The organism is Paenibacillus sp. SZ31, assembly GCF_012912005.1.
In the GTDB taxonomy this organism is placed as follows: domain Bacteria; phylum Bacillota; class Bacilli; order Paenibacillales; family Paenibacillaceae; genus Paenibacillus.
In genome coordinates this window covers 1-57,671 of sequence record NZ_JABBEA010000009.1, presented here as the reverse complement: position 1 = coordinate 57,671, position 57,671 = coordinate 1, and the positions used below count along the sequence as shown (strand labels likewise).

Sequence of the window (57,671 nt, the reverse complement as noted above, 5' to 3'; positions counted from 1 at the left end):
CACATACCTCAAGTGGTGTACCCTCGCTGATGCTTGTCCCGTCTTTTAAAGAAAAAGATAGCCAAGCATACGCATGAGGAAACTCCTTCAGTAAATCAACCAGCACCCGTGCTTCCTGCAACGAAGGAATGGTCTCAAACGCCAAAATGTCAGCCCCCGCTTCAATCAACGCCGCCATACGCGGACGGTGAAATACGGACAGCGTCTCATCCGATACCCCGTAATGTCCCACATACTCCGAACCATCCGCCAGATAGGCGCCATATGGCCCAACGGACCCGACAATGATTGGACGTGGACGAAGAAGATAATCTCCTTCGCGATCTACTGTACGATCTGTTATATGCTCCTCGTTCTCCACCGTCTCGGCACGTACCGAAGGAGCTTCTACAAGCTGACCTGTCGAACTTTCTCTCCCTACTAAACCACTCTGCACTTCTGCCCATACGTCATCTCTCGCCTGTGCAGCCAGTTCCACCGTCTTGCGAATCAGTTCAAGTGCTGCCTGTTCATCGATTCCTCTCATGCTGAAGCCATCCACCGTCGCCTGATAACTGGATGTAATCGCACAGTCGGCTCCTGATCGAAAATAATCTGCATGGACCTGAACAATAACATCCGGATTCTCAAGCAACACACGAGCAGACCATAGTGGATCATCCAGATCACATCCATGCTGTTCGAGTTCGGTTGCCAACGCTCCATCCAGAATCATGACCGGATGTTCACGAAGGATCTGTTCTATGGGATTAGTCTGTTGTGCTTGCGTCATGTAATTGTCCTCTTTTCTTGTTCGCACGTTCTGTCAGATAATAAGCGGCGTAACACACTGCGATAAATGGAACCCCACAATACAGTGCAATTCGCTGTGTCGGGTCAAAAGCAATACCTATGCATGAAGCCAGACATAATATAAATGAAATAATTGGTACAGCCGGGTACAGCGGTGTGCGGTAGACCAAATCTTTGACCGCATTTCCTTCCCGGATATACTGTCTGCGGAACATGTACTGGGAAGCGCTGATGCTCATCCATACCGCGACGACAGCCAGACCTGAAATGGAAACCAGTGTGATATACACGGTACCTGGCGCAATGATACTGGACAGCAAAGCCAGCGCACCACCAACCATACTGATCAGAAGTGCATTCAATGGCACACCCTGTTTGGTCAATTTGGCAAACCATGGAGAGATCGTTTTTTTATCAGCCAGAGACCAGAGCATCCGCGACGAAGCATACAGGCCTGAATTGGCAGCAGAGAGAATCGCCGTCAGAATAACAAAGTTCATAATGTCTGCTGCATAGGGAACTCCCACTCGCTCCATTACTGCTACAAACGGACTTTCCAGTACACTGGCATCCGACATAGGTAGCAAGGCAGACAAGATAACAATCGTTCCGATGAAGAAAATAACCAAACGCCACAGCGTTGTATGAATCGCTTTCGGTATCGTCTTCTCCGGATTCTCCGTCTCACCGGCAGCAATGCCGATTAACTCGGTACCGGAGAATGCAAAGTTTACAGCAAGCATAGTCATCAGTATCGCTGTAGCTCCATGAGGGAACCACCCGGATGCGGTAATATTTGATAGAAACGGAGCCGGTTCAGCATCCGCCATCGGAATGAATCCGAACATGGCTGCGCCACCGATAATAATAAAGACTACGATAGTCACTACTTTGACAGATGAGAACCAGAACTCGGATTCCGCAAATAATTTCACCGTTAAGGCATTGAACAGGAAGATCATTAGTGCAAAGAGCGCACTCCATATCCAAACATTTACCGATGGAAACCATCGCTGCATCAACAGTCCCGCGGCTGTAAATTCGGAGCCAAGCGCAACAGTCCAAGTTAACCAATACAACCAAGCCACCGTGTAGCCTGTTGCTGGGCCAATATATTTGGCTGCATAACTATGAAATGCTCCCGTCTCTGGCATGTGAACAGACAGTTCACCGAGACAGAGCATTACCAGATATACAACGATCGCTCCGATCAGATAAGACAAAATGGTTCCCATTGGTCCCGCCTGTTGAATCGTGTAACCCGAACTGAGGAATAAACCCGTTCCAATCACTCCACCGAGAGAGAGCATGACTACGTGCCGTGCCTGCATTTTCCGCTGAAAATGCCCTTTGTCGTTGTTGTTCTCCATACCTGCTGCTCCCCTACTTCTTCATCCAGAAAAAACAAAAAAGACCCACTCTTCCTAAAGAGTGCGCCGTTACTGACAAATAAAAACAAACGCTCCTATCTATCAGGCTTTCACCCGCTGGAATTAGCACAGTATCCTTCAGATCTGTTGCTGAGGTTTCTAAGGGCCAGTCCCTCCACCTCTCTGGATAAGAAAATGATTTTTTACTAATATAGCGATCTATCATGAATGTGTCAACATTTAAATAATAAATGTCCCACTCTACACTATTCGGTGGAAGACCCCGGATTGGTGATGGTGATCTTTACATCATACGTAATCGGCACAGTGCTAAAGATTTGGTCCCAATCATCTTTGATCTTCTTCCATGTTTTTGGTTCTTTGATACGCAAGCTATCTCGAAAATCCGCCACATCAGCTTTATAGGTATGCTGAATTTTGTATAACACCTGTCGAATCTGTTGTTCGGCCAGATCAGAAAATTCCTTTTCCAACTCTCTGAGGTAAGCACCTTTTTCCTCTTCCTCGGGAGCACGCCAGTCCTCCATCAGCCAGCCTTGGGATTCAATCTTCACATCGAATGAAATATCATTGCCAACCACCTTGGGAATGATTTTCACTTTTTTCTTCTTAATTTCATATACAACGGTGAATCCCTGTTTGTTGTGTGTCTTCAAGACCCCTCCTTGTTCTTTGGGCTTGAGCCACGATAAACCTTCCAGATCCGTTTGACTAAGTTCTCCGAGGAATTTGGTCGTTTTCCCATCGAATATGCTGCCTCCGGAGAACTTGTCCTCTCCATCCGAATTCAATACATTCTGGAGCAGGAAGCTGGAACCGGACTGCATTTGGGCGTCTAGCTTGGATAACAACACTGGTTCCAGGACTTTGTTGGATAGATACGAATTGTTCGTGATCCCTGTGAGATAGAAAGCTGGAATTCGAGAAGGGTCCTGCGAAGACAGCACATCTACCGCACGATGATGACTTATCAGTACGAGACAGTTGGGACGTATATCATTATCTCGGAGGACAAAATCAAGCAGTTGGTCCAAACCATATTTTTTGGCAATGTCCTTGGAGACGACGATAACCTTCAGATGATGTCCGATGAGAGGCCGATCCCGCCTTAACGCAAACTGACGAAAGATTTGCAACAAGGAATCTCCAGTAAGCTGTTCATTGGAATAGGATGTTTTGCCGGAAGAAGGCGAACCGGATTGCTGACTCGATTTACTGTTGGAGAAACCTGGAGCAATCTGCACCGTAGCGGTCACATAGTTCTTCTTTGGATATGTTCCCCCCTGATCAGCAATATCTTTCTCAAATTGGGTCTCTTTACCGACATCAATCCCAAGACCGACATAGAGACTTAGATCCTCTACCTCCCGGCTGCTCCAGCATCCGGATATCAACAACAGAATGCATAAGGCAGAGGCTACACGTAAGAACATACGGAATGGAATCATGCATGCTTGCCTCCTTTTTTGCGAATCAGACTTATTAACAGTAACACCAGAGGTAAAATACCAAATAAAAATACAGATGCATTGCCCAGCATATCCCCGAGTGCAAAGGTATCGTCCACCGTTTTGGGCATCATTGCCGTCAAATAAATAAACGGAAGCAGACCGTACATAATGCCTTTGATTTTTTTGGTGCGAAACAAGTCACGAATGCCCACCGAAGCACAGTAATGTGTAATCGCTGTTGTCGAAAAAATTTGCATAATCCAGATAACAAGCAACAAAGACTCAAATCGCTCAAATATCAGACCTTGAATCTCGAAACTTCTTACCAAATCCAGCGTTGGCCAGGTTCGAGTTTTGATCCCATCGAGCGATAAACTGCCTATAACCATCACAACCGTGATCAAATAAATAATGGTGGATACGAGTATCCCCCAACTCATCGCCTTATTGCTCTTCTTCGGATTTTTCATATAGGCAGTCATGATTAACATCACCTCATATCCCGTATATGACAGTAGTGAAGGCTTCAGTCCTTTGAAAACAGGCATAATCCCATCTCCGAGCACAGGTCTCAGATTACCAATCTCGAATAGCTGGTTACTAAGTAGAATTTCAATGACAAATATAATGATCGTAATCGGCAGAATGATCTCAAACACACGAACAATGACACCAAGTCCACCTGAGATCATATATATACCGATCCACATGAAGACCATCACAATCGGCCAAGTGGGGGTGCGTTCGAGTAGATACATTCCTGTCACATCAGCCATGACTCTTATTTCGAAAGCGGCAATGACCATGAAATACATAATCATGGCACCGCCCAGTATGTAAGCGATCCAGCTCCCCGTAATTTCACGGGTGAACTGGAACACGGTTTTCCCCGGAAATCTGCGACACAGGGTAACCATAATGATTCCGATACCAGTAATAATCAGTCCAGACAGGATGATGGAAATCCAGACATCTGGTGTTCCGACAGCCTTGCTGGTCGTTCGAGGTAACGTCAATATCCCGGCACCGAGCATGTAATTGACAATAATTACAACGGCCTGCGTCGTGGTTAGCTTTCCTTGGGAGTCACTCACTTTAGTTCACCTCCAGTCCTTCTGTAGATGCAATTTAATTATTTTTTTCGATCCTTATCTATCGGATTTGTCATCTTGGGACGCAACCTCATCATATTTAACGGAGCACGGATAACGAAATCCTTCCATTCATTCAAGTGATAAGGAACCGCTGGGGCAACATAGGGCACGCCAAAGCTCGAAAGTCGAGCCAAATGTGTACACACAAGCAGGAAGAACATAACTACGCCATACAGTCCAAGTATAGCTGCACTAAACATGGCGGCAAATCGCAGAATCCGCAACGTTAACCCTGCACTATAGACAGGAATCGTAAAGGATGAGATGGCTGTAACCGCAACGACAATGACCAGGAATTGGCTTATGATACCCGCCTGTACCGCTGCTTGCCCAATAATCAAACCTCCGACGATCCCCATCGCGGGCGCAATCGGCTTAGGCAACCGGATTCCGGCCTCCCTCAGAATCTCAATCGAAAGTTCCATGATCAGTACTTCAATGATCGAAGGAAACGGTACTCCCGTACGCGTTTCAATAATCGTCAATACCAGCTTGGTCGGGATAAGTCCCGGATGAAACGAGATAAACGAGATATACAGTGCAGGAGCAAGTAATGCCAGCATGGCGGCCATAAAACGCAACATTCGCAAAAAGGTTCCAGGAATCCAGCGTTCATAGTAATCTTCGGGAGATTGTAGCAACATGCTGAAGGTCACGGGTACAACCAGCACAAATGGCGTTCCATCCAATAAAATAGCCACCCGACCTTCCAGCAAAGCGCCAATGACCCGGTCAGGTCTTTCCGTATTCAGTACCTGCTGAAAAGGACTCAGGGTACTGTCTTCAATGAGTTGTTCCACATATCCAGATTCCAGCATCGAATCCATGTCCATCTCTTCAATTCGTTTGCAGACTTCAGCCACGAGATTGGGATCGGCAATATCCTGAATATAGGCTATCGCCAAATCTTTTTTGATCCGCGAACCTACTTCATACTTTCGAATAAAAAGACTCTGATCCGTACCATAACGACGCAGAATGCCTGTGTTATCGCTTAATTGCTCTGTAAAACCAATACGTGGTCCACGAAGCAATCCCTCTGACAAGGGTTCATTCATACCTCGTGTTTTGATCTTATGTGCTCCAATCAATAAAGCACCTGGCAAACCATCAACCAACAGTGCATTTTTACCAAAAAGCACGCCAACTGCGAGCTCTTGGAGAGACTTGGTTTCCTCAACCAAACTGACTGGAAGCAATTGATTTTGCAGGTATGCCGACAGTAAGTGTGCGTTGTCCGGATGAAGGAAACCCTCCTGCTTAAGCAGAGGAATACCTTCTAACATCAATGGTGTAATTAAATGATCATCAACTAAGTCCTGATCTACCAGGCCTTCGGTATATATGACCGCAGCCCGTGTATTCGTACCCCTAATGGTAAATTCTCGAATATGCACATCTGAATTGAGTCCAAAGCTTTCTTTTACACTAGTCAGATTTGTATTGTACTTTTCAGTTAATTTAATATTGGCATAGTTACCTGTTTCGGTTCCCTGACCCTGCCCTGCCGCTGCTGGCGAGATATCCTTCGAGGATATGGACGGTTGCTTCGAACGAGAGAAGCTTCCACGCTTAATGGCAGCATTGATCCAGCGCATGGTCAAGGTAATGCCAATCGGAATGATAAAGACCAAGAATGCCTGAATCCATATGGGACTTTCCGGCACGTAGGACACAATTGTTGACCACATGTTCCCACCCCAACATTTCTCTGCATGACGAAGCTGCAGGTATTCCCAAGTATTGTGTCCCCGTTTGATCACAATAATTCCCGTTTTTTTATGTACAGAACGACAAAAAAACGGTTCCTGTATAAGGAACCGCTATCTGCAATATATTATTATACGATTCTGGTCACATGCTCTGCTTTGGCATCCAGCAAGTGAGCTGAGGCAGCAATGGCCGTAAAATCATTCAAAGCGATCTCAATCCGCTTCTGGCTCTGCTCGACATATTGCTCTACCTTTTTTGTACCGCCTGTGATATTACTAATCTCCTTCGTTATTCCAGTCACACTATCTCTAATCTCATTAATCGAACTTTCCACCATTGCGGACAGTTTCTTTACTTCCTTGGCCACGATATCGAATCCTCGTCCGAATTCTCCTGCATGTGCAGCCTCAATGGCAGCATTTAACGCAAGCAGCTGCGTCTGTGATGAAATCTCGCGTATCGTTCGAACCACTCCTTGAATCGATCCAGCCTGTTCCTGCAAATGAGTCAACGTTGCACGGTTAGAAGCTGACACCTCTGAGATATAGGAGATGCTGGACATTAATTCCTGGCTGCGTTCAATCCCTACATCTGCCTGCCCATTTAGCTCATGAGACATGCTTTTCAATTCATTCACCACGACTGAGATATTGTTCTGACGATTGGTAATGTTAGTGGCGATTTTGGAGACACCCAGTATTTTTTGATTCTTCTCATCAAAGACCGGCATATAGGTCGCCTCAAGCCATACGGAATTTCCCTTTGCATCCTTGCGTTCAACCTTGTCCTGGAAGCTAACACCATTAAATATGCTATTCCAAAAAGCGTCATAGTCCGGGGTGTTCACAAAATGGCCGAAGCATAACTGCTGATGCTTCATGCCATACATCTCATCTACGGAATATCCCATCGTCTGGGCAAAGACTTCATTCACATACGTTACCCGTCGATCCAGATCGAATCGAATGATAGCCAGACTTTTCTCCATCGCCTTGATAACCAGTGCATCGGTGACAACATCTTTCTTTTCCATATCTAATATAGGCACTTGATAACCCCCACAGTTCATTCCATAATAAACAGCCTTTTACCAGCAAAACAACGAGCATAACAACATATGTATCCATCAGGTTCTAAATGACTCTACTATTGATACCCGATTTGCAGAACTTTGGATCACCTGTTGCCGTTTATTTTATATGTGTCATCTTTCAGAACGTCAATACGTTACCCGACCGCTGGGGCAAAAAGAAAATCTGCTCCACCTCATCCGCTGGCAATGGCTTGCTGTAGTAGTACCCCTGTACCTCATTGCAATCCTGCTCGGTCAGAATATCCAGTTGTCCCTTCGTTTCAATGCCTTCTGCAATGACATCCATATTCAATTGTTTCGCCATTGTAATCATAGTCGAAACAATGGCTCTATCGCTATGATTAACCGCAATGTCCTGGATAAAAGAGCGGTCAATTTTCACTTTGTGAATCGGAAACATTTTTAGATAACTAAATGAACTGTACCCTGTTCCAAAATCGTCCAAGCTGATCCGGATTCCAAGCTCGGTTAATTGATTCAGAATTTCAATGGAAGCGATCGCATCCATCATCATGCTTTCCGTGATTTCCAATTCCAGATACTGCGGGCTCAAACCCGTTTCAAATAGAATCTGACGAACCTGTTCCACCAGATTGGATTGATGGAATTGCTGAGAGGACAGATTCACGGATACCGGAATCAAAGGTCCCCCTGCATCATGCCAATTCCGCATCTGAACACAAGCTTCCCGGAGCACCCGATTACCCAGCTCAATAATCATACCCGTCTCTTCTGCAACCGAGATGAACGTGCCGGGATACAATAATCCACGGGTCGGATGATTCCACCGTACCAAGGCTTCGACACCAATCATGCTGACTTCACTTGTCTGAATCTGAGGTTGGTAATGTAACACGAATTCCCCTCGATCCAATGCTTTTCTAAGGTCATTCTCCAAAATCATTCGTTCCCGCAACTCATGATGCAATGCGGCAGAGAAGAACTGATATCCGTTCTTGCCATTTTTTTTCACTTCATACATGGCCGTATCTGCATGCTGCAGCAGTTCTACAGCATCTTGCCCATGGTCCGGAAATACGGCGATACCAATGCTGCCCGTAACATAAAACTCGCTCTCTTTTAGATAACAGGGCTTCGCAATCGCCTGAATGATGCGTTCCGCCAAGCGGGTGATATCTCCAAGATTAGTGTACTGATGAACAAGAATTGCAAACTCATCTCCACCCATTCGGGCAACCGTTACATCCTCACCATTCAGTTCATCCTTAATCCGTCGGCTCATCTCCTGCAGAAACAGATCTCCATAGATGTGTCCAAGTGAGTCATTAATAACTTTGAATCGGTCAAGATCAAGAACCATGACGGCAAACTGCTTTTGCTCATAACGATGCGACTCCATCGTTTCCGATAACCTCTGATTAAACATTCTGCGATTGGGCAGTCCAGTCAATTCATCGTGAAAAGCCAGGTGATAGTTTCTCACCTTTACACGTTTTTCGTCCGTGATGTCCTTCATGATGATATAATTTCCCACCACCTGCTTATCTACAATGACGGGTGCGAGCACAACGCCAAGTTCAACCCGTTCCTGATTGGTGCTATAGATGACAGTCTCGTACTTCATCTCTTCACCATCCGTAGCACGTCCGAACATATGCCTGATGCGTTCCCGATCCTCCTCCACAACCATGGTTAAAAGGGCACTTACGGATTGATCTTTTAATTGTTTCTCCTTAATGCCACCAATTCGGGCTGCTGCCGGATTAATTCCAACAATTCGCATGTGAAGATCGATGGAAATAATACCATCCTGATTATGCTCGTAGAGCGATTTATACCATTTTTCATTCTCTTTCTTCTCCGACTCCTGTTTGGAAAACAGTCTTGATATGTACAGACTAACAAGCGACAATCCCAGCGTAAATAACGTACCCATGGAAATAAAATAGGCCAGACGCTTCTGGTCCAAAAGCATGTTTAATGAAGATATGACCCTGTTCGGGGGCATGTCCGATTCAATATGCACTGCCATCATACCTGTATAATGCATGCCCGCAATGGCCCCTCCCATAATGAGGGCACTTCCAACCTTTTTCCAGACATCATGACGTGTACCCGATTTAAGAAAATATAACGATAACCACAGGGCTGTAATTGAAGCAGCACACGCAATCACGACCGATAACACGACATACATGGCATCGTATCGAATCTCCACCTGCATCGCATACATCCCGATATAATGCATCAACACGATACCGAGAGCAAACAGACAGGCACCGCCCAATAACTGTAACAGTGATAGTCTCTGCCGAGAGACCACCAGTAACGCCACCAAAGATGCCACAATGGCTACAGCCACGGAGATCAGCACAATGACAAGATCATAAGAAACGGGGAATGGCAGTGACATCGCCATCATGCCGACAAAATGCATGGACCAGATGCCCATCCCCATGACAATTGCGCCAAAACATAGCCATAACCAACGACTTCTACCGCTGGCTTTGTTAATTCTGCTCGTGAGGTCCAGAACGTTATACGAAGCCGCAACAGCAATCAAATATGAAATCAGGACAAGTACGTTATCATGTGAACCCATGCCATGTTGAATACTGTGTTCCAGTGTATGTTCCATTATCGATGCCTCTCTCTACATGTTACTTATTTCATTATAGAACATCGATTTGAAACATTTCTGAAACCTGAACCATAAGTCCCAGTCAAAATAACTTTCGAAAGCAGTGGACCATAAAAAAACCCACTTGCAAGGACAAGTAGGCTTAGGTTGAACGATTGGATTTCCAGCTTTCGAACCATTCCTGAACAGCCGGATGAGGCAGCATGTCCATTTCCTGACTCAACATACGGCATAACTGGCTATACTGAACCTCGACCGAACGTCGATCACCGAGTCGATGATACAGGTTCATCAAAACCACATATATATTTTCCTCATCAGGCAACATGCGCTGTATTTTGAGATAATGTGCAACCGCATCTTCATCCTGCCGGGCACCGATATAATAATCAGCGATTTGCTTCTCATGGCGAAGCCAGAGATTGCGCAGTCGGCGTCGCTCCATTTCGGCCCACAGATACGTTGTTTCCCCCAGATATGGACCTTTGTAGAGAGACGAAATCTGTAAATGAAGATCCATCGTTAACGCTGTAACGGCAGGCGCTTCTGCTACCCTTTTCTCCCACGTGTCCATATCCAGGGATGCCCCGTTCAATTGCAGCATATATCCTTCATCGAGGTTGGAAATCTGGATATTAACCTGCTCCGACTGTAGTTGTTTGCGAATCTGATAGATGGCTGTGTAGAGCTGGGTTACTCCGCGTTTCCATTCAATCTCAGGCCACAACTGTTCAAGCAGCACCTGCTTGCGAACAGGTTTATCTCGATATTGCAGCAGGAACGAGAAGAGTTCCTGGGCTTTGAATGTCTTCCATCTTATGGTGATGGGCGGGCTCCCCGCCTTTTCAAACTGCAGTGGACCAAGGCAATGAAGCATAACCTGCGAATCCGGGAATCGTTCGGTAGGATCAGACGTTAGCAACAATCGATGAATCGTCTTCTCCAGCCGCTCTGTCTGCAATGGTTTCAGCAGATAATCCAGTGAATTGAGTTCAAACGCCTTGACTGCATATTCATCATATACCGTGACAAACACAATTTTGGTCGCTGGAAGTTGTTGCAGAATACGCTCAGCCAGTTCAATCCCGCTCATTTCAGGCATCTCGATATCCAGAAAAACGACATTCGGTCGAACCTGTACGATATGCTCGAGAGCCTGTCTGGGACTGCGGTATTTCCCGATAATGTCCAGATCGCTAATACGCTCCAGTTCCTCCGCAAGATGATTCAACGCGAGCGGTTCATCATCCACCAGTATCGCTTTCATGAAATCCCACCTTTTCTATTGGAAGCCGGACTTGAATCTCGGTTCCCTGTTCGAGGGAACTATGTATGAGCAGTCCCCATCCGAATAGCTGTTTGAGTCGACGCTCAATATTTCGGATGCCGATTCCACCTTCGACCGTTGGCCCCTCCATAATCCGTTCCAGTGTTTCCGTCGGCATGCCTACCCCGTCATCCTTCACCGTAATCAGGATGAATTGTTCATCCCGCGTAACCCGAATCAGAATACGTCCCCCCTCAGCACGTCGCATAATACCATGACGTACGGCATTCTCCACCAAGGGTTGAATGGTCAGCGGAGGGACTCGGAAGTTTGTTGAGGTCAACACTTCAATCTTAAAGTCCAGCCAATCGTCAAATCTTACCTTTTCAATATGTAGATAGGACTGCACCAATTTTAACTCCCGATCGAAAGGCGTCAGTGGATTCGTGTTGTCAAAGCGGAAGCTTTCCCGCAGGTAATTCCCCAATTCATTGAGCAGTTCATTCATCTGTGCAGGTTTGCTTTTGCTTAGTGCTGCAATGGAATTCAGAGTATTGAACAGAAAATGCGGCTTGATCTGCGCCTGTAGAAAGGCCAGCTCCATGCGAATGCGTTCAGCAACGGAACGTTTCATCTGTAGCAAGGTACGTACACGGACACGAAGTTCGGAACCTTCCACCGGTTTGCGCAGAAAATCATTAGCCCCGGCTAATCCGGCTTCCAGCGCGCGATCCCCTTGCCATGCAGAGATCAGTAACAGAATGGGTAGTTCAAACATGGTGAACTGTTCACGGATTTTGCCACATATAACGGTACCTGATATGCCAGACAGCGTGCGGTTTACGATAATCAGATCCATTTCATCCAATGGATGCATGCCCTGCATGATTTCTTCCGGATTTCTCACCACAGTCACACGATAATCATCCAGATTCAGAATAGGCAGTAGCAGATTCAAATTCAGCGCATCATCATCAATAATCATAATATGGTACACACTGGATATAAATCGATTACTTCGGTTCAATGACATATTCAGAATACGGTTATCAACCAACTGAACTGCCGCCTTCTGCTCAACCATAGACGACAATAGAGCTTGTGTTTCATCTCTGGACGAATCTGCACTTAACGGTAGCGTAAGTATAATATCCATTACTCCAGATTCACTGTCGGGTACATATACCTTCCCATGATGCAATTCTGTTAGAGCTTTGACCAGATATAACCCTGGAGCATCCGAATTGTGATGCATATGTGCATGATCCTGATCCAGCCTGGATTCGAACAACGCACGGGTAAGCGCGATCTGCTCCAATGAAATGGCGCCCCCCTGCATATGGACACGAACTTCAACCATCCCGTTCACTACTGAAGCTTCAACCTGGATGGTACCTGTAACGGTAACCTTCAAGCTATGCTGGAGCACACCTGCCAGAATCTGATGCAAGCGTTGCTCATCGGCAGCTACTCGTGGCAATGTCTTGTCCACATGGCTTGTAATTACTATGGAATGGTCATATACCATATATCGGACACGTTCCACCACTTCATCCACTAATGCATAGAAATCAACGGACCGGATCGTCAAATATATTTGCTGCTCACGAATTTGCGAGAAGTCGAGTATATCATCCACCATGCTGCGCATCATCCACCCCATCGATGTAAGCAATTGCAGATCCTGTCTCTGGTCAGCTGTAAGGTGATGGTCTGATTGAAGCCGTGCATCAGCGATACTAATCAGAGCCTGAAGTGGAGTCTTCATTTGATCCGAGATATTCGCCATGAATTCATTCTTGAACCGCTCGACACGCTTCATCTCAAGGGATAGTCGCTTCAAGCGTCTATAAGTCAGTACAAATTGCTGCACAAACATCAGGATAAACAAACCCGAGAAGAGAAAGACCTGAATAAAGTACCAGTCACCCATGTGGGTGAGACCGAGCTGCAATAAGACGTTGGACCAGCTATGTGCGGCAAACATAAAAAAGGCCAAAAACCGATGTCCAGCAACTGGATCGCCACCTCGGAAACTCCGAAGCAGGATCACTAAAGAGTAACTATACACGGCCACATTTTGGATCACTAGTACCACGACCAGATGTGACACCATGTCAATCGGCAATATCAATAGCAAAATAATGAATGCCGCATTGAAAATGTACACCGCGTATCTCACCCAACGTCTAATTACCGTTTCCAATTGACAGGCGACAAACATAAACATCCAGAACGTAAGGCCGACGATCGACAGAAAATATACAATGAAGCCCGTAGCATATGTAAGGTCAGGCCATAGCCAGAATAATAATCTGGTTCCCTGATACGAGCTGGTGACCATCATGCTAATGAAAAAAAGGGACATATAGATCCAGCCGCTTCGCGGTGACTGATAATGCATAAATCCAAAAATCATACTCAGAAAACCAAATACAACCAGAATACCAAATTCGAAAGCCACATTCCTCTGCTGCGATTGGTATATAGCATCCATACTGCCTATTTGAATGGGTTCAATCATTCCCCCGCTATTCGCAAAATCATAATTGGCTACCTGCACATCAATATTCACTTCGGAACCGCTTATCTCCGTATGTGAGATATAGGGCTCTACTTGGGGACGATATTGTCCGGCGCTTGTCGAGACAACTCCGTTCGAACCAATCTGCACCCCGTTGACAAACAACGTGTGGGATGTACGAATTAAGGGAACACGCAAGGCAATCTGCTGTGCAGATTCTCCTTCGGCATCCAGCAATATTTTCAAACGATACGTCCCATACCCGAACGCCCCCTTGTGAAGATAAGGTTCAATGGCCGACCGCCAATTGCCAGGAACGGTAGCGATATATTCATGAGCGCTCGTCTTCTCTGTTCCATCCAGCAACTGCCCCGGATAAAACAGCCACTCTCCATTAAGGGCGATATCGCCCTCTTGCAAACCTCCGACCTGACGCAGATCCAGTACCCCTTCATGCGCCTTCGGAGCATGCTCTTCCTCCAGAAACGAGAGTACATTCAGTGCGATAAACAAGGCAACGACACCTATAATAAATGTAATAAAACGTGTGCGACTCAATAGCTTATCCCCATCCGTTAAACGTAACTGTGATTAATCATGTAGTGACAGAACATCCTTCCGATCGCGTCTACTTGTACGTATCGTAACACAAAGCATAGTAGCATACACTTTTGTATTGCATCGCCAAGAGCAAGTCCCTCTGTTATTCCAGATGATTCGTAACCTATACTCTGCTCCATAAATGTAGATAACATGAATTGATTGTGATTTTTTTCACTTATAATTTGTCGTTGAACGTTTACGATGGGTTTATCACTTATATTACTCGCGAGTAACCTATGTTACTATCCAATATTTCTGTCTATTCAATTCATCCAATACTTACCAACAACAGGAGGACACACACATGAATCATCCTTATGAAAAGCTGTTCACCCCATTCCGCATCGGAACGATGGAAGTAAATAATCGAATTGTCATGTCCCCTATGGGGACCAATTCAGCTAGCCCTGATGGTCGCATCTCTCTGGAAGAGATCGATTATTATGAGGAACGCGCCAAAGGCGGCGCGGGTATGATCATCCTTGGTGCCCAATTTTTGACCGAAGATCTAGCTCAGGGCGTGTTGGAAGGCATTGTGGAGAAGGATTATGTCATTCCATTGCTCACGGATCTGGTCGATGCAGTCCAACGTTATGGCACCAAGATTATTGCTCAGCTCAGCTGCGGCACCGGACGCAACGCCCTACCCGACCGTTCAGGGAAACCTCCCGTATCGGCTTCAGCCATCCCTGCCATCTATAATCCGGAAGTTCTGTGCCATCCACTTACGGTGGAAGAAATACAGACCATTATGGAGCAATTCGCCGATTCGGCAGCCAGATTGAAAAGGGCGGGCTTTGATGGGATCGAAATTCATGCCCACGCCGGTTATTTGATCGATCAGTTTATGTCACCGATCTGGAACAAACGTGAAGATGAATATGGCGGCACGACAGAGAAACGCATGCGATTCGCCGTTGAGATCGTACAGGCGATCCGCCAAGCTGTGGGTCCAGACATGCCCATTTTGTTCCGGATGGCACTGGATCATCGCTTTGAAGGCGGACGTACGGTAGAGGACAGTCTGGAGATGTTGCAGATTCTCGAACGTGCTGGCGTAGATGCCGTTGATATAGATGCAGGTTCCTACGAAAGAATTGATTACATTTTCCCGCCAGCTTACTTGGGTGATGCTTGTATGGATTATATGTGTGAACCTGCTCGTCAGGTTGTGAACATTCCCATCTTGAACTCGGGGAGCCATACACCGGAGAGTGCTGTCCGCTTAATCGAATCCGGGAATGCTGACTTCGTCATGTTTGGTCGCGCATTGATTGCCGATGCCGAGCTTCCAAACAAACTGCGGGATAATGTGCGGGAGGATATTCGTCCTTGTATTCGTTGTAACGAGGAATGCATCGGTCGGATTATCGAACGGAATACCAAAATCAGCTGTGCAGTTAACATTCAGGCAGCGAACGAGAAACGTTTTGCGATTCACAAGGCGGAGACTGCCAAGAAGGTCGTTGTTGTAGGCGGTGGACCATCCGGTCTGGAAGCAGCACGTGTAGCAGCACTCAAAGGCCATGAGGTTACACTGTATGAAAAAAAAGCCACTGTCGGTGGACAGGTCACCAGTGCAGCAACCCCGGAATTCAAAGGCCAGTTGCGCGCCCTGATTGGCTGGTATGAGCGGCAGTTAACCCAGCTTCACGTGAAAGTGAAGTTAAATCATGAGGTCAAGCCGGATGATCCGGCACTTGAAGCAGCTGATCATATTTTCATCGGTGCAGGAGCAGTACCTCTTGTGCCTCCAATCCCTGGAATCGATAACGATAATGTCGTGGGAGCCATTGAGGCCCATTTACAAAAAGAACTTGTGCGCGGCGAACATATTGTCATTACTGGTGGGGGTTTAACAGGTTGCGATCTGGGACTTGAGCTGGCTATGGAAGGCAAAAAAGTCACCATCATCGAGATGCGCCCGGAAGCGGGGCAAGATGTGATGTACATTAACCGTGCAGCACTGATGCCTATGCTCGATAGCTACGGAGTGACCATTCTCGGTGGACACAAGGTCCTCTCCTTTGAGGCTAATGGGTTACATGCAGAGAAAGCTGATGGTTCCAAAGTGTTCATTGAAGCAGATACGATCATTAACGCCTTTGGGATGAGAAAGAATACAACGATCGCTGAGCTGATCCGAGCCAAGTTCGGAACCAAGACCAGCCTCATGGGCGATTGTGTGAAGATTGGCAAAGTAGGTACTGCCGTTCGTTCTGGTTTTTACGCTGCGAGTGCCATATAGCTTCATATATAATAAGAGCCAGACTCCGATAATCCGGGTCTGGCTCTTCCTATTGAACTCATTTAGCTTCGCTGCTGCATGTCCAATATGCCGTAGAAAAAGAGATCCTGCGTCTGCCGTGCCAACTGCGAAGGCGTTTCGCGACCAGGCAACAGCTTAATCAGGGTTAAGCGTTCAATGATAGCAAGTAGACATTCCGCGAAGAAAATCGCATCGAGATCCTGCCGATAATATCCGGCTTGCTGTTCTTCAATCAGATTTTGTTCCATGAGCCCGGCAATCTCAGCCTTGATGCCCACGGACTCCGGGGACAGATACAATCCAATTCGGGTCAATGCGGGATTCCGTCCTAGGAATCGGTAGATCTGCTCCAACGAGGCCACGACCGCTTCCTTGAGGTCCTCCCTATTCTTTCCCGGCCCGATATGACTATCGCGCACTGCCTGACTGAGGCCATTACGAAAATCTGCCACCAGCTCCGCAAAAGCTGCTTCTTTGCTCTCAAAGTACAGATAGAATGCAGGTTGTGTTAACCCAGCCCGAGCAACAATTGAACTTATTTTGGTCTGATAGAACCCACTCAATGCAAACTCCTCTGCTGCTGCCTCCAGGAGACGAAGCCTGCTCTCTTTGCCAATAGCGCCTTGTTTCCTCACTTCAACCCCCAGCCCCTCTCTGCTCAGACACCCTGCTCTGTTGTCCAAACCTCTACTGAAGATTATACCTAATCTATGGGACTACTGAAGTGAAGCTTTAGTGATGAATGTTCACTTGAGGCATAAATGAATGAAACGGCTCCTCACCTCATTCTAAAAATCATGCACCGTCACACACAGTTGAATCGCAATACCAAACGGGTCCCGCACAATGCCGTATCCTGGGCTGAATTCATTTTGCTCGTAAGGTACCAGTACTTTCACACCCTCATGTTGCACCAAAGAATGATACAATTGATCGATTGTAGATTTATCCTTGGATTGGATACATAATGATGTGCTGTTTCCCAGCTGCCATGCTCTCTCCGTGTCCATTGCTTCTTCCGCAATCATGATCTTGTTGACCCCAATCTCTAGTACCGAATGTGTAATATATTCATCTTGACCGGCAGGGTACTCGAAGCCCGGGTTCATCTCCTTCATCTCTTTATAACTTTTCTTGAATATCACCTTGGCGCCCAGAAACTCCTCATAAAAAGCAATGGCTGCCGCCGCATCCCCGTTCATCGACAAAAATGGTATGATTTCAAAATTCATTATATTGCCTCCTTGTTCCTATTGGATTACACTTATCACTATAACTACGAAAGGTGCCAATCTATGGCACCATTAAGAGGTTTCGATATGAAAAAATTAGAACGCATGAACCAGATGCTGCGCTATATTAATCAAAAACAACAGTTCACCCTGCAAGATCTTATGCAGGAGTTCCAGATCTCCAAGCGAACCGCGTTAAGAGATATCGCTTCATTGGAAGAGTTGGGTGCGCCCATCTATGTCGAATATGGACGCTACGGCGGATATCGACTGCTACAACAGATGCAGCTGCCTCCCATTTCGTTTAACACGGGGGAGCTTCATGCCCTTTATTTTGCGATGCAGGCCCTCCGCAGCTTCTCCAGCTTGCCCTTTCAGGTCTCTTTCCGTACTATTCATGAGAAATTTATGAGCGCATTATCCGACAAGCAACGACAGGATATTGAGAATATTCAACACCGGGTTTCCTTCCGACATACGGAGCAGATTCGCGATAGCGAGCATTTGGAGTTTCTGTTAATGGCTGCAGTGCAAAATATAGTGATCCTGATTACGTATCCTGATCAACGGAGATCACCTGATACAGGGCCGTCTCCTGTCAACCTTTCTGATCCTGAGACATCGGATTCACCATCTCGCACATCAAGCTTCACCATCCGTACCATTCAACCCATCGCGCTCTATGCCAAGAGGGGCTACTGGTATTGCCAGGCCTATGATCTGAATAAACAAGCATACCGAGTGTTCCGCTGCGACCGGATCACTTCAGCTGAAACATCGGAGATTGAACCTTTAACTCATGTAAAGGAACTCTATTCACAGGATGTCCAATCTTTATGGAAACCATCTGAACAAGCAATTCCATTCAAATGCCTGATTGATGATGCCGGGATGGAGCTATTCCAGCAAGAACATTTTCCATCTATGCAGATCATGCACGTCAATGAACCGGGAAGTGAATCGGCACAAATGCTTCTTGTCGGTTCGTATGAGCCTCATGAAATTGATTTCATCACTCGGTACCTCACAGGATTCGGCAAATCCATTAAGATCATGGAACCGGACACGTTAAAAGAATCATTACGGCAGTACTATATGGACTTGTTAGATCATGTATAAAGATCATATTTCTATATCCATTTTACTTTACATGCCTTTTAGCTCCTGCTCATGGCCAACAACTTTTGAGCTTTTCTTATTGCCAATAGCCAATTGAACGATAATCTGCAACACGATGATGATAGCCAAACCATAGAACGCTTGCACGAAACTGCCTGTCAGATCGTGGAGCCAACCAATCGCAAGCGGCCCCAGTGCTCCCAAGATATAGCCACCAGATTGAGTCATAGCGGACCAGCTACTTGCTTCCTGAGCATTGTTCGTCTCATCAATCGGCAACATGAGTGCAATCGGGAACAGTCCACCTGCGCCAATACCGAGTGGGATCGCCGCGAGCCACGGACTGACAGAGAGGTTCAGCATCAGGACACCTATTAACTCCAACATCGCACATCCAACAAGCCAGAAGACACGTCTTTGGTACCGGTGTACAAGCATGGGAATGAATAACGTAGATGGCAGTGATATCAATGTAAATAACGTTTGGATGTTGCCTGCGGTCTCTTGACTGTATCCCTGGCTTTGAATGGCTGGCGCAAGCCAAGCGGTTAGTGAATAGAATATAGCTGCCATCAATCCGAAGAACAGTGTCAGCACCCAGGCACGCCTGTTCTTCACCGGAAGTGGTGAATGAACTACAGCCGTAGTTTTACCGGATTGTCGCTCTGTGCGCGCAGAATAGGCCAATTTCAACCAGATCGGTAATGCAATGACTGCGAGTAATGCCCACGTGGCTAAAGACCCTTTCCAAGATCCACCCAGCGCATGCTGGAGCGGAACCGATAGTCCCACGCTAATGCTGGCCCCCATCACCATCGCTGTAGAGTAGATGCCTACCATAGCTGCCACTCGGTTAGGAAAATACTGCTTAATGAAGCTGGACAACAGCGGCCCTGCCAATGCAATCCCTACACCCGACAGAAAAGAAGTGAACATCATTAACGGGGTTGCACCCACGAAAAATCGTAATCCCGTACCTAACCCAATAAGGATTAAAGCCAGCACAATGGCACCTTCATTCCCCCACCTTCTACTTATTCTTACGGAGAACGGAGCGAATATGCCCATACATAATACCGGTAGTGTAGTTAACAGACTGGCGGTCATACCGCTCAAACCCAGATCATGCTGTATGGTGCTCATTAGCGGAGAAATGGATGTAATGGGTGGTCTCAAGTTCAGTGAAGCCAGGATAAGCGCGAATACAATATAGAAAAGTTTCATTATGGATCACCTCATGGTAGTAGTATCGATACATTTACCAAGATCTTATTGGGCAGCGAAAGGATCTTGGGTTGGTACACTGACTAAGTATAGATTCAATATAATGATTGAACAATACTATTGTTTCTATTAAAATGATTACTAAAACCAATGATTAGAGGTGAATTCATGGAGATTCGTCAAATGGAAAACTTTATTATGGTGTGTGAGGAGCTTCATTTTACCCGGGCAGCTGAGAAACTTGGCATATCTCAACCTACGTTGAGTCAACAAATACGTGGGTTGGAGGATGAACTTGGTGTTCCTTTATTTGACCGTGTTGGCAAAAAGATTGTGATGACCCAGGCAGGGTCTCTGTTTCTGGAGCACTGTGTACAGATGATCCGGCATTTACAGAATACCCAAGATGCGCTAGCTGAATTCCGTAATGATCAGCGAGGTCGATTAGTCATTGGTGTTCTTCCATCCGATTTGGATTACCGTCTCACTCCACTGCTCGTTGATTTTCATGCCCGATTCCCCAAAGTGCAATTGAAGGTGATTTCTTCGATCTATGTCGTGAATCAAGTGTTGGAAAATGAAGTCGACATCGGCATCGAGATCACGTCTGCCCCTGATGATCGGCTTGTACGCATTCCTTTGTGCAGTGAAGAGTATGTACTGGTCGTTTCCGAGAATCATGATTGGGCTGAACGCAGCACGATTGGAATCCAGGAACTGCGTGATATTCAAACGGTGATGTTTCCCGAAGGATTTACGGGCAGAGAATTAGTCGACGGTTATTGCCGTAAATATGGATTCACCCTAAACACCATCATGGAGACCAGTTCGGCAACCTCTATCATTAGCCTGGTCAAAGCCAACGTCGGAGGAACACTGCTGCCTTATCCTCTGATCCAAGCCATGAATGAACCCTCATTACGCTGTATTCGCATTACAGACGATCCGCCATACCGACACTTTGAGATCATCCATCGGTCTGACCGCTACCTGACGCAATCGGCTAAGGCATTTATTGAAAAGACGATCGAATATTTCAATCAAAGGTGAGTTTAGAAGGAGAGATATTGAAATGAGAATAAGAGAAGTGGGTTTGTTGACACATCAGATCGAGGCCATAAAGGGGTTTTACGGTACAGTACTGGAGTTGGAGCTTGTGGAGGATCGTACAACATTCGTTTCATTCCGTGCCGGAGAGTCGATCCTTTCTTTCAAGAAGGCGCCAGAGCAAGAGAAGCCATACTATCATGTAGCGTTTACGATTCCAACGAATAAACTTGCTGATACGAAAAGGTGGGCCCAAGACCGTAACATTCCGTTGCTTTCCAAAGATGGACAGGATGAATTCTATTTCCCTTACTGGGATGCAACAGCCATCTATTTCTATGATCCGAGCGGCAACTTGATGGAATTCATCTCTCACCACTCACTCGATAATGCAGTCGATGAAACTTTCGAAGCGAAGCATTTGCTTTGCATTAGTGAAATCGGCCTGCCTGTCGATGATGTTCCTGAGACGATGAGCACGTTGAATGGGCATTATCAACTTGAACCCTTTGCTGGAGACGGAAAGAAATTCTCCCCCACGGGTGACGCAGAAGGCATGTTTATTGTCATTGATAAACAGATGCCTTGGTTCCCAGATGGGCGTAAGCCTGGTGTATTCGCCACTGAGATTAAGGTTGAAATGGGGCAGTCTGGTAGGCTACGTTTACAAGACGGTCTGTACTCCATTATATCTAATTAAATCAGAACCTCTGCAAAATATCTCGTGAAAACTGAATTTCACCTTTACATAAAAGTCGAAAAAGGGGGCCCGATGACAACTGTCATCAGGCCCCCTTTTTCGACTCCATCTCATTAGTGGAAGCTAAAGTCTCTTTTATCGTTTATTAGCTGTATATTAAAATATAATTAAGAACATCCGAACACATTTAATTTATCTCTATTAAGTGCGTGTATTCCCAAATACGTCCTTCATCCTCATTTATACCATAATCCGCTGGTTCATTTACATCCTTATAAAGTCTTAGCCCACATTCAGTGCAAACTGCTTTATTAGATTTAAAATAATGCTCCCCTTTATTGAGTTTATGAGTAGAAGAGTAATCTATATCAGGATAAAGGAAAAGAGTATCATTGCTACATACAAAACAAGTTTTTTTCGATTTATCTTGTATATCGTAAATTTGTTTAATTAAATCTTCTTCATAAATACTTCTCAGAAGATTACCAACTGGCTTTTGGTAAAGTGCTGATCCAACTGCTTTATAAAACGCAATAGCTTTATGATCAATTACTTCCTCTTTTGACATATTAGTTAGCTCTTCTATTGGATCAATATCGCTATAATCGTTATCATAACACCAATATTCTCTTATTTCTTCACCATCCCATAGTTCTTCACATTTATAAAGTATATCTTGAACTAGCGGAAGAATCATTCTAACAACGAATTCATCTAGTTGTTTATAAAGTAAAAAACGTGCTCCTCGGTGTAACAACATGTTCCTTAATGTATTGATCTCTTCTAAGGCTTCTTTATGCTGAATTAAAATCCCCTGCAATGAGCTGTTTGGTAGTGCCAGTGCTCTATTTAAAGATTTATCATATTCAACTGACTTGTCCGTGAAATTTATATCACCAATATCTCTTCCATCTCGCAAGAACTGAAGCAATCCACCCTCTTTTACTTTACTATCTCGTAAATTGTTGGCGAGATTTTCACTATGAAATCTCAATGCATCCTTAATAATTAATTCTATGAAATGATGAAAGTGAATAATGACTTGCATGTAATTCTCATGATAATCAGTAAATTCACAAAATTGTTTCTCTTGTAACTCTGAGAAGTTATCTAAGTTGTAATTAAAACTATGGAGAGTATTATATGTTTCAAAAAAACCTTTCATTGCTAAAGTTAAAGATGTCAATGCTGATGGCGTAATATTTTTACATGTAAAATAATCATCTTTAAATTCTGTTATGACTGATAAACTTTCGGAAAACCTTTTTTTAGTAAAACTCAATTAAAACACTCCTCACATATATTTAATTATAAATAAATTGAATATTTTTTATTATCACTCAAATTCTGAATGCTGAGGAGGGTGAATGTATGGCGATCGAGTTATTCTCTGTTTATGTCACTTTAACCTCACTATTCAGTAGTGCGAAAGCATCAAGCAATTTCCCACACAATTATATGATTTTTTTAATATCTAGTTCTCTATAAAGGAATAAGTAAAATTAAACTTGCACTTGTTCTTGTTTCAATTCAACCTTTACTGATTCTTCAAAGTATTTCAGTATATGCTCTTCTTCATCGCTGGAAATAAGCTTCACACAAGCCAAATTAACTTTTGCTCTCGAACACGCAACATATATAAGTTTTTGACTTTTATGTTTTTTCTTATCATCAAGAGAAGCAGAAAAAATCGATTTAAAATCATAAACATTCCAAAAATATTCATCTAATACAACTAAAACATTATCAATACCTGAGCCTTTCGTTTTATGCATTGTAATAAACTGTGTGTTCTCATTCATATAATTAAAATAATTATAGATTTCCGTAAATTTTATTTTTTGTGAAAACAATTCAATGTAAAAAGTTTCTTTTAATACTTTTTTCTCTAGCTCCTTAAACTCATCTTCTTCCAAAGAAGATAATACCTTACTCATTTTCGCATAAGTATTATCTCCTGTTATATAAAAATGTTTGAATACTAAGTATTCTTTATTTTGTTTAAGCTCATTTAAAAACGTATCTTTTCTGTGCACGTATTCAGAAAATTTATCGCTGCATTTTAGAATTCTTGATTCAAAGGCTAATTTCAAAGTTTCCATTGCGCTTTTGTCCGATTTTATAATCTGATCGAAATTTTCTTTGATCTTTATCTTATCTGCCATCTTTCTAACAGAATATCCATGCTTCTGAATATTAGATAGCACAAAGTTATAATTCTTTAATTCATAGGCATCACAAAGATCAAACAATTCGGATAGTTGCAAAGATTGTAGATGTTTGTCTATAGTATCCTTCGGATCAGAATACCTTCTACTGAAAGTATCATAAAGATTTTCAAAGCCTGCCTTAACTGAAATAGATTTATTGGTTAACATGAGATTCCTGAAATCTTTCTGATCTTTGTTTGCTTCATCAATTAACATATTTAAAGCCTTCATATAATCTTCTTTGACATCAGCTTCACTAAATACATTCGGTTTATTGTCATATATGCCATAGTAAAGCTTAACACTACCTTGTCTATTTTCTATTCTTTCAAAATTTGACTCTGTATCAACTTTGAAAGCTACCTTCTGTTGTAATTTATCAAATCTCAGTCGATTTATAAATTTAACAACTTGTTCAGAGCATCTGAAATTGTCTTGTTTTTCAATTTTAATTAAGTGCCCTTCGTTTATATACTCTTCAACATCACCCACACCATCTTCATAAATAGCCTGCATGGAATCACCAAATAATCCTATAAGTGTTTTTTTGTTAGATGGTAATAGCTTCAAAAATATATCAATAATTTTTTTGTTAGTGTCTTGATATTCATCAATGAATATAAAATCATATTTATCTTGTATTATTCGTCCTAAATATTTGTAATTCATGCAAAGCAAATATGTAATTTCAAGTAAACTATCATGACCATAAGTTAGCTCTTTATAATTATCAAAACTAGTTTCATTATACTTGATACTACTATGTTCACTCTCTTCTATATGTTTGGATATTTTAATATTCAATTCATCAATTTTTTTATTCAATATTTCATTAAACTGTTCTGGAGTTTTGTCGTACTCTCTCTTTCCTTCAACCTTATTCACTGTATCTTTAGTAACTGTAAATAATTTAGAAGCATACTTATTGTACAGCTTTTTATATCTAAGATATTCCTCTTTGTTTTGTTGTTTAATGTCTTCGTAATGCACAATATCTTTCCGTACAAATATTTCTAATTTGAAAATTAAAGGAATTACTTTTTTTATATTTTTTTTATAGTCTTTTGTTAAGGTATTCAAAAAAGAGTGAATTGTGCTAATAGTATATTTATCACCTGCCCTTGATTTTATTTCACTAGCAGCAAGGTTAGTATGTGTTATGCAAGCAATTTTTTTCTCTGGATGATGTTCAGATACGAATTCTAAAGTCTGTTTTAATGTTTCCGTTTTTCCACTCCCTGCACCACCTTGTAATACAAAGTTTTGGTTTTCATCAATACATTTTTTAATTTTTATGAATGGTGTTAATTGGCTGCTATCCATTGTAGGCCTCCTTTAATATACGCGGGAATAACCCATTCAACTTCTTTTTCAGTTAAAGCGAGATACAATAATGAAGAAGCAAAATTAGATTTTTTTTCAAGTATTTCTTCAGTCAATTCATAAATATTTGTAATTCCATCTATTTCCCCCTTATTCTTTAACCCTTGTAATTTTGTTTTGTTTTTCTTAATAGTATCTAAATTACAGTTAATAAAAGCATCCTCGAAACTTCTTCCTTGATACCCTCGCTCCGATTGCTGATATACTATTTTAATATTTATATTGTTATTTGTTAATTTTTCTCTTTTTAACTTGTTAATCCAGTCTTCAAACTCAATAGATTCAATATCCTCAGGTGCTTCAAAAAAATGTTTCAAGGTATAATTACTTGTATTTTGTCCTTTTAAAACTTCACAGGCTCTGTATACGATTTTATTTTTACTGTTTTTATCAATCACTTCATTCTTTTCTGTTGTATCGATGTCTGTTACTATTAGAGTCTTTATATCAAGAAAATCGAGAAAATGATGAAATGATTTTGCATTAGCACCTACTTCTAAAATAGATATATTTTGTGAATTTAACGGTACATATGATTCATCTTCTGAAATTTGCCCTTTATCAAATTGATTCATAAAATACGGAAACAACATTTTTTCTGAAGTACCTTCAATAAATATAATTTTATTTGCAAAGAATAATTCTGCCGATTGAAGAGTTAAATACTGTTCTAAAAATCTGAAATCTTGCTTATCTTCATATTTCTCGCTTAATTCGTTATAAAAATTTTTTATTATGATATTTTCATATTTGTTAAAATGTTCTTTTCTCAACATATATCTAATGTCTTTGAAGTCACATTGTGATACTATGTGTGCTGAATGAGTGCTGATCACGGTTTGGAGATTTTTGATATCTGACAAAATATCTTTAATCTTCTTTGCAAAAATGTATTGCATTTGAGGGTGCGTGTGTGCTTCAGGTTCTTCAATAAATAGTAAATTGATATCACATTGGTCAGTAATGAAATTGTCTTTTTTTATCTCTATAGTTAATAATAAATACAAAATATTCATGTAACCTAAACCATTTAAGTGTTCAGGCAAATAATTATTATCTATTCCGTAAACAACCTGCGACGAGTTCTCCAGTAACTCTTTTGATTGTACATTTGAAACAACTTGTAAATTTTGTATATTTAAGAATTCTTTCGAGTTTTCTAGAAATGATTTAAAGAAAGTATCATAATTCAAATTGAGCTTACCATCCATCTCAATCATCAACTCATTAATTTTTGTAAAATCATCAGTTAAGTTTTTGTTTCTATTGTTAAAGAATTTTGTTGTTAACATTGATAGCGCCTTTTTACTTTGTCTATTCTCCTCAGAACTAGAGACATCCCGTTTAGCATGAATTATTTGAAAGTTTATTAAATTTTTAATAGACCTAATTTCTTTTTTCACTAACCTATGTTTATTAACACTTCTCAAATCATCAGTATCTTCAAAAACATAGATATTTTGATCTAGATAGTTATCAATATTTTTTATTATAAACTTCTCTCTATCATTGTCACTCAAGTTAGTAAGATCTCTTAAAAGTTTTGTACTATTAATTGAACATTCAAATACTATTTTCACAGTATTAATATCTGGTTCTAAGTCTAGAATGAATTCAGAAATATACTCCAAATCATCCTCTTCGTTGTACTCAATTTCCAATATCATTTGAATAGATAATTCACTAAAATCAGTACTGCTATCAATTTCTTTTATTTCGTCCCGTAGTGACAAAGAAAAATCATTATAGTTGAAATGAATCTGTGAATAGAATTTTTCAAATAAACACAGAAAAGAGGTTTTACCACTATTATTTCTACCAATTAAAATCGACATGTCTCTGTTCATATCAAGAGTAGTATCCTTTAATAATCTAAAATTTTTAATATGTATTTTACTAATGTTCATTACTTCACCTCAAATTGAGAATTTAGATCCACATGGTAATGTACCACCACTTGATAAGTTCGACAATAATTTCCAAATACCTCCCTAATTCATCCCTAAATAAAATCCATTTATATCTACGTTATTTTTAAGCGTATCTACTCATTAGCCAAATTTGTTAAGAGATGATTTCGCATTATCCATTATTTTGTTAGGTGGTTCAAAATTTTATCGACGAACATCACATCACGTCAATATAAAGACATGGAAATGTAAAAAGATCGATATAACCGCAAGAAAAAACAGATACATACAATCAATTGTTAGGAAATAAAAAAGCCGAGTGAAATCAGTATCAAACACCTGAAATCAGCACGGCTTACCATTAGAATTTATTCATTTAATTGTTCAGTGACATTATAGTTGGTAAATGAAAAATCGCGTATTATAGCACTTTTTCAGCGTTTTGACTCAAATTACAATGCCATTATAGTTGGTAAATAAAATTATTCCATATTGAAAAGTTACATTATAGTTGGTAAACCCATAATAATACAATTTTTCCATTAAATAAATACGCTAAATTAGGTGCTTCATTGAGAAACGACATACTCATCTCTCTTTTAACGAAAACAACATTTTAATCCAATTCTTCAGTAACTGATACTTATATACATCATTATTCGTTACCGATGTGAAATATTTTACAGAGCTTTTAATCAACAGATAAGTTTACTGATATTACTTACTCGCTGTATCCTTACTCATACTCTTAAGTTCGTCCCTATACTCACCCAATAACAATTCGTTCAACTCTGAAAAAGACTCTAGTTTCCCAATCCTGGATTCTATAATCTTTCGTTTCCTTTCATTTTCTTTTTTCCTTCTCCCCAAATATCCCCAACATCACTATACAATTCTGAAAAGTTTACAGAGAAGTTGTCTCATACCTGAAGTGCTACTGAGTTTTCTAACCATTCAATTGTATAATAAGTTTCATACATGGAAGATTTTTCATTTTTTTAGCCACACTCGCGTTGCTTGATCAATTCCACCGCAATATCCAGCCATTTCTGAACTTCTTCCGGGAATTCGTCTGTTAAATCCTTTCTATTTTCAAAGAAGAAATGACGTTTTGTGTGGAACCATTTTCATTGATCTTATTGGATTTTCCTTAGTTGGTGATAAACACGAAAAATAAATAGTCTGGAACCATTAATTAAACTAAAAAGAAAGTTGGAAACCATCTAAATAAAGTCAAAATACAGAGTTAGAAATGTCAACAATGACGATCATCGCTAGACAAGTCGTTAATTCATTTTTTTTCTATTATTTTTCCTAGACTGTTTTTGTTGTTTTATCTTCTTTTTTCTTTTTCCTTTATAGGGCTGTATTCTTAAAGGATTAGCATTCTCTATACTAGTTGAGCTTTCTCGTACAGGCTTTACTTTTTTGTTCGAAAGATCAATCGGGTTACCGGTGAGAGAAAAATCTAGGAAACCTATTGGATGATTAGTATTATCGATTAACATTAATGATCTCAGATCGGGTTCTAAACTATCGTAAATATCTGCGATTGTATGAGGTTTTAGAAGGAATTCTTTGAATTCTGAAGGAGTGGGGTATTCCTTTTTCCAAAGGGAATACTCTCCTATTTTTTTTCTTGTTTCACTAATCTCAAATTGTTCCACAGTAGGGTTCACAAAATATTTAGTAAGGGAGGAGGCATCTGTGATAATAACACCATCCCTCTCTTTAGCTGTAAAATTGAAAATATTCAAACATACGACCTTAATTATTTTCATTGGGTCAGGTGGATGAATTGGTAAATCAATCGTAGCTACCTGTCTAATTTTATTCCAATCCTCTTGCAAGACCAATGCTCGTCTTTTCACTTGCTCAATACCATAATTAACTTCGTGCTCAATTTGAAAAATTTCTTTAGGAGAGTAAGGTCTGCGAAGACATTTCATCTCAATCAGTAGGATGTGGTCTCCAAAAGTCGCAATGAAGTCAAATTCAGCAGACTTACCATCAAAAGCATCCTCTATCTTTAATCCTCCAACGTTTACGTTAAGACTCGAATTAATTGAGAGTGCTATATTTATATAGTTTTCAAGTGCTTTACCTTTATAAGCATCATCTATTTTCCAAATACCGAATTGCTGTTCAATCATTCGAGGTAAGTTTAACTGTTTAATTAAAGCGGGTACAAAGATAATTTCCCTTTTCCCTATGTAAACTAAAGGTTGCGAAAATAAATCTGAATAATCATCTTTATTCTCCTTAGGCTGAAATATCAGCATATTGATTAGCTCACTTACGATTTCATGATTTATACCAAACATTTCAGTGAAATTCGAAACAAATAATTCTTTTTCTATTCTAGGGGCAAGATATCTGTAACCTTCACGATTAAAATCATCAAAATTCTCGTGAGTTTTCTCACTATATACAGATCCAAGTGCTTGAAGATAGGAAATAAGCAAAAAATAATTATCAAAACTTATGTTCCTATTTATACCGATAGTTTTTTGAACCCAAAAATCTTCATCTATAAACTCAAAAGATTTAACAGCGCTACTGTTTATCTTCTGATAAACTTCAACCAAACTCATTACCTTTTTAGCGTCTAAGCAAAACAAAGATCCGGGATTACTGAGATCAATGGATTTCGCAAGATCACTTTCCAAAGGAATAAGTTTATGTATCAAACTCTTATATCGGCTTTCTCTCTTAAAAAAATCCAGTTGATCCTTATAGCTATATCGAATCATCGCAGTTAATTCAAGTTTTAAATATTCTTCGTCCATTGGCTCGTAATACATATACTTTTCATCTTCAACGCTATGCTGCATAGAGTATCCCCACTCTCTATATTTCACCAACTCCCACAAGTGGTTCATCATCCCTCGATGTAACGCGAGTAGACTCATTTTTTCTATTTGTGGGATATCATATGGAGATACATCATCAACAAATTCCAAATCTTTTCCCAGAATCTTTTTTCCTTTATAGAATAAATAAGGAATGAGTGTGTTAGTCATTTCGATTCCTGCTTCAAGAGTAGACTCAATTGAGGATTTTCCATTCCCTGTATCAACGTGAGCAATATTCCGTGAGTAAAGATCAATATTCTTTGACTCTTTTATAATTGCTGCATACTCAATTTCTGAAAGTCTTTGTTGATTTTCTAAAAAAACGCATAACATATGAATAGTTGTTGGTATAGGTAATTTGAGAAGCTCTGTATCCTCAAGTACTATTGTATTACTCTTGTTGTGTTTATATAGTTCAAAAATGGTTTGAATGGTGTCCATATACTGAACCATAAAACTTGTGCTATCATTATTGTTCTCATCTAGCATTTGCCCCACATGATGACATGCAGAAATAAATGTTTTTAGTATATCGTATTTATTATCAAAATCTCTTTGGAGTGGCTCTGGTAGACAATCAGCTAAAAGTATTGGTTTCATTACATTACTACTATGTTGAAGATATATTTCATAGATTATCTCTGCCGCAGTCTCAGAATCCCCACTGGTTAGAGCATTTTTTAGTATATTAAAGTCTATGTCCATAGTTCCTCCCGATTAAATAAATTCCATTACAAAACTTTTTTTTCATGTGAGGCTAACTTTGTTTACACAATTGAAAAGTTATTCGGCATACCAACAAGAAATCGGGTCCACATTTGATTGATATAAAGACAAACCTCACCGATACAATGTCTACTCCAATTAATCCACTCAGTAAAGGTTTCTGTCGGGTGAGACAAGGTATCACGTAACCACAAGAAATAATCAATTCTATCCCTCTCCCACTGTGTCAAAGCTCCAATATGAACGGCATGGTTAGTCAGATTAGACTTAGAGCGAGGGAGTATCCATCCTTTAACCTTAACATTAAGAACATTTTGCTGATTAGACCATTTCAATATAGTATCTCTTGACGGTTCCAATTTAGCGCAAACAGAGGCTTCGTCTATTTTGCCCTCTACTACTACCGGATCTGATCCAAGCCAGGAATCATAGAGCAACCTCAATGAAGCTTCAAGCGACAATACCGCATAATGTACAGCCATAGTTAGAAACTCCCATTCGCTATAACCATGAACGTATAAGAGTCTTGCTCTCTGCATCACATCATTAATATTGGAAGGACATAAATTTGATAATTTAGAATAGTTCATCATGTCCTGAACCAGATCTTCAGACGTTAATGCTCTTGGTACATCGTAATCGTTATATGTTCGAGAAGTAGCTTGTATTCGTATATCTGGTTCTCCTGTTGCCCTATTCAACTGAACAGAATGGTAACCAATGTCATTTAAGGCTTCATCACGAATTTGCTGAAGCATCCTCATCTCATCAATAGCATAAGATTCGACTGCTTGTTCTAGCTTCGAATATATATATCTTAGGTTGAAAAGTTCTGTCTTACTTACAACAATCCAGACAATTGATTGATGTTGATCAAACGTTTCATGCCATGTTTCACCTGCACCTTGAAGCTTTTGAAGAATAGATTCATTAGAAATCTGCTTCTCAAAGCTATAGCCTCCTTGGCCGAGCCTGAATTCCAATACAGAAAAATCATTTTGCAATTCAATAAGAATAACTGGACACGGAAATAATCTTTGAACTACTCTGTGTTTTGAAATGTTTTTTATAGATGCACTTCCATCTTTTTTTATTTTTGTTTTCTTTAGCTCCCAATTTCTTATGTTACATAAAAATCCTTTAATATTAGAGCTTAATTTTTCACTATTAAAAAGGTTTAATTCGACCTCAGGCAGGTTTGTTTCCATTAAGACCTCCGATATTCTTATGTTTTGCGAACCTCCACCTTAGAAGGATGCATCACTATAGAGATAATAGTGCTTCTACATGAGGGGTTCGTACTTCTGAATCGTATATATCCGCAGCCGCTCAACCAGATCTTTAGTGTATCGCGCTTGTCCAAATTTGAAGACCATAACCGAGAAGCCAATTCCTACAGATACAACTGTACCTGCACACCCTCCCCATAAGCCTTGGGCAATGATTGATAATACCAGAATTGTCAAGGAATAAGTAGCGGATCTTCCGACCCTGATTAGGCTCTCTTTGGTTCCATAACCCATTAGCTTTAGCTTGCAGAACTGGTACACTGAAAATAAGGTAATTGCCATCCCTCCTGTCACAGCCATTTTGCACATTCGGGACAGATTTTCTGTGACCATCAATCCTATATTTTTAGCTACACCTTGAAGGGCACTCTTAGCTGCTTCGCCTATGCCTCTTACGAGAAGGTGGTTCATTACACCGAGGAATGTACTTTCTACTCCCATCTTAGCTCCCGCTGCTGCGGCAACTTTGACATTCTCAATCGAAAGTCCTGACTGTGCTAGTTTGACGGTAAACCCAATGGTAAAACCGACTCCCAGACCTATCGTGGCGACCATTCCAATACCATACAACTCGTTTTTGGCTACACGCTTGTAATTGGCCTGCTTCAATCGCTTATTACGGTCAATAGGTTCACCGGTTGTCTGATTCCGGAAATCCCCGCCATGCATGGCTTTGTGCGCGGCTTTATTCTTAGCAAAACGAATATTGTCCGGATTAGCCTGATTTTCCAAGTGTTTAGCCACATTGTTGATATGGTGTCCTTCTGCACGGTGAACTTTGCCAGCTGTTAGAATCTCCTGCCTCTGTTTTGGCGACCATTTTGTCGTTCCTTTTCCACCCATTAGAATCTCAGCTTGTTCGTACTTCCATGCAAGAGCAACACCTTTCTTCCTTAACGTATTCTTAACGTGGGAATCCATTGCTAACAGGTCATAGACCTGTTGCTGATTTTTCTGACGGCTAATGTTAAGCTTGTTAAAAATACTATGGAACTGCTGATTAAACTCCCCAGTCGTTGTAATGGTTGAAAACGTCTGGACAGATTGAATACCAGCAGTGAACAGACCGGTATTTACGATGGGCATACTTGAAAGCTGGCTGCCACCCGCGAGGGTCTGTCTGACTAAGCCCTTGTTTCCCAAGATCTGCATGATATGAACCCCCTTTAACGGAGCAATTTCTCTTTGTCGATGGAAATCTGCGTTAGCCTAAACTTGCCGTCCTCATCCAGTTTGCAGAAGATATAAGAATAAATATGATTGTAGTAGACCAAAGTCTCATTAAACAGACGTGCCGGATCAAAGGCGAAGAGGCGACTAGAGACCAGTATATCCAACTTTTCTATGCTCCGGGTATACATACTTTCATTTTTCTGGAAAGAATCAAATACAAATTTGAATTCTTTGACTGCATTGCGGTTATATTCGGTGTTAGACGCTATAGCTAACTTGGTCAGCTTGTCGCTGATAAGGGCAGAATATTCTTTAGTCATACGGTCATAGAGCGAATTTTGATCTTCAGTCAGTTCCTCCTTTACAAGCTGGTTCTCAATTTCAGTTAATGTGAGCAACACTCTATCAAAAGCCTCTTGATTACTAGCGCGAGAAAGCTCGCCTTTTAATTCAGCTAGATCCTTTAATGTAGCATTGTTTTTTGCTTGCGTCTCCCTTGCATATTTTTGCACAAGAGCGTTTTGTATAGCAGAGAGCTCCCCACGAATGATATCTAACCCCTCACGACAAGCTTTAATAACAGCCAATTGCTTTGCGTCTATGGTCGTATTTTCTGCATGTACAATCAATGCGGTACTAGCCTCATCGAGAAAATAATTTCTAGTGTCTAGCTCAATGTCCCAACCAGCAACCATACAGCAAAAGTTGAAGTAGCGTTGGAAGAGATCAGTATCTCCCACATTACGGTTATACAAATTTTTGATGATCGTGTGTGCATCCCAGATTTCATTGGAAGCCACCTTCTCTTCAAACAAAGTCACTTGATCCAAACTAAACACATCCCGTCTAATCATATTCGATTCTTCTGTATTACGATTGAATTTCTCAAGTCTTCTACAACGGGATTTCATTTAAAAAAAGCTTATACTCCTTATGTGCTTGGATCTTACGTTCGATATCACCGATATCGGCAGACTCCACAATTTCCTGGAGCTGCGCCAAATAGGCTGTCCACTCATCATCTAAGGAATCGGCTGCCTGATTGAAAGCCTCCGCCGTATCGTCCCAATATTTCTCGATGACATCTTTGTATTTCAATAATGCTTTCTTGGCATCGTATTCATTTACAATCTTTTTGGCCAGACTCTTATCCCATCCGCCATTGACAAGTGAATATACCGACAAAGCTGTCAAGACGGCAATCGTAATTCCGATAGCAACTGGTCCACCAAACATCGAAATGGCAGTTGCTCCTCCTACAAATGTTCCTCCTACGGATATTCCTAGCGCAGATAGTAAGCTTACCCCTTGGGCAACAAGAATATATGTTCCAAGATGGCCTAAAGAGGTAGCCCACACAGCCAGACCACTCAAATTAGTCAACCCGACTAACCCTGCGGCAAAGGACTTTGTGGCATCAAAGTTAAAGTTGATATCATCCAGCCTAGCTTTCAACCGTCGTTTCCTTACTTCATTCTGAAAGTGCTCCAGATAGTCATTGATTTCTATAGTCAGTTTCTCAGATTCTCCGGCCAAGATCCCCTGCATCTGACTTTGCAGCGTCGATCCCAGATAACTGATTAGGATCTGGATATCCTCCTTCTTTTTTTTCAGTCCTTTGGATTTAATAATTGACACGATACTATCTGCGGAGATAAGAGCTCCATACTTGTCAGTAAAAGTATGAATTGAAGAGGCATTGAGCGTATTAATTACTTTTAACACTTCTTGCCTACGGTTTTGATTGTCATTTACCCTTTCTGGTTCTTTGGCATCAATTTCGGAGAGCATCCTCTCATATCCTTCACGATGCTCAAGAATCTCCTCAAACTCATGTATCCTCTGATCGACTTCTTGATCATAATTCTCGATTTGCGTGCGGATGTACGCTTTCGCCTTTTCATTGATTACGTTAGGAATATGCTCAATGAGCGCACGTAAATCATTTTCAAAGGCTTTTCTTAGCATCGGGATGTCAGTAGTATAGGTGAAGAATCTGCTTCGAATGACCGCTTCGTCATAATGGTGTCCTGTCGTTTTCTCCCTTATCTCAAGCACTTTTTCCGGTAACGATTGCAAGAACCGTTCACAGCCTTTGTCGAGGATACTCGACAATGAATCGGGATTACCGCGATCTACGGTATGAGCCTGCGAAGCAATAACAAACAGGTTAGCAAGCGGGCTGATTTCGTTCGTTGCAGCCTGCTCCACAGGTTGGAGGGACATAAGAGATTCCTTAAGATAGTCTATGTCTCCCTCACGCATGAATCCGTTTGCAATGGACATATAGATAAGTATATCTGCATTCTTCTTGCCCTCGAAAGCCATTACATCGTCCTCTACACGGTCTCCGGTACCGAATCCCGGCAGATCGACGATATCACAGTTTCTCAGAAAGTCGGAGTCCACGAATATTACGGCTGCACCGGCTTCTTGACTGCCATATTCCTCACCTTGGCGGGTACCATATTTCTTAAGAATTTCCGCGCTTCCTCCTGTTAGCTTCCATCCCCGACAATATTTTTCATCATGTAGACGGCGTTCGTCCCAAGGTGCAATATTGCTAAACTCGGGAGCTGCACGGAAAATCCAAGCTTCTTCTTCCATATAGGACGGTCTGTCCTGAATATGCTTGATATATACGTTTATTGCTGTTGTTGGGGTCCAAGAGGTCGGCATCTTCTCAGTACCTAGAAGCGAATTAATAAGGCGGCTCTTGCCTACATCAGAGTGACCAACAATAGCTAAGCGAGGCTTAGAGATAATATGGTCTATCTTCTTACGTAGTTCTGCCATTTTGATATTGTATGTATCGCCCCACCGTCTGCGGTAGTCCGCCCCCCTCATTTCCAAATAGTCCACGATATTTCGCTTCGTGAATTCTGCTGTGCGCCAAGTGTTGTTAACTGTTAACGGCTCGGGATCTAAACGTTTAAAATTAACCAACTCATCGATCGTCGTTCCTGTGACATTTGCGATTTTGATCAGGATCTGAAGCGGTGTCTGTTCAGTCGATTGTTCCAAACGGGAGATATAATCCTGTCTAACATCGAGCAGTGTGGCAAACTCGGTCTGTGTCATCTTCAATGTGTTCTCTCGAAAACCTTTTAAGTCAAACAATCTTCCCACCCCTTGTATAAATTATAAGTATTTAAACTACCAATTAAGTAGCTAAGCTTATTATAAATTGTTTAGAAACTTTTTACAATATAACTTTATGCATTTTCGCATATTAACATATATAAATATGCAAAATTGCATATTATTAAGCAAAACTACTTTGTTGTAACATGATCAAAAAGCACACTGGAAAATTACCAGTGTGCTTTTTCTATGCTCTGTTTGTGTTCTAACATTGGTTGGAAGTATGTCGCTACATAATTTCTTCTTGCTTAGTCTAAGGCCATACTTACATGTATGAATCAGCTTTTAAGCTAGATTTTATCTATTAAATGCTTTTACTCTTAACATATACTTTTAAGTTCTTTCTTATACTCTTCCAATAACAACTGATTCAGCTGCGAAAAAGACTCTAATTTCTTAATCCTAGAATCTAAAATATTTCGCTTCGTGTCATTCTCATCTTGGTTCTCTCCCCAGACCAACTCTTTAAGGATTCGGGAGAAATTGTCGTCTTCCTGAATTACCATTGAATTCTCCAACCATTCAACAGTAGAATCATCAGTTGCAGCTAAGGCAGATTGTTCAAACACATATTTTAACCATACGCCAAATAAAATAACGATCTTGGTAAATACCTCGAAAGTATAGACACTCTTTTTGGAAGGATCAAGTTCTCCTCTTTCACGATGTTCCTTATGGACCGCTCCGGGTATCAGTTCTTTCACACGCCCACAAAAGTTTCTGAATTGCTGTTCGATATATGGTTTCAGATCTGCTCGGTAAGAAGGAGGATTAGCTAAGCGAACATTCAAATTCACTAAATTATTCGAGTTCCTGCTCTTCATCTCTCCACGATCCCCTACGATCTTTTGAGGAAGATGTTTAGATGGCCAATTCTCTTCATGAATGCTCACTCCATATTTAGCACAAAACTCCACCTTATCCGTAGAAGCATTTTCTAACGCCATCATACTTTCTACCCAGGAATTCGTTTTAGATATATGCATGCCCGCAATTAAACGACTCATTACATCTTTGACAAAATAAACATGAGGTCTCCCAATGACTGTAAGATAATCAGAAGAAAGTAAAAGTACATCAGCAGGTGTAGAATCCGTTTCATATAATGCTCCCGGATTATGAATTTCCTCAGTAGGTGAACCCAGTAAAGCTCTCGCTCTTATCTCTGCTTTTCGGTTCCCTACTTTAGCGGCCAAACGACTTTTTTTGTTATACTCTTTTTGATACCAATATCTGAATTGCTTTATAGATGGACAATTAGTCATATTTATAATAGGGACCTTAACTTCATGCTTTCTATAGAATCCTTCATTATAATGCTCTTCACACATATGTTTGTGCGTAGCAGTTAAATTCATTTTCAATGAAGAATGATATTTTTGTATAGCAGACTTAAATATTTCTTTATCTTTAGCTGTCACAATAAAGTTGTGGTCTTCTGTTTTTGGCCCTGTCTTTATGTTTATTGTTCTCTTGTCTCCAGTGACCCCTACATCGTTATAGTCATGTAATAAACCATTAATTGATTTCCCATAGAACCAATACCTTTTCAGTAGTAAATATATTGTTTTCTGTGGTTTTCCTGTTCGATCTGACTCACTTCTAATTAACTTCCCCCTTGATTTGCTCCAGAAAATTTCTGGTTCTTTATTAGCAATAGATTTTATTAATTCAAATTTTTGGTCTCTCTCAGCTCCATATTTGTTTAAATACTCATCAGTAGGATTTAAAAACAATAGATCCGGTTCATAAGAGGAAATACTCGCTTCCTCCATCTCAAGTAAACGAAGCAGTTCTCCATAATCTCGAAAATAGGGTAATTGTAATTTACGCTTATCATCTATGTTTACTAATACCACGTATGATTGATCAGGAGAAATCCAGAGAACTCGTTCAAGAGAGATCTCCTCATGGTCATCAGAAATACACTTTTGAAAAGCAACAACAGAGTTAATATAGATCACGATTTACACCACCTATTTACTTTTTGAACGTTCAATTTGAAGAGGAGCACTCTCTCGTATAGGTTCCATCATTGAAGTTGTCCATTTCTTATTAGCTAACATGTGTTTTATCATAAACATCGATGTCCCAGGTTCTACACCCAGTTGATTATCACAGTTAAGACACTTTTTACTTATCGACATTGTCCGACTGAGAGATTGAAGTTTATACAGTAGAGGTTCTGCTAACATGTTAACCACTTCAAGATCCATACCCGGCCTACCTTCCAATCGCTTCGCGTCGTATAACCAATCAATGTTTCGTATGAATGAAATAGGCCTCCCAACATCAAAAACAACTTTCCACTCTAAATTCAACTCTTTATAGTACTGGCGCTCAATCTCGAATAGTTCCAAAGTTCTTTTGTTCAGTTTATTAATAGGTTTGATGGTACGTGGATGCTCCTGAAGCTCACCATGTACACTCATCGTAGTAAGCATAAAATCAGTGGACATAACTACATCCTCTCCTTTATGTTGAGGATGTTTGATATTCAGCCTAGCTGCAATTTTCTGAGTAGCTTCAATGGGTGTTAGAGGGTATTGCTCCCTAATATCTACGACTTGATCAGACCAATCCTGAACAAGTAAATACTGATATTCATAATTTGAGAGTGTGTGGTGTATCCGATTAGAGTGCCACCCTAAAGTACGGGTAAGCCATCCCTCTGAAGCTACTTTATTGTCATTCGCTTGGATGAAAGGAACATACTGTTCACCTCTACCTTGTCCTCGTCCATCCTTCAATCGATTAACGTGAGTCTTATTAACTGACAATTCTCACACTCTCCTTAAAAAAAGACACATAACTTTGATGTTATGTGTCCCTCTAATGGTGTATATTTTCCTCATCATATCACAGATAAATAGAATTTTTAACTCTTTTTGTAAAAACTTGTCTAATGGGCAAGTTAGATATATTCTCCTCACATCTATAGCTTGTTACGATCCTTTCTACGCCTTTTTCTTCGTGGCATCCTCTTGAGTTGTTGCATTTGTGTAAAGTATGCCTCCCTATTCTTAGTATTGACTTCTACATCATTAATACGACTACAAATAATATCAGGTTTGTTTTGACTAGCTCTTAGAATCAGTTTGTCTTCATGTACATTGTATTTAGAAATAGTTATCATCCAGCCCTTAATCATCGCTTTCTCGTACCAGCGTTCCTTCAATGCTTCTCTACAAGAGTAGTATTGATTTCGGAAACAGATTCCTTGTATTGTGACTATTGCGAACTGTTCCTGGTCCATAACTCTATCATCCATCCCCCATCCTCCCCTAGCCTTTGTTACTATCTTTATATCCGTATACGGATAATATATACAAAATTATCGCCATATCGATTAAAGTATTTTTATTTCGCTTTCATCCCAACAGTAATTTTTATATTATCTTCCTCCGATAAGGTATATAAAGGAGAGTTGATAGAGATGTATAGACACTCAGTTCAAGATCAAAAATTAAAAAAAGAATTGTACAAGATTTGCTTCGAAGATGTTACATTGCAAAATAAGCTACTCAATAAGCGTGCAACATGGTTTGAAGGTATTTTTCTACTCTCACTAGCAGCTAGTATTATTTTGCTCGTCGTTTCTGGGGTTTTAATAGCTTTTTGGAACACAGATCTAAGCCCTATGTACGGAATAACTATGGTTGCTTTATTGGTTATTTCTCTTTGTTGTATGTTAGCTACAATTTCGTCTTCTCGTATACATATCAAATCGCAGTACAAGGATTTAGCTTTTATGATTGGTAAGAGTAAATTTAAGCTGGATCGAGAGGTACTCTTCTCTATTCGATGTGATCAAGTTTACTATTATCTGAAGAACAATGATTACGATTATAATGCACTAGATGATCTCATTGCTTATTATTCCATTGAAGGGGAAACAATTAAAAAAAATGGATGGGTTCCTTTTGCTATTTTTACAGCTTTCATCTTTCCCTTCTGGAATGAGACAGTCAGCAAGAACTTGAATTGGGAGGCAATGGATCAGATCGTTTCTTTAATTTTATTCGCTCTTCTTCTTCCTCTTGGTGTCTGGGTGTGGAGACAAAATATTGAGATGTTTGTGTTCTCTAAATCCAATAATTATCTTGAACTTGCTAGGATTTTACGAACAGTAAAAACATTCCCTAAGTTTTAAAGCCAGTTATACAAATGAACTTTTAGAACTTACATGAAAATCAACTTACTATTGTACAGATATCAAAAGACGTTGTCATGCACAATGACAACGTCTTTTGATAAGGTATTAACTTGTCTACGCTCCAAATATATTCTTGAGCATATTACGCATTTCAGGCTTGATTGAATTTCCGGACGTCTTTCCATTACGAGTTAGATTCTCGACTTAACTTTGAATATAAAAATTGTTTCTGATGCATATGAGCGACTAACCTCCGCTCTCTGGTAAGTTCCTTTAAGCTATATGCGGTTCTTACATCTGATATTTTCTGATGCTGTTGAATCTCAGGTAGAGAAAAAAAACCTCTTGCCGCGTACTCTTTTACTTTCGACATATCCACACGACCGCGACTTATAAGTGGTTCATTTCCCAGATATTTTTGCACGTGTACAGAGCTTATCTCCGGATCGGACTGAATCAAAGATATACTGCCGACTGACAAGTCCTCTTTTTGTTTTTCTTGTTCCAATAATCCTTTTAATGCTCGTCTACGGTTGTTTTCCCACAAACTAAATAAACAGGTGTACAGCCGTTTATTAGATTTCCACTCAATTAACTGGGAGTGAATCGATTGGTTCGCTAATTTTGACTTGTATACATCAGAATCAAAAAAAAACTCATTCTTGATTCTTTTTGGGGTGAATCTTATATAAGGCTCTTTCGGTTTACAAAAGCCCGAAATGAGCAACTGTTCATATGGTAGCAGCTCTCTCCATTTAATGTTCATAACCTGACCTAATACACCATGATTGTCAAAGCACTCCATTAATTCCTTATTGCGTTTTTCATATACATAAATTGAACTAAATGTACCTACAATCCCTAGTTAAGTCCACTCCATTCGCTTTAACCCCAGTTTGTTTTGATCATTTCCAATAGATACTCGAAGTATATCTATACATTTTTTTAGTTTTACCATTTTGCTGTACTGTAAGTTTTCTACAAACTCCTCCAAAGCTTTGAAAGGCACCTCCACCACCCCTTTTCGCCAAGTTAGAATCATGTATTAACTAATTTCATTTTTTTAAACACATTAAAAGAGCATTCACATTGTAAACGCTCTTAATGGGGTATTTAATTTAATTTAATTTTTTCCTATAACTGATTAACTGAGTAGCATTCCATCATCCAAAATACTACCCAACTGATTTAGTGGCACTGTGTAAAAACAATGAGCTGACTTTCATATAAGAACTTATAAATTGAGTATCTGCCTCGTGTTGTAATTCATTTAGTTTAGATAACTTAGTTTCAGATAACCTCATCGGTTGCTTCAATTGAAAATCAACACGATGTATATTCTCATTTAATAAATGGCCGGCAGTGTATGCTGCACTTGTCGTTTGCAGTTGCATAGTAAGATCCACAATTCGATCTCGATACCTAATGAGTGAACTCTTCTCCGCTATCTTATTATTCACGTTATAGATATGAGATCCTGTCCCCAATGATAGCATTCTTATAGTACTCACATCATAACCAAGAACAAAAGCTTCAGCTATACCCACTAAAGCCGGATTATTAGCCCAGAGTCCTCCATCAATTTTACAATCATTGCCGTCAATCGAAACTGCGGGAAAATATGTTGGTGCAGCTGAAGTTGCTAAAGCAACATCTGACATCAGATATTGAGCGTCATTAAACAAGTGCTGACAGTGTGGAGTTTTGAATACTTTGGGCGAGGCCCTACTATGCTCAACGGACGGAATACATAGCATGGTTTGAGCATCAATCATCTTGTTATCTTTAAATACCTCTGCCAGCTTTTCACGTAACCCCGTATTCTTATATTGGTTAGTCAATATACCTCTCATACTAAACATTCTTTTCTTGAAAATGTTTTGCGCATTAGATACATAAAATGTGACTAACTCTTCTGCTGGTATCCCAATAGAGAGCCCTAGTGCCAATATTCCCCCGGTCGATGTTCCTACGATCATGTCAAAGTATTGATTGACGGGCATGCCTGTCTCTTTCTCAAATTTCGCTAGATATCTTGCAGGGAATATTCCTCTAATGCCGCCCCCATCAAGAGATAATATGCGTAAGTTTTTCCCGTCACGTGGTATCCAACCATTACTCTTAATTTGCTCCCAGTCCACATCACAGCCCCCTACCGATTTTTCTTAAAATCTTTTCTCCTTTGGATGAATGAATGCTATGGGGAGCCTCAGGTCCCCACCAAACTCCTGTCTCTAACCAGATTTCATAGTAATATAGCCACTCACAGGTCCAAGGAATAATCGTCTTTGCAATTAGTTTATCCTTTTTATAACTCTTATCTGGTGGATAATACAGACACAAAGAATTATCATCGTATGTATGCGGGCTATTTTTTATAATTTGCGGATGTGTAATAAACACTTGAGGGTATTCAGATTTATAAACAATTTTGACTGAATAGGTTTGCTGCATATGCGTGGATATTAATCTGCCACTCCACTGTTTGGCGTCATCTTGATATTCGAACTGAGGAAAGAACTTTTTTATCCAGAAGTTTTGTAAAGCTAAGTTTAATGAGTGTACGCGTCTAGGTGGAATTCTCTTTTTTCGTTTCTTTATCATTTTAAGTTCACCCCAAAGAAACGGTGCTTCGGTGAGTTAATCCCCTCTTCTGTGTTTAATAGACCACTTGTATTTACTAGAACAGCTCCCGTATTAATTCTAGTTGCCATTGCAGATGCTTCATTGAGCTCTGTCGGGAATTTATCAAAGATAGCTTGCCACTTTTTAATACTCTCAGCTTTGTTACTCTCATCATAAGCATCCTGAACGTCATCTTTTAAAGTAGAAAGCTTTTTCTTGAATTTATCAAGTTTTTCCTTATCCCAATCCCTTGCCAAATTTTCTTCAGTTAACGAAGGATTTTCAATAAAAACAGTATCATCAAGTTGAATATACGAATCAATATCAATAAGTATTTGCTTTATGGTCTCTAACAAGCTTTCGGCTACAGAATTCTTCCCAACCATACTATTTCCGATCAAAGTCGTTAATAATATCGATTTCGGAGCTGTTTGTTTACCTACCTTATGATCTCTCCAATACCTGAGTAATTTTGTGATTTTCCTAAATTGTTCATTATGATCATAGTGAACATCTCTACACCATTCTTGAAACCCTTCGGGATTAGTCTTCTTCCACTCGCCCTCTTTTTTACTAGGTATTAAAATGTGGTCGTTATCTGACGTCTTAGCTAAGACGATGTCCATATGAAAATCACCAGCATAATTGATACGAACACAACGATCTCTTGCCTTGATTTTATCTTTGTAACTCTCATTTGTTTTCATACGTTTAACAAGCCAATCTAATGCGTCTTTAGGAGTTATATCTTCGGCTAAATCAAGCTTTAGGACAACATCAACATCAAATTCTTCTCCCTGCTTCTGAGGTCTAATTGAAGTTTTAGTAGCATAAGAACCTTGAAGAAAAAAATCAAGATACTTCTCCTTAATCTCATCATCATTCTCTAGAATATTATTCCAAGTTTCATATGCACTATCGATTCTGTCTACCCGAGCAGGATTTAATGAGATATCCCCAAGTAGTTGCTTGAAATGATCAGATAGTTTCATGATTCCCCTCCTAAAATTTGTTTTACACACTAATTATAGTGTCGACAATACATTATACCACAATATATTGTGTGTGTACTGATGATAAGGAGAATTTCACCTTTTCAATAAGCAACTTATTGATGCCTGACAATAAACAAGGATAGTGTCTGATTATTTCACTCAGCACTACCCTTTTACACTATATTATTTAGTTGAAATGTAACGCCTTAATAATCATTACTTTAAATGATATCGATGTATTTTCAGCTTAATAAAGTCTCTAATTTCATCCTGGTCACTTGGTTTTAAATTCCTATATTCTGAAATAAGCCTGACTTCACTATCTCCATGGCCTTTACTGACAGTTACATCACTGACTTGGTCAAGTCCATAAACTAACCAATAGAGATCTGTTTTAAATTGATCGTGAAGTGCCATAACAATGTCTAACGAAGGTTTATATTTATCTAGTTCCAACTCACTCAGTGTCCCCTGAGAAATCCCAATGATTACTGCGAACTCCGTTTGATTATACTTATGTAGCTTCCGGATGCTTCTAATTCGTTCTCCAATGGTGGACAAATTAACAACCCCCTACAAATTAAAGAACAGTCCTGATGACATTTAATCATCAGGACTGTTTAATATTACTCTACAAGTTATTGATTTTAATAATCTTGATCGTCATTTCACTTACCAACTATAATGTCCATTTACCAACTATAATGTAACTGAACATTAATATACGAAGTGATTTGTACAGAATCCCTTACTCAACCGTTACGCTTTTCGCAAGGTTACGTGGTTTATCTACATCATGACCCAGTGCCAGGGAAGCATAGTATGCCAGCAATTGCAGCGCAACTACAGACAGAGCCGGGCTAAGCAAAGGCAGCGTCTTAGGAATCGCAAACGCTTGGTCTACGGATTTCAACAGAGTTGTTACGTGCTCTTCGTACGTAATTGCCAGCACATCCGCGCCACGTGCTTTCACTTCTTTAATGTTGCTCACTGTTTTCTCAAGTACGTTCTCCTGCGTTGCCAGAGCAATAACAGGGATACCATCTTCGATCAATGCAAGCGTACCGTGTTTCAACTCACCCGCAGCATACGCCTCGGAGTGAATATAAGAGATCTCTTTCAGCTTCAACGATCCTTCTTGAGCTACTGCATAGTCAAGACCACGACCGATGAAGAAGAGATGTTCATGTTTGGAGATTTGCTCTGCATATCCTTTGATTGCTTCGGCTTGCTCCAACATGGATTCCACTTGCTCAGGCAATGCTTGCATCGCTGCCAGCGTGTGTTCAATCTGTTCTGCAGATTGAGTACCACGAACTTGTGCAAGGTACAGACCAAGCAAGTTGAACGCGATCAACTGCGAAGTATACGCTTTGGTAGAAGCTACTGCAATTTCAGGACCTGCCAATGTTGCGATAACATCATCTGCATCACGTGCAATGGAGCTGCCCACTACGTTCGTGATTGCCAGTACATGTGCGCCATTGGATTGTGCTTCGCGCAATGCAGCAAGCGTATCGGCAGTTTCACCGGATTGGCTCACTACGATTACGAGTGTATCTTTGTGCACGATTGGGGAACGGTAACGGTACTCGGAAGCCACATCTGTTTCAACCGGAATACGCACCAATTGCTCAATCACTGTACGTCCAACCAGACCTGCATGGTACGCTGTACCACATGCAATGATTTGAACGTTACGGATATTTTTAATTTGTTCTTCAGTCATTTTCAACTCAGGAAGTTGAACTTTTTTACCTTCGTTATCGATGCGACCCAGCATTGTATCACGATATGCTTTTGGTTGCTCATGAATTTCTTTCAGCATGAAGTGCTCGAATCCGCCTTTTTCTGCGGTTACAGCATCCCAATCGACACGAATCATTTCCCGAGAAATAAAGTTGCCTTCAATCGTCATCAATTCGACAGCATCATGTGTCAATACAGCCATTTCACCATCATTCAGAATGTACACGTTACGTGTATGTTCCAGAATTGCTGGGATATCGGAACCAATGAAGTTCTCGCCTTCACCAATACCAATAATCAATGGGCTTGCTTGACGCACAGCTACGAGTTTTTCAGGCTCATGCTCTGTCAATACACCCAGTGCGAATGCACCACGCAACAACGTGATCACTTTTTGCACTGTTTTAACGATATCACCATTGTATTCACGTGCGATCAGGTGAGAGATAACCTCAGTATCTGTCTCGGAAGTGAACGTATGACCTTGAGCCATCAATTCGTCCTTCAGATCCAGGTAGTTCTCAATAATACCGTTATGCACAACAGAGAACTTCTGGCTGCCATCCGTGTGTGGATGAGAGTTCTCATCCGATGGTTTACCATGAGTTGCCCAACGTGTGTGTCCGATTCCGGCATTACCTACCAGTGGTGCACCATCCAGCTTGGCTTCAAGATTCGCAAGACGACCGAGAGCTTTCGTGATTTGCAGACCTTCCGGTGTGAATACCGCGATACCTGCAGAATCATACCCACGATACTCGAGTTTCTTCAACCCTTCGACCAATACCGATTGAGTGTTCTTATTACCAATATATCCAACAATACCGCACATAATTTATTTCCTCCGTTTATATATGAATACTGTGTCACGAAGAGAAACAGGCAGAGGCGGCATATCGGAAAAATGAGTGATTGCCTAACGTTTCATGAATACTTGTTACCTATTCAATTATCAATGATTAGAGCGACCTCGTGTCGCCCCGCAGTCATCATAAGCTGTTATGAATGCAATCATGAATGTACATCATTTTCCCGTCCGCGTACTGTTTACGCTCTTCACGCACATTCATTTGAATTTTAGTTTAACTCTTGCACCTACACCGGCGCGTTGTGTGGACAGTCACCTATCCATTTTCCGCAATCCGGTTTACGGCTCTGGTGCTTCACCGGGAGGTCCCCGCCGAACAATCCGAACACCTCCACCTCGTCAGCTTGATTGCCGTTGATGTTAATCAGCCGTTCTTCAACCTAGAAGAAATCCTGATCAACATCTTCCCGCGCAACTCCAAGCTCTGGCGCTTGTGTAACTGTAACCTTACGTCCCTCACTTTCTGTGTCTGAATGACGACTCCACTCATTATATGCACGTCACGTCCATTTTGCAATGGAGCAAAGTACCTGTGACAATTTCAGCATATTTACCCACAATCCCGACCGGATAAACGGACCCATGGTCTCATCAGGCCGGGACGCAGGAATATTCATGAATAAGTCCTAAATCCTGTTATAATATACCCTTTCTACACAACAATTCCCTTATAGAACCGTATGCAGAAGGGATTTCTTCCAGTCCTATACCAGTTCTTTTTGCACTACATCTACGATCTGAGACACAAATTGTTCAAGTTCGTCTTTATCTGGTCCTTCCGCCATAACACGGATCAGGGATTCAGTACCTGAAGCACGAACGAGTACACGTCCATTATCGCCGAGTTGTTGCTCTACTGTAGCAATAGCTTGCTCGATCGCAGAATTTCCTTCGTATTTGCTCTTATCTTCAACACGCACATTGACCAATACTTGTGGGTACTGGGTCATGAGCGCTTTAAGTTCACTCAGTTTTTTACCAGAAGCCTTGAGCGTATCTACGAGTTGAATCGCAGTCAGCATACCGTCTCCGGTTGTATTGTAATCCAGGAAAATAACATGGCCAGACTGCTCTCCGCCCAAGTTGTAACCGCCGCGACGCATTTCCTCCATCACATAACGGTCACCTACTGCAGTTTTTGCTGTTTTCAGTGCAAGTTTCTCCGTTGCTTTGTAGAATCCGATGTTACTCATAACGGTCGATACAACAGTACTGTCCTTCAACTTGCCTGCACGATTCATCGCATCACCACAAATACACAGAATGAAGTCTCCATCCACCTCAGCGCCTGTCTCATCAATAGCAATCAGACGATCCGCATCTCCGTCAAAAGCAAGACCCAGATCCGCTCCATGTTTGAGCACTTCTTGTTTCAGGTTCTCTGGGTGAGTTGATCCACATTGCTCATTGATATTCAGGCCGTTAGGCTCAGCGCCAATGGCAATGACTTCTGCACCAAGTTCACTGAACAATTTCGGTGCCAGCTCATAAGCTGCTCCGTTTGCACAGTCCAAAACAATTTTAAGTCCAGAGAACGACTCATTTACAGTTGTTTTCAAGAAGTCGAGGTAACGATAACGAGACTCTTCGTCCGTCGTTACGGTACCCAGACCGCCACCAACTGGCCGTGGCAATTGATCTGTCTCCGCATCCATCAGCTCTTCAATACGGTTCTCTGTTTCATCAGACAGCTTGAAGCCATCTCCGCCAAAGAACTTAATTCCGTTATCCTCAACCGGATTGTGGGAAGCCGAGATCATCACGCCCGCGTCAGCTTTCAACAAACGTGAAATATACGCCACTCCCGGAGTGGATACAACGCCCAGACGAATCACATCAGCGCCAATGGACAACAGACCTGCAACCAGTGCGGATTCCAACATCAATCCCGAGATACGAGTATCCATGCCGATAACCACTTTCGGTCTTTCCACACCACCTGCAAGCACGTAACCACCACAACGTCCAATGCTGTAAGCCAGCTCTGCCGTTAACTCTTTATTGGCAACCCCTCTTACACCGTCTGTACCAAAATATTTCCCCATGATTTAACTCCTTCTATTCGCATCATATACGAGCACTATTATTATTTTTTAAGAATTTTAGAATTAGAACGTTTATGGATTCGAGCCACTTTTACTACCAGTACCGCTGTTATTGTTATTTAAATTCACACGATTGGTGGTACTCCCCTGTTGGCCCTGATCCTGATTATCCGTATTCGATTCCGTTTCTTCTTCATCAGGAACAGGCTCTGTTTCCCCATTTTCAACCTCGGCTGGTGTAGGGTCAGGTGCTACCGTTCCCTCGTCCGTCGGTTCTTCGCCAGGAGTGGTCGTGGTATCTTCAGCCTTTTCGCTAATTTTGACCGTCGCACTCAGAGCATTGGATGATTCATCCAGCTTGGCAAAACGGGGCAGGTCAGCTTCAAGCTTGATCTCATGCGTTCCGACCGCAAGTCCAGCAAGATCCCCAGTCAACGTGAGATCATCACTACTCAGACCCTCAAGCATACTTGCTGAGCCTGTAAGTGTGAGGTTCAGACCGCCACTCTTAGGCGTAACCAGCGTACCTTCCAGCCCGTTCCCTGGACCTGTAAGCGTAATGGGGACGTTCGGAAAGACTTTGGTCGTCTCCTCTGCCTCATCAAATGGGGATATGGTTACCTTAATCTGAATCGAACTAGGCTCGATTTTCTCAAAACCGGAAGGCGGCGTCAAGTCCACGTTAACTGTCGACGTACCTGACTGATCAAACTGTGTAAGATCAAGGGTTACTTGGTCGTAGGACTGTATACCCGCAAGCGCATCCTCTGATCCATAAACCGAGACTTCTTTCACGCTTGGCTCTACCGTGGAGAGTACCAGGCCTTCCGGCAGCTGTCCCGAATATTTGATTCTTAAGGGTACAGATGTATAGGGCTGATTGACCGGAACACGGACTTCAACCGTCTGAGGCGTTATAATCGCATTTTCAAGGACCTTGCCTTCAGCATCGTATGCCTGAAGCTTCACTTTTTTCTGTATGACATCTTCCTTGGCATCTTTCACGCTCACAATGCCCTGGACCTTCGCTACAGCCTCAAGTTGCCCTTCGGGCAGAGTTACCTTAACCGGTGCTGAAGGTTCAATTACAGGCGTTCCAGCGCTGTATCCGGCGGATGGTTCCCCTTCGGGTACAATATTCACATTGAAAGATTTGGTGCCCAATTTTTCTACATTCACCGTAACCATGGAAGGTTCCATGCTGACCACTTCTACCCCGGAAGGCAGATCAGGTACCAGCGGCAGTGTATTGGACCCATCTTTCACCTGACTCAGATCGACCATTACCTTATAATCGTCATTGGTAAAAATCGATGTTAGCATTGAGCGCTGTCCTTTGATCTCCAGCCGGACCTCATCCGTACTTAATGAAGTAAGCACATAGTTGTTGCTGTCTAATCCATAAGGTTGAACAGGCACTGTACGTTCCACAACCTTGTTGGTTGTGCCTGTCGTAATCGTAGGAGTGGTCGGTACTTCATCCAGATGAATCATGAACCAGAGCAGCAGACTCACCGCAAGTGCAAGTATTTTGGCAAAGTTATTATTGTTAAACCACTTATCCATTGTTACGTCCTCCCTTCCGTTTCCAGAAGGTTGTCCAGCCATTCTTTTTCAGATTGGATGTAGGGCGCAACTCCTCATACAGTTTGGCAATCAGCGATTCTTCCTTAATATCACGAACGACCTGTCCATTCATCGCCAGCGATACCTGTCCTGTCTCCTCCGAGACAACCAAACAGATCGCATCTGCAACTTCGGTAATCCCGATTGCTGCACGGTGGCGTGTTCCTAATTCTTTACTGATAAACGGATTTTCTGATAATGGCAAATAACAGGCTGCCGCCGAAATCTGTTTTCCCTGTATAATGACCGCTCCATCATGGAGCGGTGTATTTGGAATAAAAATGTTAATCATCAGCTCGGAGCTGACCAGAGAGTGCATCTTAATGCCCGATTCCGTGTAATCGTTCAGACCCGTTTCGCGTTCAAATACGACCAATGCGCCAATTTTACGCCGTGACAAATAATTAACAGACTTAATAATCTCACCAATTAACACCGTTAATTCTTCATCACTCGCTGCCGCTGAACGTCCAAACAGCTTACCGCGTCCCAATTGCTCCAGACCACGGCGCAGTTCCGGCTGAAAGATAATGAACACCGCAACGACACCAAACGTAAACATCTGGTTCATCAACCATTTGAGCGTATACAGGTTTAGCCACGTACTTAATGCCCAGATCAGCACAAGGAACAGAATGCCCTTTAGGAGCTGAACCGCACGCGTACCCCGCACAAGCAGAATCAGTTTGTACATAATATAGGTAACGATCAATATATCGATAACGTCCTTAATGGACTCTGTCCACGTTAAGTCAGCAAAATAATTCATAAGCCAGCCCCCGCTATCCCCATTGATGAGTAAACCCTGATCTCATATTAACCCATTAGGATTTTATATAATCCTTTGTCTCCGCATTTTTGCATCATTTGATTTATGCAAAATGCGTATCTATATGTAGTAGTATGTTCTCTTTAGTATCTAGGTTATAACGTTAACGTTCAGGTTGCAAGTTACGGCAGTCTCAAACTGCACATAAACATCACATTTACCATGAATTACAAAGTTTACGTATAAAAAAAGAGTACCCCATGCACTCTGGAGGTACCCTGCTTGGTATATACCATTGAAGATTTTACCCTGTTCTAGCGATAAGCCACTTCATTTACCATATTGGTTATTTTGTACCAGAACCAGTCCAGCGCCTGATCAATACTTTTCACCTGACCTGAAATATGCGCTGTTGAAGCCTGAAACAGTTGTCCGTCGATAACCGTCAGATTGCCGTTCACATCACCATATACTTGTGCAGTTCCATTTTCTATCGTAAGATCGCCAGCAATTGACTTACCTTCAGGAACAATAACCGTGTTACCCTGAATCACGATCTGGTCCAGATTATTTCCCTTAACGACCATTTCGTTGTTCTGATTCCAGAAATTCAAGGCGCTAAAGAGCATCACGACCAAAAAGAAGGCTGCCGCCGTCAGCGCGGGATGTCCTGTGACCCATTTGAGCCATGCTTGCTGTCTCTTGGGCTGGGGCAGAGCATTCATAATTCGATTGGTCAGCTCATCAGAGGCAGACGGTGAATAGTGTTTCATGGCAAAGAGTAGCATTTCCGTCTGTTCCAACTCTTTAAAGCGCATGCGACAATCCGGACAGATCACAAGGTGACTTTTCAGTTCAACCTTCTGGGCCGGGGACAACGACTCATCCAAACATTCATGCATTAAAGAGACGGCCGAGTTGCAATCCATATGAGAGCCAATCCTTTCTTAAATCACTTAGTCCATGAGCCATTAAAAAGCACACATAAGACTTGCATACATTACATACGCATCCGTTTCGGATATGTTTCAATTAATTTCGCCCAGATTTAAAGGCGTTTAACATTTATAACTTATACTCCAATTTTTTACGTAGAAAATCACGGCCCCGATGAACGCGTGTCTTGATCGTTGTTACGGGCATACCTGTCACATCGCTGATTTCCTGTAGCGACAAGTCCTGTAAATATCTCAGAATCATAACGGACTTATACTTGGCTGGCAAACTGTCAATGGCCTCACGAATGAGTGTCTGCGTTTCTGACAGGAGCGCTTCACTTTCCGGTGTACGATCATCACTCGGGAGCATCGCGTAACCATCAGATCCTTCCTGATCATTTAGTTCAGCATCCAAAGAGTATGAAGGTTTCTTTCTGCGCAGTCGGTCAATACACAGATTGGTCGCGATCCGGTAGATCCAGGTTGAGAACTTCTGGTTCGGATCGTACTTCTCCATATTACGAAACACACGCAAAAACGTCTCCTGCACAACGTCTTCAGCTTCATGACGATTGTTCAGCATCCGGTATGCCAAATGAAACAGCTTGTCCTTATATAGTTCAACGATTTCTGCAAAGGCTCTCTGGTCGCCCTTGAGCACCAGTTTCACAAGCCTATTCTCCAAATTGTCCACCCTTATTCCCCCAGACATGCTGATGGGTCTTCCGTCTTCTGATACCCGTCCACACTTGTAATTCACCAATCAAATCGTAAATCAACTTTGGTCAAAAATCAAGACTGTATGACAAATATCCGCCAAAAACAGTAAAAACGGGAACTCCCGCAGGAGTCCCGTTTCATCTCTCACTCCGTAGAGCAGAGAATGGAGCTTTTTAGTTAACAAAGTAATGAGTACTTTGTTACATATGAATCATTCATATGCATCAATTCAATAATCAACCTGTATTACGTAGCCCTGCAGCAATGCCGTTGATAGTCAACAACACTTCTCTAAGCAGCTCCGTATCGTCTTCACCACGTTCACGCATATCTCTGAGCTCGCTCAAAAGTTGAACCTGCATGTAGGACAACGGATCTACATATGGGTTACGAAGACGAATGGATTCTTGAATAACCGGTACATCATCCAGAATTTCAGCTTCTCCGGTAATTTTTAAAATCAGCTCTTTTGTGAGCTTGAACTCGGCTTCGATCTGACCGTATATACGATCACGGGCTTCTTTGTTCGAAGTCATTGCTGAATACTCTTTGGCAATCACAAGGTCTGCCTTGGCTACGGCCATCTGAACTGTATCAATCAGCGTACGGAAGAATGGGAAGCTTGCATACATTTCTTTCAGGACAACCAGATTTTCCTCTTTATCCTGATAGTAACTTTGCAGTCCTGTTCCTGCCGCATACCATGCCGGTAGCAGATAACGACTTTGAGTCCATGCAAATACCCAAGGGATCGCTCTCAGATCTTCAAACTTATCGCTATTTTTACGCTTGGATGGACGGGAACCAATATTCAGCTCTCCAACCTCCGGAAGCGGCGTTGATTCTTTAAAGAAGGTGAAGAAGTCTGGATCACGGAAAATCAGATCCTGATATTTCGTCAGGGATACTTCCGAAATCTCTTTGATGATGCTGTCCCAATGACGCTCGGACTCGGACTCTTGTGGCTCAAGACCATTAAGTGCTGCTGTAATCAAAGCCGAAGTTGCTTGCTCCAGACTGCGGTATGCAATCCCCTGAAGGGAATAACGGGAAGAAATAACCTCTCCCTGCTCCGTGATCTTGATACCTCCACCAATGGTATGCGGTGGTTGAGCAAGAATACTGCGGTTGAGCGGCATGCCGCCACGTCCCAGAGCCCCGCCACGTCCATGGAAGAACTTCAGCTTAACGCCGTGTTCATTACCTACAGCCGTGATCGCATTCATTGCTACGCGCAGTTCCCAGTTGGCTGTAACCACTCCGCCATCCTTGTTACTGTCTGAATAACCAAGCATGATTTCATGCAGTTCATTCCGTCCTCTTACGCTTGCGCGGTATACAGGAAGGTTGAACAGCTTCTCCATAATTTCCGAAGCCGCATGTAGATCATCAATCGTTTCAAACAGTGGTACCGCTTGAAGTGTAGATACAACGTCACCGTTGTGACCTTTGGTGAATAAGCCCACTTCCTTGGCAAATACCATAACCTCCAGCAAATCACTTGCGCCCTGCGTCATACTGATCAGGTAACTTGTGATACAGCCGGTCCCAAATTCGTTCTGGGCACGCTTAATGGTACGGAAGACATCCAGGCACTCTTTGGTTCCTTCCGTGTATTGGTGGTAAGGAGAAGTAAGCGGACGCGGATCATCCAGCAAACGAGCAAGCAGATCGATTTTACCGTCTTCTGTCAGACGTGCATAATCTTCTACAATGTTCATTTTCGCCAAAATCTCTGACATCGCATTTTCATGTTCCTTACTGTGCTGACGCACATCCAATGCTGCGGTATGGAAACCAAATAACTCGACTTGACGAATCATTTTGCGAATAGTCGTATCCGCTACGTAATCGGCAAAATGATGGCGCAGACTTCGATCAATGATCATCAGATCATCAATCAAATCCTGAGCGCTATGATAACGGTCAGGCTGACCTAATTTGTTCTCATCCAGTACATTGTTCAACTTGGCAATCATATAGGCCAATTTGATGCGGTATGGCTCTTTTTCATTACGCCAGATATCCACTTTTTTCAATGTAACATAATTACGGTCCTGCTCAATCGACTGCACCAGCTCATCCGATACATGGATGATGTTCGTGCTGAAGCTGAGATGGCCCATAAGTTCAATCATAATCCGTTGGTACTCACGCAAAGCCAGCTTGCGTTGCATCAACAGTGTCTGCCATGTTACATCTGAAGTTACCGAAGGATTTCCATCCCGGTCTCCACCGATCCAGGAACCGAACCGCAAATACGTCGGCACATGCCAGTCATGGTCAGGATAAAATTTGTTCAGGCAGCGTTCCAACTCCTGATATACATCCGGAAGTACGTGGAACAACGTTTCATGAAAGTAATACATCCCGTTCCGCACTTCATCGAGTACAGTCGGTTTGCGGTCGCGAAGTTCATCGGTTTGCCAGAGGGTAATAACCTCGTTCAGCAGCTTCTCTCGCAACTGTTCACGTTCACGCAACGTCAGCGTAGGATTATCAAGTAGCATGACATCTTCGGATATCCGTTTGTGGATGTCCAGAATAACCCGGCGCATGGCTTCGGTTGGGTGAGCTGTCATAACGAGTTCAAGCGACAAATCGTCAAGAATCTCTTCCACCTCTGTATGAGACAATCCACGTTCCTTAAGATCTTGTACTGCTTTTTCAATCGATCCTGGCTGCACAGCGTCCCCTGCAGAACGTTCATAATCCCGTTTACGCCGGATCCGATGGTTTTGTTCAGCAATATTAACTAATTGAAAATAAATAGCGAAAGCCCGAATAACCTGATGACGATTGTCCGAGTCTAATTCCTGGATCATCGTTTTGAACTCTGCATAGAGTTCTGGCAAAAATTCTGCACGCAACGATTTGCTCGTTTCCCGAATCTTCTCAACGATATCTAGAAGCTCCGTGCCGCCTTGATGGACAAGAACTTCCCCGAGTATATTGCCCAGGAACCGCACGTCTCGCCGAAGCAGGTTGTTGGATTGGCTTTTGCTGGCGGTTACCATAGTTTCAGTCATGCTTATCCTCCCATCTGATCGTTCCATTCGTACACGTAAATTTGACACCTTCATAACATCATACAATAAAATGGCACGAAAATCTTTATTTTTCTACTAGAAAAAATGGGGTTTATCCCCGATTTACAGCACAAAAACACGCTTTTTTATTCATTTTCTTGTTCTGCTTCAATTAATGATCATATGCTGTCGTATGATACCTTTTTCACGTACTTTAAATAACTCAAATGTCTCATACCTATTCTAAAAAATTCATAATTATACAGTTCTTTTAGATATGATCCCACGTACCTGATTGTAAGGTTAAACCGCATAATTTCATTGTTTGAGAACAGATGATATACAAAGAAACATGACCGGCAAAGCAAGCTTTTGTATACTTTACCACAGTGACGCAATAAATTAAAGATGTAATTATAATTTTCTTCCCACTACAGTCTGCTTATTAGAGGAGTTTCTTATGTATGTTGTGAACCAACTGGACTCAAAGGGATATCTTAACAGACCATTTCTACATATTGTCCTTGCCTTCTTGGGCAGATTAATTTATAGCTCTTACCAAAAAGGAGGAACCCAAATGATGAAGAAAGGTACTACAATTATTGCTTCCGTGCTTCTGGTAGCCGCGATGGCTGGCCCTGCTGCTGCTGATGGTCATATGACCAAAGGAGAGGATACAACAGGCTCACGTGTCCAGTCTTATCAGAACAACAACTACCTGGATCGTACAAACACCAACATGAACATGGATGGAAACTACCGCAACAATGGCGACTACCGTACCAACAGTGTACGTGCTAATGCCACGACAACTAACCGTGACAATGGTATGAGCTGGGGATGGCTCGGTTTGCTGGGACTGCTTGGTTTAGCTGGCATGCGTAAAAGAGTAACGGACCACAACGAACGTTAAATTGCGGTCACGTTACGTAACAGTAGCTGCTGTCTCTTAGCAGCATCTCATTCACAGAGGTAAACAGAAGAGCCAAGACCTCCCTATTTGGATTGCAAAGGGGTCTTGGCTCTTTTTAAGTAAACCTGCACTGTATTCTACATGAAAATATTTGTTACTCTGTGTAAAAATAAAAAAGCCTCTGCATCTGCAAAGGCTTCTTCATTATGTAAGCGGGTGATGGGAATCGAACCCACGCTATTAGCTTGGAAGGCTAAAGTTCTACCATTGAACTACACCCGCATAAACATAAAATCGGGATGACACGATTTGAACATGCGACCCCCTGGTCCCAAACCAGGTGCTCTACCAAGCTGAGCTACATCCC

General features: G+C 41.6%; 41 protein-coding genes, 2 tRNA genes and 1 riboswitch (1 of these 44 running past the window's edge). Of the genes, 6 read left to right on the top strand and 37 right to left on the bottom strand.

What is annotated here, in order from left to right:
* From mmuM to HF638_RS17650, 9 genes are all read right to left on the bottom strand, one after another.
* Positions 1-772 carry the 5' portion of a homocysteine S-methyltransferase gene (mmuM, locus tag HF638_RS17690; RefSeq protein WP_169481392.1) on the bottom strand. It extends 299 nt beyond the left edge of the window, so 772 of the gene's 1,071 nt are visible here — the first part of the coding sequence; it begins with the start codon at positions 770-772; its stop codon lies beyond the left edge, outside the window.
* Positions 750-2,162 (bottom strand): S-methylmethionine permease, encoded by a 1,413-nt coding sequence (gene mmuP, locus HF638_RS17685; protein WP_169481391.1) that lies wholly within the window; start codon positions 2,160-2,162, stop codon positions 750-752. The genes mmuM and mmuP overlap by 23 nt, the downstream gene beginning before the upstream one ends.
* Positions 2,163-2,254: 92 nt before the next feature.
* A riboswitch (SAM riboswitch) is annotated at positions 2,255-2,356 on the bottom strand.
* A gap of 72 nt (positions 2,357-2,428) precedes the next feature.
* Positions 2,429-3,631, bottom strand: a complete 1,203-nt coding sequence (locus HF638_RS17680; protein WP_169481390.1) for a Ger(x)C family spore germination protein — start codon at positions 3,629-3,631, stop codon at positions 2,429-2,431.
* Positions 3,628-4,728 (bottom strand): GerAB/ArcD/ProY family transporter, encoded by a 1,101-nt coding sequence (locus HF638_RS17675; protein ID WP_169481389.1) that lies wholly within the window; start codon positions 4,726-4,728, stop codon positions 3,628-3,630. The genes HF638_RS17680 and HF638_RS17675 overlap by 4 nt, the downstream gene beginning before the upstream one ends.
* Positions 4,729-4,766: 38 nt before the next feature.
* Positions 4,767-6,479 (bottom strand): spore germination protein, encoded by a 1,713-nt coding sequence (locus HF638_RS17670; protein WP_169481388.1) that lies wholly within the window; start codon positions 6,477-6,479, stop codon positions 4,767-4,769.
* A 149-nt stretch (positions 6,480-6,628) separates the two neighbouring features.
* On the bottom strand, positions 6,629-7,549 hold the full coding sequence (locus HF638_RS17665) for a methyl-accepting chemotaxis protein (protein WP_348982115.1): 921 nt from the start codon (positions 7,547-7,549) through the stop codon (positions 6,629-6,631).
* Positions 7,550-7,712: 163 nt separating this feature from the next.
* Positions 7,713-10,193, bottom strand: a complete 2,481-nt coding sequence (locus HF638_RS17660; RefSeq protein ID WP_248278192.1) for a bifunctional diguanylate cyclase/phosphodiesterase — start codon at positions 10,191-10,193, stop codon at positions 7,713-7,715.
* Between the two features lie 145 nt (positions 10,194-10,338).
* Positions 10,339-11,463, bottom strand: coding sequence for a response regulator (locus HF638_RS17655; protein ID WP_169481387.1), 1,125 nt, complete (start codon positions 11,461-11,463; stop codon positions 10,339-10,341).
* The gene (locus HF638_RS17650; RefSeq protein WP_169481386.1) at positions 11,441-14,545 is read right to left on the bottom strand and encodes a hybrid sensor histidine kinase/response regulator; all 3,105 of its coding nucleotides are present in this window, start codon (positions 14,543-14,545) and stop codon (positions 11,441-11,443) included. Before HF638_RS17650 ends, HF638_RS17655 begins: the two co-directional genes overlap by 23 nt.
* A gap of 349 nt (positions 14,546-14,894) precedes the next feature.
* Between HF638_RS17650 and HF638_RS17645 the strand changes: the two genes are divergently transcribed.
* Positions 14,895-16,838, top strand: coding sequence for an NAD(P)/FAD-dependent oxidoreductase (locus HF638_RS17645; RefSeq protein ID WP_169481385.1), 1,944 nt, complete (start codon positions 14,895-14,897; stop codon positions 16,836-16,838).
* A 62-nt stretch (positions 16,839-16,900) separates the two neighbouring features.
* Here the strand turns inward: HF638_RS17645 and HF638_RS17640 are convergent, their stop codons facing one another.
* Positions 16,901-17,494, bottom strand: a complete 594-nt coding sequence (locus HF638_RS17640; RefSeq protein WP_169481384.1) for a TetR family transcriptional regulator — start codon at positions 17,492-17,494, stop codon at positions 16,901-16,903.
* 153 nt (positions 17,495-17,647) lie between these two features.
* Complete coding sequence (locus HF638_RS17635) at positions 17,648-18,091, bottom strand: VOC family protein (protein WP_169481383.1); 444 nt, start codon at positions 18,089-18,091, stop codon at positions 17,648-17,650.
* A gap of 87 nt (positions 18,092-18,178) precedes the next feature.
* Here HF638_RS17635 and HF638_RS17630 point away from each other — a divergent pair, with 87 nt between their 5' ends.
* Positions 18,179-19,210 carry a helix-turn-helix transcriptional regulator gene (locus tag HF638_RS17630; protein ID WP_169481382.1) on the top strand — a complete coding sequence of 344 codons (1,032 nt, stop codon included), beginning with the start codon at positions 18,179-18,181 and terminating at the stop codon, positions 19,208-19,210.
* A gap of 27 nt (positions 19,211-19,237) precedes the next feature.
* On the opposite strand, the gene HF638_RS17625 is transcribed toward HF638_RS17630, so the two are convergent.
* Positions 19,238-20,434: an MFS transporter gene (locus tag HF638_RS17625; RefSeq protein ID WP_169481381.1), complete on the bottom strand. Its 1,197-nt coding sequence runs from the start codon at positions 20,432-20,434 to the stop codon at positions 19,238-19,240.
* A gap of 168 nt (positions 20,435-20,602) precedes the next feature.
* On the opposite strand from HF638_RS17625, the gene HF638_RS17620 reads away from it, so the two are divergent.
* Entirely contained in the window at positions 20,603-21,484 is an 882-nt protein-coding gene (locus HF638_RS17620) for a LysR family transcriptional regulator (protein ID WP_169481380.1), read from the top strand.
* 22 nt (positions 21,485-21,506) lie between these two features.
* Entirely contained in the window at positions 21,507-22,181 is a 675-nt protein-coding gene (locus tag HF638_RS17615) for a VOC family protein (protein ID WP_169481379.1), read from the top strand.
* A gap of 187 nt (positions 22,182-22,368) precedes the next feature.
* On the opposite strand, the gene HF638_RS17610 is transcribed toward HF638_RS17615, so the two are convergent.
* The 11 genes from HF638_RS17610 to HF638_RS17560 all read right to left on the bottom strand — a co-directional run bounded on the left by HF638_RS17610 (position 22,369) and on the right by HF638_RS17560 (position 40,142).
* Positions 22,369-23,463, bottom strand: a complete 1,095-nt coding sequence (locus tag HF638_RS17610) for a hypothetical protein (protein ID WP_169481378.1) — start codon at positions 23,461-23,463, stop codon at positions 22,369-22,371.
* Positions 23,464-23,683: 220 nt separating this feature from the next.
* Positions 23,684-25,714 (bottom strand): UvrD-helicase domain-containing protein, encoded by a 2,031-nt coding sequence (locus HF638_RS17605; RefSeq protein WP_169481377.1) that lies wholly within the window; start codon positions 25,712-25,714, stop codon positions 23,684-23,686.
* On the bottom strand, positions 25,696-27,681 hold the full coding sequence (locus tag HF638_RS17600; protein WP_169481376.1) for an ATP-dependent nuclease: 1,986 nt from the start codon (positions 27,679-27,681) through the stop codon (positions 25,696-25,698). Before HF638_RS17600 ends, HF638_RS17605 begins: the two co-directional genes overlap by 19 nt.
* Positions 27,682-28,970: 1,289 nt before the next feature.
* Positions 28,971-31,244, bottom strand: coding sequence for a hypothetical protein (locus HF638_RS17595; RefSeq protein ID WP_169481375.1), 2,274 nt, complete (start codon positions 31,242-31,244; stop codon positions 28,971-28,973).
* Positions 31,245-31,306: 62 nt separating this feature from the next.
* Positions 31,307-32,473 (bottom strand): hypothetical protein, encoded by a 1,167-nt coding sequence (locus HF638_RS17590; RefSeq protein WP_169481374.1) that lies wholly within the window; start codon positions 32,471-32,473, stop codon positions 31,307-31,309.
* Positions 32,474-32,548: 75 nt separating this feature from the next.
* Positions 32,549-33,706 (bottom strand): hypothetical protein, encoded by a 1,158-nt coding sequence (locus HF638_RS17585; RefSeq protein ID WP_169481373.1) that lies wholly within the window; start codon positions 33,704-33,706, stop codon positions 32,549-32,551.
* 14 nt (positions 33,707-33,720) lie between these two features.
* On the bottom strand, positions 33,721-34,557 hold the full coding sequence (locus tag HF638_RS17580; protein ID WP_169481372.1) for a hypothetical protein: 837 nt from the start codon (positions 34,555-34,557) through the stop codon (positions 33,721-33,723).
* Between the two features lie 64 nt (positions 34,558-34,621).
* Positions 34,622-36,847, bottom strand: a complete 2,226-nt coding sequence (locus HF638_RS17575; protein WP_169481371.1) for a dynamin family protein — start codon at positions 36,845-36,847, stop codon at positions 34,622-34,624.
* Positions 36,848-37,191: 344 nt separating this feature from the next.
* Entirely contained in the window at positions 37,192-38,835 is a 1,644-nt protein-coding gene (locus HF638_RS17570; RefSeq protein WP_169481370.1) for a hypothetical protein, read from the bottom strand.
* Positions 38,836-38,847: 12 nt separating this feature from the next.
* A complete protein-coding gene (locus HF638_RS17565) occupies positions 38,848-39,651 on the bottom strand; it encodes a TnsA endonuclease C-terminal domain-containing protein (RefSeq protein ID WP_169481369.1) in 804 nt (267 codons plus the stop codon).
* Positions 39,652-39,806: 155 nt separating this feature from the next.
* Positions 39,807-40,142, bottom strand: coding sequence for a hypothetical protein (locus HF638_RS17560; RefSeq protein ID WP_169481368.1), 336 nt, complete (start codon positions 40,140-40,142; stop codon positions 39,807-39,809).
* 165 nt (positions 40,143-40,307) lie between these two features.
* On the opposite strand from HF638_RS17560, the gene HF638_RS17555 reads away from it, so the two are divergent.
* Positions 40,308-41,024, top strand: coding sequence for a hypothetical protein (locus HF638_RS17555; RefSeq protein ID WP_169481367.1), 717 nt, complete (start codon positions 40,308-40,310; stop codon positions 41,022-41,024).
* A gap of 187 nt (positions 41,025-41,211) precedes the next feature.
* Here the strand turns inward: HF638_RS17555 and HF638_RS17550 are convergent, their stop codons facing one another.
* The 12 genes from HF638_RS17550 to ppc all read right to left on the bottom strand — a co-directional run bounded on the left by HF638_RS17550 (position 41,212) and on the right by ppc (position 56,391).
* Complete coding sequence (locus HF638_RS17550; RefSeq protein ID WP_169481366.1) at positions 41,212-41,793, bottom strand: hypothetical protein; 582 nt, start codon at positions 41,791-41,793, stop codon at positions 41,212-41,214.
* A gap of 409 nt (positions 41,794-42,202) precedes the next feature.
* Positions 42,203-43,168 (bottom strand): CBASS cGAMP-activated phospholipase, encoded by a 966-nt coding sequence (locus HF638_RS17545; protein ID WP_169481365.1) that lies wholly within the window; start codon positions 43,166-43,168, stop codon positions 42,203-42,205.
* 1 nt (position 43,169) lies between these two features.
* On the bottom strand, positions 43,170-43,631 hold the full coding sequence (locus HF638_RS17540; RefSeq protein ID WP_169481364.1) for a type II CBASS E2 protein: 462 nt from the start codon (positions 43,629-43,631) through the stop codon (positions 43,170-43,172).
* Positions 43,628-44,644: an SMODS domain-containing nucleotidyltransferase gene (locus tag HF638_RS17535; protein ID WP_169481363.1), complete on the bottom strand. Its 1,017-nt coding sequence runs from the start codon at positions 44,642-44,644 to the stop codon at positions 43,628-43,630. The genes HF638_RS17540 and HF638_RS17535 overlap by 4 nt, the downstream gene beginning before the upstream one ends.
* A 219-nt stretch (positions 44,645-44,863) precedes the next feature.
* Positions 44,864-45,208 (bottom strand): helix-turn-helix domain-containing protein, encoded by a 345-nt coding sequence (locus HF638_RS17530; protein WP_169481362.1) that lies wholly within the window; start codon positions 45,206-45,208, stop codon positions 44,864-44,866.
* 187 nt (positions 45,209-45,395) lie between these two features.
* Complete coding sequence (glmS, locus tag HF638_RS17525; protein ID WP_169481361.1) at positions 45,396-47,228, bottom strand: glutamine--fructose-6-phosphate transaminase (isomerizing); 1,833 nt, start codon at positions 47,226-47,228, stop codon at positions 45,396-45,398.
* Positions 47,229-47,968: 740 nt separating this feature from the next.
* Positions 47,969-49,309: a phosphoglucosamine mutase gene (gene glmM, locus HF638_RS17520; protein WP_169481360.1), complete on the bottom strand. Its 1,341-nt coding sequence runs from the start codon at positions 49,307-49,309 to the stop codon at positions 47,969-47,971.
* Between the two features lie 72 nt (positions 49,310-49,381).
* Positions 49,382-50,875, bottom strand: a complete 1,494-nt coding sequence (locus HF638_RS17515; RefSeq protein WP_169481359.1) for a CdaR family protein — start codon at positions 50,873-50,875, stop codon at positions 49,382-49,384.
* The gene (gene cdaA, locus HF638_RS17510) at positions 50,868-51,704 is read right to left on the bottom strand and encodes a diadenylate cyclase CdaA (protein ID WP_017692119.1); all 837 of its coding nucleotides are present in this window, start codon (positions 51,702-51,704) and stop codon (positions 50,868-50,870) included. Before cdaA ends, HF638_RS17515 begins: the two co-directional genes overlap by 8 nt.
* A 314-nt stretch (positions 51,705-52,018) precedes the next feature.
* Positions 52,019-52,633, bottom strand: a complete 615-nt coding sequence (locus HF638_RS17505; protein WP_169481358.1) for a zf-HC2 domain-containing protein — start codon at positions 52,631-52,633, stop codon at positions 52,019-52,021.
* A gap of 136 nt (positions 52,634-52,769) precedes the next feature.
* Positions 52,770-53,336 (bottom strand): RNA polymerase sigma factor SigW, encoded by a 567-nt coding sequence (gene sigW, locus HF638_RS17500; protein ID WP_017692117.1) that lies wholly within the window; start codon positions 53,334-53,336, stop codon positions 52,770-52,772.
* 262 nt (positions 53,337-53,598) lie between these two features.
* A complete protein-coding gene (ppc, locus tag HF638_RS17495) occupies positions 53,599-56,391 on the bottom strand; it encodes a phosphoenolpyruvate carboxylase (protein WP_169481357.1) in 2,793 nt (930 codons plus the stop codon).
* 577 nt (positions 56,392-56,968) lie between these two features.
* Between ppc and HF638_RS17490 the strand changes: the two genes are divergently transcribed.
* Positions 56,969-57,304: a WGxxGxxG family protein gene (locus HF638_RS17490; protein ID WP_211175683.1), complete on the top strand. Its 336-nt coding sequence runs from the start codon at positions 56,969-56,971 to the stop codon at positions 57,302-57,304.
* A 211-nt stretch (positions 57,305-57,515) separates the two neighbouring features.
* On the opposite strand, the gene HF638_RS17485 is transcribed toward HF638_RS17490, so the two are convergent.
* Both HF638_RS17485 and HF638_RS17480 read right to left on the bottom strand, forming a co-directional pair.
* Positions 57,516-57,586 (bottom strand) — tRNA-Gly (locus tag HF638_RS17485).
* Between the two features lie 12 nt (positions 57,587-57,598).
* A tRNA-Pro gene (locus HF638_RS17480) sits at positions 57,599-57,671 on the bottom strand.

Bases quoted from the DNA above. Each gene is read 5' to 3' on its own strand.
- HF638_RS17490 (WP_211175683.1), top strand. From the start codon at position 56,969: ATGATGAAGAAAGGTACTACAATTATTGCTTCCGTGCTTCTGGTAGCC.
- HF638_RS17515 (WP_169481359.1), bottom strand. From the start codon at position 50,875: ATGGATAAGTGGTTTAACAATAATAACTTTGCCAAAATACTTGCACTT.
- HF638_RS17595 (WP_169481375.1), bottom strand. From the start codon at position 31,244: ATGGACATAGACTTTAATATACTAAAAAATGCTCTAACCAGTGGGGAT.
- HF638_RS17600 (WP_169481376.1), bottom strand. From the start codon at position 27,681: ATGAACATTAGTAAAATACATATTAAAAATTTTAGATTATTAAAGGAT.
- HF638_RS17585 (WP_169481373.1), bottom strand. From the start codon at position 33,706: ATGCAGATCTTGGGAAACAAGGGCTTAGTCAGACAGACCCTCGCGGGT.
- HF638_RS17660 (WP_248278192.1), bottom strand. From the start codon at position 10,193: ATGGAACATACACTGGAACACAGTATTCAACATGGCATGGGTTCACAT.
- ppc (WP_169481357.1), bottom strand. From the start codon at position 56,391: ATGACTGAAACTATGGTAACCGCCAGCAAAAGCCAATCCAACAACCTG.
- HF638_RS17540 (WP_169481364.1), bottom strand. From the start codon at position 43,631: ATGATAAAGAAACGAAAAAAGAGAATTCCACCTAGACGCGTACACTCA.
- glmS (WP_169481361.1), bottom strand. From the start codon at position 47,228: ATGTGCGGTATTGTTGGATATATTGGTAATAAGAACACTCAATCGGTA.
- mmuP (WP_169481391.1), bottom strand. From the start codon at position 2,162: ATGGAGAACAACAACGACAAAGGGCATTTTCAGCGGAAAATGCAGGCA.
- HF638_RS17605 (WP_169481377.1), bottom strand. From the start codon at position 25,714: ATGGATAGCAGCCAATTAACACCATTCATAAAAATTAAAAAATGTATT.
- HF638_RS17615 (WP_169481379.1), top strand. From the start codon at position 21,507: ATGAGAATAAGAGAAGTGGGTTTGTTGACACATCAGATCGAGGCCATA.
- HF638_RS17630 (WP_169481382.1), top strand. From the start codon at position 18,179: ATGAAAAAATTAGAACGCATGAACCAGATGCTGCGCTATATTAATCAA.
- HF638_RS17550 (WP_169481366.1), bottom strand. From the start codon at position 41,793: ATGAACATTAAATGGAGAGAGCTGCTACCATATGAACAGTTGCTCATT.
- HF638_RS17625 (WP_169481381.1), bottom strand. From the start codon at position 20,434: ATGAAACTTTTCTATATTGTATTCGCGCTTATCCTGGCTTCACTGAAC.
- HF638_RS17645 (WP_169481385.1), top strand. From the start codon at position 14,895: ATGAATCATCCTTATGAAAAGCTGTTCACCCCATTCCGCATCGGAACG.
- HF638_RS17670 (WP_169481388.1), bottom strand. From the start codon at position 6,479: ATGTGGTCAACAATTGTGTCCTACGTGCCGGAAAGTCCCATATGGATT.
- HF638_RS17555 (WP_169481367.1), top strand. From the start codon at position 40,308: ATGTATAGACACTCAGTTCAAGATCAAAAATTAAAAAAAGAATTGTAC.
- HF638_RS17655 (WP_169481387.1), bottom strand. From the start codon at position 11,463: ATGAAAGCGATACTGGTGGATGATGAACCGCTCGCGTTGAATCATCTT.
- HF638_RS17590 (WP_169481374.1), bottom strand. From the start codon at position 32,473: ATGGAAACAAACCTGCCTGAGGTCGAATTAAACCTTTTTAATAGTGAA.
- HF638_RS17560 (WP_169481368.1), bottom strand. From the start codon at position 40,142: ATGGATGATAGAGTTATGGACCAGGAACAGTTCGCAATAGTCACAATA.
- glmM (WP_169481360.1), bottom strand. From the start codon at position 49,309: ATGGGGAAATATTTTGGTACAGACGGTGTAAGAGGGGTTGCCAATAAA.
- HF638_RS17535 (WP_169481363.1), bottom strand. From the start codon at position 44,644: ATGAAACTATCTGATCATTTCAAGCAACTACTTGGGGATATCTCATTA.
- HF638_RS17635 (WP_169481383.1), bottom strand. From the start codon at position 18,091: ATGAATTTTGAAATCATACCATTTTTGTCGATGAACGGGGATGCGGCG.
- HF638_RS17620 (WP_169481380.1), top strand. From the start codon at position 20,603: ATGGAGATTCGTCAAATGGAAAACTTTATTATGGTGTGTGAGGAGCTT.
- cdaA (WP_017692119.1), bottom strand. From the start codon at position 51,704: ATGAATTATTTTGCTGACTTAACGTGGACAGAGTCCATTAAGGACGTT.
- HF638_RS17505 (WP_169481358.1), bottom strand. From the start codon at position 52,633: ATGGATTGCAACTCGGCCGTCTCTTTAATGCATGAATGTTTGGATGAG.
- HF638_RS17680 (WP_169481390.1), bottom strand. From the start codon at position 3,631: ATGATTCCATTCCGTATGTTCTTACGTGTAGCCTCTGCCTTATGCATT.